This window comes from Flavihumibacter cheonanensis (assembly GCF_022352215.1).
GTDB lineage: Bacteria > Bacteroidota > Bacteroidia > Chitinophagales > Chitinophagaceae > Flavihumibacter > Flavihumibacter cheonanensis.
In genome coordinates this window covers 1,729,333-1,787,003 of sequence record NZ_JAKRWF010000001.1, presented here as the reverse complement: position 1 = coordinate 1,787,003, position 57,671 = coordinate 1,729,333, and the positions used below count along the sequence as shown (strand labels likewise).

Genomic DNA, 57,671 nt, shown 5'->3' with positions numbered 1-57,671 from the left:
GTGTATAGGAATATGGCTGCAGATCTAACAAAACATAGTTTTTTACGGATACGGCTGGAAGGGAAACCTGGAAACCGGGATGGGATAGGAGCCAGTTGCCGTCTTTATGCAGGTGCTCAAAAATGGTATGCAGAGCAGCAGGTGGTAAGAGGGTACCAGTCTTCTGTTGATAATCGTATACTGATTGGTTTGGGTACTAACAGTCAACTTGATTCACTTGTAGTCGATTGGCCTGATGGCCGGCAGCAAACATTAAAATCTCCTCCTTTAAACAGGGAACTGGTTATTTCGTATAAGGATAGCCGGGAGCCTTATTATATTCCGTATAAGATTTTACAATATGGATTCTTTGAGCCGGAAAAAGAACAGTTGGGTATAAATTTTATCCACCGTGAAACTCCTTACACCGATTTTAATATTCAGCCACTGATGCCACATAAATTTTCGACCGGTGGTCCGCCAATGGCTGTGGCTGATCTGAATGGAGACCAACGGGATGATTTTTTCATAGGTGGCGCCTATAATCAGTCGGGCTTAATCTACTTGCAAAAGCCGGATGGAAGTTTTCAAAGCCAAGTTCTTGATGAGGGGAAAAAAATGCCGGAGGATATGGGAGCTGTGTTTTTGGATGCTGAAGGCGATGGAGATCAGGATCTTTACGTAGTAAGTGGTGGTAATGAGTTTCCTGAGGGATCGGATCATTTCCAGGATCGGTTGTATCTCAACAATGGCAGGGGAGGATTTAGGCTAACCAAAGACTTACTACCAGCAATACCGGCCAGCGGATCTGTTGCAGTTGCTACAGATTTTGATCGCGATGGTGATATGGATCTGTTCGTGGGTGGAAGAATCCGGCCACAGCATTATCCGGAAGGTGGAACTTCTCAATTATTAGAAAACCGAAATGGACGTTTTGTTCAGGTAGCTGCAGAAAAAGCACCAGGATTGGAGTCAATTGGTATGGTGAATGGAGCTGTTTGGGTCGATCTGAACAAGGATGGCTGGATGGACCTGGTGGTAGTTGGAGAATGGATGCCGGTGACAGTATTTATGAACCGTCAGGGCATTTTTGAAAACGCCACGGAAAAATTAGGATTAACTAAAACCGTAGGTTGGTGGAACACGGTGCAAGTGGCAGATTGTAACAGGGATGGACAACCGGACCTGGTATTGGGTAACCATGGTTTGAACAGTCGCTATGCCAGGACAGATTACCAGTCGCTGGGTGTATACTGGTATGATTTTAGCAAAACAGGTACCCGCCATGGGGTAATCAGTTATACTGCTAACGGTGAGGCATATCCCATTCATCCCAGAGATGATCTGATGATGCAATTGCCCTTTTTGCGAAAGAAATTTCCGTTCTATTCCGATTATGCAAAGGCCAGGATGCAGGACCTATTTTCCGAAGCTGATTTGAATGCTTCGGAATTCAAACAAATGAATGAATGGCGTTCAGGTGTATTGTTAAACGGGGGGGAAAGTGCCTGGAAATTTCTTCCATTTCCAATGGAGGCACAGTTTGCTCCTGTTCATGCCATCCTGGTGAATGATTGGGACAGGGATGGGAATCAGGATCTTTTATTAACCGGAAATGATTATAGTTATGAAGTGATCAACGGGCCGGTAGATGCAATGAATGGGTTATCCTTGTATGGTATAGGAGATGGGCGTTTCAAGCTGAAGCGGGATGGTTTTCATATAACCAGAGAAGGAAGGTCACTGATTAAATTAAACCGGCCAGGGAGAACGGAGCTGGTATTGGCAGGAATAAATAATGGAGCAGTGGTTAGTATGGAGTTGAGACGTGAGAAGTGATTATTGCTTTCGGCTGAAATAGCGAAGTTCATAACGGACTTCCTTTTTGCCTTCAAATAGTGGGCGTTTGTTTTTTTTAAGTACCAGTTGGTTACTGTCCAGTTTAATAATTTCCATTTCATTTCCAACACTGGCATTGGGCAAATCGCGAATAATGAGCTGATTTTTATTCAGTTCGTAATAGTATTGTTTTTTTTCCCCCATTCCCTCCCGTAACATGGTGCCATCCGGACTATAAGTATGTCTTTCTTTGGGGCTTGGGGCTCTATTTGTAAAGGTAAATCCGTTATGGTAATCAAATACGGAATCAATCTCCCAGGTGCCTGCCAGTTTGGGGGCATAATCAGTAGAACAGGCATTCAGGGAACAGAGAATTGATAGAATAGTAATTGCGCTACTAAAATTTTTAAGCCAAGCCTTTAAGTCGTTCTGATTCATAACATATATAACTGCGAAGATGTAAAAATAAAAAAACCGGCCCTATACAAAACTGCAAAAGTATAGGAGCCGGTTAGGGATTGCTCAAAAAGCCTTAACCAATTATTGGTAGTCTGGGTTCTGTATCAGCACCCCATTGCTCAGATCAATCTGGCGCTGGGGAATCGGGAATTTATAATTTTTGGGGCGAGTGAACGTACGGGCAGGTTTCCACTGACCGCGGTTGATTGCATAATGGGCACGCAAATCGATGATATTGGCGCGATCCCAACGCATCAGGTCGAGGTGGCGTTCGTTTTCACCAGCCAGTTCCACTCTTCTTTCATGAATAAGATCCTGCATGGTTGCATTACTTACATCGGGTATATTATTACGACGACGTACGGCATTGATCTCATTGTCTCCATTTTGTCCGGAGCGAATCTTTGCTTCGGCAACCAGGAGATAAATATCAGAAGCACGGAGCATTACAATGTTCATATTGTTGTCCAGGCCGCCATCCGGTCTCCAGCTTACGTATTTGCGGAAGAAATATCCGGTATTGGTGAGACCGGCCGGAACTGGTTGTAATCCGCCATTGGAAGCACCAGCATCAATCATATCACCCACTTTTGCCATGGTGTAACCCATGCGTTCATCACCTGGTTCAAATTCATTTGCTAGGTCATCAATTGGTTCCTGGAATCCCCATCCACCCCAGGGACGAGGACCGTAATAAATAGAAGCTACGTTTTCTGTCCAGCCTTCTGTACACTGAATAGAAAAAAGTACTTCCGGGTTGTTTTTGGTAGCGGGCGTGAAGTTGTCGCCAAAACTTGGTGCCAGTGCATAAGGGCCAGTGATTACTTTGTTACCGAATTCAATCACCTTGGGGAAATTCTCCTTGTACATATAGAATTTAGCAAGGTAACCCCAGGCCGCACCTTTGGTAGCGCGGCCAAGATTTGCATTGTCATTGGTAGTGAGCAGCAGATCTGCGGCAGCAAGAAAATCGGATTCAATCTGTGCTTCTATTTCAGCCAGGCTTGCTTTGGGAACATTGTAATTGTTTTCCCGAACATTGGCTTCCAGAATCAATGGTACTTCACCGTAGATCTTGTAGAACTGCCAGTAGATGAGTCCACGTATAAAGTGCGCTTCGCCCAGGATACGATTTTTCAAGGCATTATCCATATTGATTTCTGGAACATTGATCAGCACGGCATTGGCACGTGATACAATTTCATATTTCCTACCCCAGCTATCGTTCAATTGGGGGTTCGAAGGTTCCACAGTGAAATCTTCAATGGCCTGGTCCTCCGGGTGGTCACCGGCTCTCCACTGGTCGTCTGAACAGATATCCCAGGTTTGTTCCGTATGTGCAAAGGTGTATTCATCACCCAGGAAAGAATACAGCGCGTTGGATGCAGAAACGGCGTCATCGGCATTTCTCCAGAAATCCGCTGAGGTAGATTGCCCATAAGGTGGCGAATCCAGCAGGTCTTTATTGCAGCTCACTGCGCCAACGGCCAGGAGCAACAGAAATCCTTTGTATACTATCGTATGTTTCATAGTCAATTCTTTTTTCAGTTAAAAGGTAACATTGAGTCCAAAAATCCAGGTCCGGGATTGCGGATACTGTGCGTAATCCACATTGATCTGCCTGTTACCATCTGTATAGCCCAATTCAGGATCAAGGCCTGAATAACCTGTAACAGTGAATACGTTTTGACCAGTGATATAGAACCTGGTTTTACCAATACCAAGGCGGTTCGTCAGTTTGTCATTCAGCGTATATCCGATGCTGAGATTCTTCAGCCGCAGGAAATCTCCTTTCTCGATAAACATATCGGATGTCCGGTAATTTCGGTTGTTCCTGCGCGTGGTCATCCGGGGTATGGTGTTGCTGGTACCAGGTCCTGTCCAGCGATCCTTAACTTCTTCATACATATTGAATGAGTAAGTAGGATCAAGACCCTGCATGCGATCTGCATTAAAGATTTTCACACCTGCATTGCCAAGGAAGAACAAACCGAGATCAAATCCTTTATAATTGAAATCAGCATTGAAACCATATACCATTTTCGGGTGCGGGCTGCCCAGGTTGACACGGTCACGGTCATCGATCAGTCCATCACCATTAATATCAAGGAAACGTACATCTCCGGGTTCAATCAAACCTGCAGTACGGCGGGGATCATTTGCGATATTGGGATCCTTGCTTATATCGTCTGTAGTCTGGTAGAGTCCGTCGGTTCTCCATCCGTAGAAGATACCAATTGGTAATCCTTCGTAGGTACGGGAGATCTCTTCATTTGGGCGACCGTAGGTACGTGAGCCAATAAAGTTTCCATCATACAATTCAATCACTTTGTTTTTGATGAAAGCGGCGTTGGCACCTAACCGATAGGAAAATTCTCCTGCTCGATTGCTATAGGAAAGATCCATTTCAAAACCACTGTTCTTCAATACACCTACGTTCTGATCCGGAATGCTGAGTGTGCCCACTGTTCCAATGGTAGGAGGAGACAGCAGCATATCGCGTGTCTTTTTATCAAAGTAGTTCAGGTTCACAGCAAGTTTACGATTGAACAACTCTGCACTCAGGCCAATGTTGGACATTTCTGCTGTTTCCCAGGAGATATTCGGGTTGGGCAGTCTGGTTTGCGTATTGCCTACCGTGGTGTTATTATTGAAGGAATAACGACCGCCATTTCCAATCAGCGCGAGGTATTGCAAACGGTTTACATTCTGGTTTCCTAATTGTCCCCAGCCTGCTGTGAGTTTCAACTCATCAATAAATGAAACATTGAAGAATTTTTCATTGGAAATTCTCCAGCCTGCAGAGAAGGCCGGGAAATAGCCCCATTTATTTCCATCTGCAAACTTCGAGGAACCATCCGCCCGGAAAGTAGCCGTGAACAGATAACGCTGATCGTAGTCATAGTTAATCCTTCCGAAAACTGATTGCAGGGCATCGTAATACCGATTGCCACCGATACCTTGTAAGGTTTGGCCGACATCAAGATAGCGCTGGTTGGGGTCTTCGTTAAGGAAATCACGTTTGGCAGCAGAAAAATTATCTCCGTCAAAAGTTTGTGAAGTATAACCTGCAACGGCATCCAGTTTGTGTTTGCCGGCAAAAATATTGCTGTAGGAAAGGAAGTATTCACCCAGTAAGGAGTAAGATTCACTAAAGCTTCTGTTCAGGGAATTGTTATTCCTTGTACGGGTTTGATCACTAATAATGATGTTGAAATTACGGCCGGTATAATGGTTTCCATCCACACCCAGGTTCACTTTGAACTTCAGCCCTTTCAGGATTTCATATTCTGCATTGATATTTGCCAGGAGGCGGGTGTTGATATTGTCTGCATCAATGGTATTGGCAGTAAAGATCGGGTTGTTGATATCGCCGAATTCATTGGACGCTTTGGAAGTACCCCAGGATCCATCGTCATTTTTAACTGGAATAAATGGCATGAAGCGGATGGCACTCCAGATCAGGCCGTCCTGGGCAGAGAGCGTATTAAGGCTGTTGTCATTGGAGCGGGTCAGCTGAATACTTTGCCCTACTTTCAATCGCTTTCCGATGCGATGATCTGAATTTAAACGCATACTATAACGTTTGAAAAAGGAATTGGTAATAATTCCCTTTTCATCGTACATGCCTGCCGATAACATATAGGAGGATTTGGCAGAACCGCCACTAAGCGCCACATCTATGTTGTTAACAGTACCTGTTCTGAATAATTCATCCTGCCAGTTGGTTCTTTGCGTTGAGTTGGAGGGATCATTCCATACAGGGTTAATTGTGAGGCCGTCATTGGTAAAACGTTCTCTTTTCAGTTCAACAAGGGTGGCAGCATCCAGCATGTCAAGCGTTTTTATGGCATTTGACATGCCGGTGTAGGCATTCACATTCAGTCGCATGGGTTGTTCGAAACCACCGCGTTTGGTGGTGACGATAACCACCCCATTCGCAGCACGTGTACCATAAATAGCGGAAGCCGAAGCGTCTTTAAGTACTTCAATAGAAGCGATGTCATTGGGGTTGACAGCGTTCAGATCACCTGCGGGAATACCATCAATGATGATTAGCGGATCAGCATTGTTAATGGTGCCTGTACCGCGTATGCGAATACTGCCGGGGTTGCCGGGGTTACCACCACTGCGTACTACATTCACACCAGCTGCACGTCCCTGCAGCGCCTGTGAGGCACTGGAGACCGGCAGGTTCTGAATGGCATCGCCTTTTACAGAAGCAACCGCTCCGGTAAGATCCCTGCGTGATTGAGTACCATAACCCACCACCACCACTTCAGAAAGTTTGGTGCTGGAAGTTGAGAGTGCAACGTCAATAGTGCTGCGTCCATTGATGTCAATTTCAGTTTCTGCGAAACCGGTACTTGAAAAAACAAGAATGGCGTCACCCTGTTGCAGGTTTAGGGAAAATACGCCATTGTCGTTGGTAGTGGTTCCCCTGTTGGTTCCTTTAATGGTGACATTTACATTGGAGAGAGGAGCACCGGTGCTTTGATCTGTTACCTTCCCGGTAACCGATGTTTGCGCGAATGCAAGTTGATGGAGTGCAATCGCTGCTATGAAAGCAAAAAGCCTCTTTAGCAGTAAGTTTAGTTTCATAATCTAGTTGGTTATTCAGTTAAAAACAAAGGCTCTATAAAATTAGACTAGCTATCTAGTTGCAATGAAACACGAAGCGAATATTAATCATCAAAATGCGTAATCATCAAAATGCGATCTATGCTACGCAATTTGATGTGATTGATACGCATATATAGGCAGTATTCTGCTGTACAGCGGGTAGTTTTGTTACCATCCTTTGACAGGTATTACTCCTGTATTATCATTTAATTAATTAAATATGATCATAGGCGTTGATTTAGGCGGGACGAATATTAGGGCCGGATTAATTCAGGGAGGAGAGGTGTTGCAATCGATCAGTCATAAGTTAACCAATAAACATTCGCTGGATGCAACACTGGAGCAAATAATAGCAGTAATTGAACCATTGGTAAATGAAGAAGTGGAAGGCATAGGTATTGGGGTTCCTTCCATTGTGGATGTGGACAATGGTGTAGTGTTTGATGTGGTGAATATTCCTTCCTGGAAAAAAGTAGAGTTGAAAAAAATACTCGAAGATCAGTTTCATAAACCGGTATTTGTAAACAATGATGTGAATTGTTTTGCCCTGGGCGAACACCAGTTTGGTGCTGCGCAGCCATTTGATTCTTTTGTAGCAATTTCTGTAGGAACGGGACTTGGAACTGCTATTGTGATTAATCGCGAGTTATACCTTGGAGTGAATTGCGGAGCAGGAGAAATCGGCTATTTTCCATATCTCGATAAAAATCTGGAATACTATTCCAGTAGCAGTTTTTTTGACATTCATGATACAACTGCCGAAGAACTTTTTTATGATGCACAGGAAGGAAAACCCAAAGCCTTGCAGGTTTGGCAGGAATACGGTCATCACCTGGGTAATGTATTAAAAGTGGTTTTGTATGCATATGCTCCGCAGGCTGTATTGCTTGGAGGTTCCATTTCCAATGCATACAAATACTTTGAAGAAAGTATGTATCTGAGTATGGATGACTTTATGTATCCATCCCTGCTCAAACAGGTAAAAGTGATTCATTCCAAAACGGAGAACATTGCGTTACTGGGAGCTGCAGCATTAGTTCCGGTCAAGGCGCTGGTATGATTTTGTAAAATCTTCAAACTGCTTTAATTTACCTGTTGCAACTCTTTTCTGAATGAATAAGATCATCCTTTTATTTGATATTTCTGAAAAATACGGGCAGAGTCTGATGATGGGGATTGTCCGGTATTTTAAGGAAAACAGCAATGCCCTGTTTTGTAATATGCCCATTTATTACAGGGAAACATTGGGTATCAGAGGGATTTTGAAGTTTGCCAAAGAGTGGGGGGCACAGGGTATCATTGCGCAACTGAATAATACCAGGGATGTACGGAAAATTGCCGAATCAGGTATACACCTGATCGTAGAGGATTATAAAGAGCGCTTTGAAGAATTTCCCAATATTACCGGCGGATATTATGAAGCCGGCCAGATGGGAGCAGAATATTTTGTTAAGAAGGGGTTTAAGAATTTTGCTTTTTACGGGTTTAAAAATATTGTATGGTCGCGGGAACGTTCCATGGGGTATGAAGATTATCTGAATGAACGCGGATTTGATGTTTACTATTTTAATCAGAAAGAGGATACGGGTAATTCGGAACTATGGTACTACAAACCTTCTGATCTGAGTGAATGGTTACAGCAACTGCCTAAACCAATTGCTATCATGGCCTGCGATGATGCCAGGGGACTACATATTGCTGAAGCCTGCAAACATGCGAATATTCGCATACCCGAAGATGTTATTGTACTGGGTGTTGATAATGATGAATTAACCTGCAGCTTATCGGATCCACCCTTGTCGAGTATTAACCTTGATACGGAAAGAGGAGGATATGAAGCAGGCCGGCTGATGGATCTGATGATCCAGGGCAAAGTTAAAAAGCCGCGGAATGTGATGGTCATGCCAACCTATATTGTAACCCGGCAGTCAACTGATATTGCGGCTGTAGATGATGCTTATATCGCTAAAGCGCTGAAATTTATTCATAAAAACCTGGATCATGATATTAATGTTTCGGATGTATTGGGGCAACTAACGATCTCCAGGCGCTCATTAGAGAAGAAATTCCAGGAGGTAACAGGTACCAGTGTTTATAAATACATCAGCAAGGTTCGGATGCAGAAATTTTCTGAACGCCTCCTCGAAACGGATAAACGGATTTCAGAGATAGCACACGAAGCCGGATTAAATCTGACAAACAATGTAGCCCGGCAATTCAAACAGATCCATGGCTGCTCTCCAAGTGAATACCGTAAAAAACATCTTCCCCGTAAGTAACTATTTAATCCAGCATGATCTTTCTGCCTTCTTTGGCGGAACGGGTAGCAGCATCCAGGATTTTTACAACCAGCAGGTTGTTGGATAATGATGAAAGGTCATTCGCGTCCGTAATTTTTCCTGCCAGAAAAGCTTCGAGGTAACTTATGAAATCCCCATACACAGCTGCCGGAGCAATTCCGCTGATGGGTTTGGATTGCTGTTTTTTCTGAACAATGGATTGAGCATCTACCGCATGTAAGTAAGCCGAAGAACCAAATATTTCCATATCCTTGATGGAATAGGGCCAGTTCCAGGATGCTTCAATAACCCCGGTTGTGGTTTCGTATTCCAGCAGTATAGTAGCCACATCATCTACTTTTGGATAGGTGGCCGGCTTATATTGCTGGATAATGGCCGTAACGGATTTGGGAGCTTTCCCATTCATCAGCCAGGTCATCAAATTGGCGCCGTAACAGCCGAAATCGCGTGACGCACCACCTCCATTTTTAACCGGGTCAGTAAGCCAGTCGAGGAATTCTTTACTGCAGCCTATTTCCTTCGGTCCTTCATGGCCGGAATGCACTACTATTTTATGGATCTTGCCCAGGTTACCCTGATCCACCTGGTCTTTCGCATAGTGGTTACTGTTGTACCAGGTTGTTTCATAGTTCGTAAGTACGGCCGTATTGTATTTTTTCGAAAGCGCTTCTATCTTTCTGGCGTCTTCCAGGGTAGTGGCAAGTGGTTTTTCCACCATAACGGGAATGCCCTGGGGAAGGCAGGATTCTACAACAGACAGGTGTTCATTAATGGCATTAAATGCCAATGCTGCCTGTGGTTTGATCGTTTTTAATGCAGAACTAATATCCTTGAAAAATAAGGAACCCGGCAGTTGGTAGGACTTTTTATAACGTTCAATAAGTTCGGGATTACTTTCCACAATTCCGGTGATGATTACTCTTCCCTGTTTATGAAATTGAAGGATACCATGAACATGGTCGTGTGTCATGCCAACAACCAGAACCTTTAGTTTTTCCTGCGACTGGGCGGAAACAAGGCTGGTAAGGGAACTAAAAACCAGGCATAAAAAAAGCAGGTTGAGATTTTTATTCATAATCGTATTCCACTTTACCCATGAGTTGTTGTTGTTTGTTGTAAACCAGCTCCATTCTGCGCAGGCCATTGGGGAGGTATTGATAGAACCATTGCTCGTAGGCATTGGTGCCTTCGGGTACCATAGTCATTTTTTTAAGCTGGTCGTTTTCATTGTACTCGAATATATAATCAGGTAGCAACCGCTGTGCTTTAATATTGAACCGAACGATATCGGTCAACCTGTTTTTGGCATCATAATAATAATAGTAGGTGATCGCTGGGAGGTTCGCGCGGATCGCCTTTTCTTCTACGAGGTTTCCTTTTTCGTCATATACAAAACTAACAGTGGTAGTGTCCACCTGGTTGCGAATCCGTTGCATGGATTGGGGCAATCCGGCTTCGTTGTATGTCCAGTTGTGAATTTCTGTTGTGGTGATATTATCAGATCTGCTGCTGCTTTCCAGGCGGATCAACTGACCATTGGGGTTATAGGAATAGGAAGATTGGCTGGAAGCGTTCTGGGCGGTATCCCTGCTGCTGATCAGCCATCCCTTTTCATTGTATTTAGCTTCGATACGCGTATCACCTGTTTGATTGGTTTGTGTACGGGTTACCAACAGCCCTTTTTTGGGATCCAGGGTTTGCTCGGCAGTGAAGCCCGCTGATTCAGGGGTATTTCCGTCGTAGCTCGTAATAGTCACTTTTTTGATTCCTTTTTCAAGCAATTGCTGGTAACGTTGATTAGTCTGGCGATTGGCCAACAGGTCGTTATAATAGAACTGTGACCATAGCGGGGAAGAACTTAGGGCTAAAATGAGAATAAAAGCGATGTTTTTCATCTGGACTATTGTTTATACACTGGCGAATGAGTGCAACTTAACTAATTGTATTTATTTTTATTCAAATTTTAACAAGTGTCGCATTATAAGGAAAGAACAGAAAAGAATTGCCTGAACTGTGGAACGGAAGTGGCTGGCCGTTATTGCCAGCAATGTGGACAGGAGAATATTATTGCCAGGGAATCCTTCTGGAGTTTACTCACGCATTTTGTTTATGATATAACGCATTTCGACAGCAAGTTTTTTGGCACTATGAGCCAGTTGCTGACGAAGCCGGGAAAATTATCCCTTGAATACATTCAGGGAAAAAGAAACAGCCAGTTGAACCCTATCCGGATGTATGTGTTCACCTCCGCTTTTTTCTTCATCATTTTCTTCACGATGTACAATACGGAAAACATCGGCAAATCGGATTCGGATAAGCGAAAGGAAAAATTGGAGAGCCTGAAACTGGCAAAAGAAGTGGTACAGGAGAAACCGTTACTGTCAACAAACGCAGTAGAAAGGGAAACGGCGCAGCGGGTATTGGCCGGACTTGAAAAAGACATTAAGGCGCTTGAAAAAGAAATCAAAGACAAGAAAATAGCAGACTCCATCCGTTCTGCAACCGGTAAAGAAATTTTGGATACCCTGGAAAAGGAAGGTATCAAAGTGCCGGGTAATTTAAAGATTGATGAAGAGGATCAGGGATTAAATATCAATATGTCTACGGATAGCAGCAATGATGCCTTCAGTTCATCCAATTATGAATCGCTGGAGGCCTATCGTCGCATGCAGGAAGCCTTGCCAAAAGACAAGAAAGATAGCTGGATTAAAAAAATATTCGTAACCAAAATCATTGCAGCATCTGAAACCGGTAAACTCAAGGGAGAACGGGCCTATTTACAGAGTTTTCTGAATAATCTTTTTCATAGTTTCCCAAAGATGTTGTTTGCCTCTCTTCCCCTGTTTGCCTGGTTCCTGCAACTGCTATACGGACGAAGGAAAGATCTGTTTTACTCGGATCATGCCATTTTTACCATTCATACCTATTGCGCCACTTTTATTTTTCTGCTCGGCAGTTTTGCACTAGGGGCTTTGCAGGATTATACCGATTGGGGTATTATCAACCTTGCTCAGGTAATCATTACTATTTCAGTTTATCTATACCTGTACAAGGGGATGCGGAAGTTTTATGGTGAAAGCCGCAAAAAGACCCTGCTTAAATTTATACTGTTAAATATCCTTTCATTCTTTATGATGATGGTGCTATTGGTGATCTTTACCGCCATCAGTGCGGCACAAGCCGTGAATTCGGGTCATTAAAACCACCATCATGAAAGCAGCGGCACAGGAAGCATTTGGGCAATTGATCGATATAATGAACGACCTCAGGGAGAAATGCCCCTGGGATAAAAAACAGACCATTCAAAGTTTGCGGCAGCAATCTATTGAGGAACTGTATGAACTGGCGGATGCAATCTCGGATGAAGACTGGAAAGGGATAAAAGAGGAGTTGGGTGATCTGTTTCTGCACCTCGTATTTTATGCAAAAATCGGGCAGGAACAGGGGCAATTCAGCCTGGAGGATGTTTTAAAGGGGATCAATGAGAAGCTGATCCGCAGGCATCCGCATGTATATGGTGAAGTAAAGCTGGAGAATGCGGAAGATGTCAAACGCAATTGGGAACAGATTAAGCTCCAGGAAGGGAAGAAGTCGGTATTGAGCGGGGTGCCTAAGTCGCTGCCTGCAACAGTTAAGGCTATGCGCCTGCAGGAGAAAGCAAAGCAGGTTGGATTTGAGTGGGATAACCGGGAGCAGGTTTGGGAGAAAGTGGAAGAAGAAATGCAGGAATTAAAAGAGGCAATAGCAGGCGGGAACCAGGATCAGGTAGAAGACGAGTTTGGGGATGTGGTTTTTTCACTGATCAATTATGCACGGTTTTTGCAGGTGGATGCTGAACATGCTCTGGCCCGGACCAATCAGAAGTTTATCAACCGTTTTACGCAGATGGAAGAACTGGCCCGTGAAAAGGGGTTAGAGCTCAAGGATATGAATCTGGAAGGGATGGATGCCTTGTGGAATGAAATCAAAGCGAAAAAATCAAGCAGTTGATCCAGTTTGTCATCGGAATATTAAAAAAGAATGCCTATTTCCTGCTGGCGGCCGCCTGGTTGTTCACAATAGCATTTATCATCAATAATTATTTTGTTGGCGCTTCGTCTGCACCTTATCTGCGCAATGCGATTGAAAACAGGATCCAGGTGCAGGAACAGCAGGTGGAAGCTTTGTCCAGGGATACAGCCCTTTTAAAAGTACTGGCTGAAGGAACCTATGATGTGGATCACCTGCAAAAATTGAGCAGGAATAACCTGGGGGTATTTCTGTATCGTCCGGATCAATACAATAACTGGAAACTGCAGTTCTGGAGTTATCAGCAAACAGAACCAACGGCCGATATTATTTACAGTGAGGATAGTATTCAGCTGGTACGTTTACAGAACGGGCAATATGAATGCATCCGAAAGCTGATTCCACTGGCCAGGGAGCAATTATTATTAATTGCGATGATTGAGGTCAGGAAAGAATATTTTGTACAGAACAGTAACCTCTCTTCCCAGTTTGCTGGATTTCCCAGTGCGGAATCTTCCGTGACCATAACCGAAACGGAAACAGCCTATCCGGTTCGGAGTATAAGCGGTAAGCTGTTATTTTATCTGCAGCCCCGCAACGTATCTGCGGACTCTTCGGCCAATGAATGGGCGATCGTGCTGGATATTATTGCCATTGTTTTATTGCTGATCGCTGTACATAGTGCTGCGAACAGTATTGCAGAGACCTATGGTTTTGTACGGGGGCTACTATTCCTTGCTGGTACGGTGATTGGGTTACGGCTACTGACCTATATGTTTACCGACACCCTGGCCTGGTCAGAGTTTGAATTATTTGATCCGGGAATTTATAGCTCAAGTTTGCTCCTTCCATCCCTGGGGGATTTGCTGATCAACTCTCTGTTGTTCTGCTGGATATTGTTGTTTATCTATCGGAAGAGCGTAGGAATGAACCTTCAGGCATTTCAACAACATTGGATGAAATGGCCATTGGTGGCCGTTGGTGCTTTTTTATTGGTAAGTATTACCTTTTCTTTTGCCATAATCATCCGTAGTCTGATCGCCGATGCAGCCAGGATTTCCTTTAATGTAACTAATTTTTTTAGCCTGGATGTGTATAGTTTCTGGGGTTTTGTTGTTTTGGCAACGCTGGCGCTGAGTTATTTCCTGGCATCTTCTGTAATCCTTCGGGTGCTCGCTCCATTGCTGCGTAACAATGCCTATTATCTCTATGCTTTCCTGGCCGCTTTTGGGTTATTGTTGATCACATTTATTCAAAGTGGGAATATTGTAGAGCTGAATCTTTTTGTACTGGTGTGGCTGATCGGTTATACCTGGCTGTTACGTCAGCCTATGTTGATCACGAAGGATCATCGTTGGTCAGTATCTGTTTTATTGCTTTGGATATTCCTTTATTCGGGATCGATTTCGCTGATCATTATTGCAGAGAATAGCCGGATTGAACTGGAGCAGCGGAAACGAACAGCCGAAAAGCTGGCAACACAGGCGGATCCAACATCCGAACGCCTGCTGAGTATTGCACTTACCTATTTTGACAATGATTTCCTGTACGCGAATTTCAATCGCTTTCGGCTGGCTTCATCCAATCAGTACCTGAAAGACAGCCTGATCAACAAGAACTTCAGTGCCTATCTGAATAAATACGATACCAGGATTTACACCTTTGATTCGCAGGAAAGGTCGCTATACAATGATGCACCGGTTTCCTTTGATACACTGGATATCATTTATCGAATGGAAGGCAAACCGACCAATGTGCCGGATATGCGCTATTTCGAAAAGGCATTTGATAAGTACGCGTATATAAGTAGAAAGATGGTAACCGATACCTCAGGTACTGCCATCGGTTATGTATTCATATTATCTGAGCCGAAGAAATATAAAAACGATGCACTGGTGCCGGAGTTGTTCCGGGGCAGAAAGGATTTTTTACCGGATGAGTATTCTCCGATTTACAGTTATGCAATTTACAACAACCGGGAGCTGATTGATTATTTCAATGATTATGCCTTTCCTACCAGGTTGAGTGATAAACAGTTGCCGCCCAATAATTTCACCTTCCGGAAAAATGAGGGATATGATGAATTGTGGTACCGTGATAACAATAAGGTGGTGATTATCGCCAAACTGAATAATCTCTGGCTTGAATCCATAACTCTGGTGGCTTACCTGTTTTCTACTTTTCTACTTTTGCTGGGCATTTTTCAATTAATCTCCCTCCTGGTTCGATCCAGGTTGCGCCTGTCGAACCTGCGAAAAGAAATGCAATTGAACCTCCGTACACAGGTTCATGGGACGATCATTTTTATCAGCCTTTTTTCCTTCCTGGTGATTGGGGCGGCTACGATCTTTTTCTTTATTAACCGGTACAACCGCAATAAGCAGGATCAGTTGAGCCGGGCGATCCAGATCATGAGTAATGAGGTAGAGAATAAGATCGACAGTCAGACATTTTTTGATTATATGCTGCGCTTGTACGACAGTGGATACAATGAGTACCTGGAAGTACTGGTGCGGGAGGTATCGGAAATTCATGGAACCGATATCAATATCTATGATACCCAGGGCGAGTTGCGTTTGTCTTCGAACCCTTTCATTTATGATAAGGGGATATTGAGCTCGCGTATGAATCCCGAAGCTTATTACCGGATCCACCGGCAGAAGTTGGTGCAGTTTACTACTACAGAACAAATAGGAGGAATCAGTTACCAAAGTATTTATTCTCCAGTACGTGATGAAGAGGGTAATCCTTATGCGTATCTGAACATGCCATCCTTCGACTCACAGGAAGAATTGAAGCGGGAGATCTCCAATTTCCTGGTAACGATAATTAACCTGAATGCTTTTATTTTCCTTATTGCAGGTGTGATTGCGCTCTTTATTACCAACCGGATTACGGCATCTTTCTCTCTGATTAGTGAGAAAATGCGGGCCGTGAACCTGGGCCAGCACAATGATGAGATTCAGTGGAACCGGAACGATGAAATTGGTGAGCTGGTGAAGGAGTACAACAAGATGGTGTTAAAGCTCGAAGAAAGTGCGGCGGCCCTGGCCAAAAGTGAACGGGAAGGAGCCTGGAGGGAGATGGCCCGGCAGGTGGCGCATGAGATCAAGAATCCGCTCACTCCGATGAAACTAAGCATTCAGTATCTGCAAAAAGCGATTCAAAGTAATAACGGGGATGTAAAGCAGCTAACATTCAATGTGGCGAATACCCTGGTGGAACAGATTGATCACCTTTCGAAGATCGCATCCGAATTTTCACAGTTTGCTAATATCAGCAATGCGCACAATGAGTTGTTCGACCTGCATGAGATATTACAATCGCTCTCGTCCCTGTATGATTCCAATGACCTGGTAGTGTTTACCTGGAAACCGGTGGACGGACCCGTTTGGGTATTTGCGGATAAAACGCAAATGAACCGCCTGTTCACTAACCTGTTGCAAAATGCTATGGAAGCTACAGAAAACCGGGAGTTACGCCTTGTGGAAGTGACTGAAGAATGGGGAGAGGATACGATCGTTATTTCAGTTCACGACAATGGGCAGGGAATTCCTGCTACTACACAATCCAGGATCTTTACGCCGAATTTCACTACCAAAACATCAGGCACCGGCCTGGGATTGGCCATGAGCAAAGGAATAGTGGAACAGGCCCGAGGCCGGATCTGGTTTGAGACCAGTGAAACGGATGGTACTACTTTCTTTGTTTCCTTGCCATCAGCCAGTTCCTGAATTGGTCGAGTGTAAAACTGCTTAGGTTGTGCCTGGCTGTTAGTCCGCCTTTCTGCGCAGCAATAACACCATACCGGATATCTTCAAATCCTTCCACGCTGTGCGCGTCCGGATCAATAGAGAGGAGGCAGTTTTTTTCCAGTGCATAAGGGATCCAGCTCCAGTCGAGATCAAGCCTTCGAGGGTGCGCGTTGATTTCTATAACTACCTGGTTATCGGCGCAGGCATCAATAATGGCTTTATGATCTATTGGGTATCCTGGGCGGCTAAGAAGTAGACGGCCAGTCATATGTCCGAGTATTGCGGTTGCCGGATGCTGAATAGCTGTGAGTAAGCGCTGCATGGCTTTTTCTTCCGTCATTTTCAGATTGCTGTGAACGGATGCAATTACCAGGTCAAAGCTGTTAAGTGTATCGTTATCGTAGTCAAGTGAGCCATCACTCAGGATGTCGCATTCGATGCTTTTGAAAATATGGAAGGGGCTGAGGCTGGCGTTGAGTTCATCGATATAAACATGTTGTTCGCGGATGCGATCCACGGAAAGACCGTTTGCATAGAATGCAGATTTGCTGTGATCACTTATCACCAGGTATTCATATCCTTTTTCGATGCAGGCTTTGGCCATGGTTTCAATGGTATGGAGGCCATCGCTCCAATTGCTGTGGGAGTGGATGACAGCTTTTATATCGGCTGTAGTGATGACAGGGGCTGATTCGGAATTGCTGAGTGGTTGAATGGCATCCGGGAGTTCTCGTTGATTGGGGGGAAGGTAGTGGATGCCAGCAGATTGGAATAGTTCTGCTTCTGATTTAAATCGATGGTTGTTTTCCCTTGCGCTATTGTTTGCTTTCGCAGTTTCAGCAAGTTGCTGGAATCTATCCAGGAAAAGCTGGCTGCAGGTGCTGGTAAACAATTGTTGAATAAACTCATCCGGCAGGCATTGGTGAACTATTACCTTGGTACCATCTGGTGCTTGTGCATGAATTGATTCATTTTCAGTTTGTATGGTTTGGAATTGAAGTGTTTCCAGAGCCGATTGAATATCAGGCAAACTGGTAGTAGTGATCAGTTCCACTTTGGTGATGATGATTGCCTGGCGGCGTGTATCACCAAACAAACTGGTTTGTTGGTCGGGAAAGCGGTTGATGAAAAAGTTTTCGAGTTGTTGTGCAAAGGATTCAATTTCTGCATACAAAAATTGTCCCTTGTTGGCATTGTAGAACTGGATGGATTGTTTGACGCTCTCCTGCGTTTTTTCTCCAAAACCTTTGTACATCAGGAGTCTGTTTTCATTGCAGGCGTATAACAATTCACCAAGAGATTCGATGCCCATTTCTTTCCAGATGGTAGCAATCTTTTTTGGCCCCAGCCCTTTGATCTGCATCATTTCCAAAATGCCATGTGGCGTTTTGACGATGAGTTCATCCAATACAGTGAGTTTGCCCGTATCGAGCAACTCCGCTATTTTTTTGGAAGTACTGTCGCCGATTCCTTTCAATCCGGCTATTTTTTCCCGCGGGGTATCGCTGAGTTGAACAGGTAATTTTTCAATGGAGAAGGCAGCGCTTGCATAAGATTTAGCCTTGAAAGAATTTTCTCCGTGGATATCCATGAGTTTAGCCAGCAGACTAAACTGATCGGCTATAGCGTAATTGTCGAGCATGGAGCGAAGGTACGGAAGCAGGGAGACAAAGGAGGCATGGAAGAGGGAGGAAAGGAAGATGGAGGAAAGGAAAAGGGAACAAAGGGGGCTAAGGAGACAGAGGAATGGAAGAAGGAGGAAATTCTCACTTTTCACGTCTGACATTTCACCCTTCTTTCACCTTTCACTTTTTACTTTTCACCATAATAAAAAATCCCCGGAAAACCGGGGATTGTATTTTTTGCTGTAAAGTCGAAACTTATTTCGCAGCTTTCTTAGCAGCCTTTTTAGGAGCAGCTTTCTTAGCAGCTTTTTTAGGAGCGGCTTTCTTAGCTACTTTCTTAGCAGCTTTTTTAGGAGCAGCTTTCTTAGCTACTTTCTTAGCAGCTTTTTTAGGAGCGGCTTTCTTTGCTACTTTTTTTGCAGCTTTTTTAGGAGCAGCTTTCTTAGCGGCTTTTTTCGGAGCGGCTTTCTTTGCAGCAGCTTTTTTAGGAGCAGCTTTTTTTGCAGTTGCCATTTTTTTAGAATTTAATGATTAGTAAAATGGGTTTTCGGAAGTAAAAATATAAACTAATCCGAAACTGCAAAATTTTTTTTGCTGTTTAAGCAGAATTGATTAAGCGCTCACCTCTACCGGAGATACAGAAACGATGGTTTTGTTCTCTCTGGTTTTACGGAATTCAACCACTCCATCAGCTGTTGCAAACAGTGTGTAATCTCTTCCTACACTTACATTCTTTCCAGGATGATACTGAGTACCACGCTGACGAACGATGATGTTACCAGCAATAGCAGGCTGACCACCGTAGATCTTTACACCCAGGCGTTTGCTTTGAGAGTCGCGACCGTTCTTAACACTACCTTCACCTTTTTTGTGTGCCATGACGTATGAGTTTTAAATGATAACAGTTGTTACGTTACCAGATTATGCGATATCGTTGATTCTGATTTTGGTATAGTGAGTTCTGTGACCAAGTTTCTTGCGGAAACCTTTCCTTCTTTTCATTTTGAAGGCAATCACTTTATCTCCCTGCAGGTGATCGATGATTTCTGCTTTAACCACAGCTTTAACAGCATCACCTACAGACAGGCTGCCATTATTATCAAACATCAGAACATCTGCAAATTCTACTTTGTCGCCTGCGTTGCCCGCAATCTGGGGAACGTACAATGTCTGGTCTTTAGAAACCTTGAATTGCTGACCGGCTATTTTAACAACTGCTAACATAACTTACCAAAATTAGGAGTGCAAAGGTAAGGGGAATTTCCTTACCTCCAAATAGATTTTCCAAAATAATTAGCGCAAATTTAAGGAGTTTACTGGGGTGTAGAGCCTAAATTTGTCGGCGTTCATCCATCATAGCGCTATGAAATTCAAGTCTTTTCTTGCCAAACCCTTCGCTTCCTATGTTTTTAAGCAGGTTAAGCGGTCCATGCACCAGGCCGTTCCAGACCAGGAAGCGATCTTCCGGGAACTGCTGAAAACAGGAGCCGGAACCCAGTTTGGCAAAGATCACCATCTGGGGGAAGTTAAAACGATGGAGGAATTCCGCCAGGCGGTACCTATTCGCGACTACGAACAGCTCAAACCTTATATTGAATTAATCAAAGAAGGCAAGCATAATATATTATGGAAAGGCAAGCCCATCTATTTTGCTAAAACCTCAGGTACCACCAGCGGGGTAAAATACATTCCAATTACTAAGGATTCAATCCCTAATCATATCAATTCAGCCCGAAATGCACTACTCTGTTATATGGCAGAGTCGGGAAATTCCAGGTTTGCCGACGGGAATATGATTTTTCTTTCCGGATCACCGGTGTTGGAACGGATCGCAGATATTCCAACAGGTCGCCTCAGCGGCATCGTCAATCACCATATACCCAGTTATCTTCGTAAGAACCAGTTACCCTCTTATGAAACCAATTGTATTGAGGAATGGGAAAGCAAGCTGGATAAAATCGTGGAGGAAACCATCCGTAAAAACATGACCCTGATTAGTGGGATACCACCCTGGATGCAGATGTATTTTGACCGCCTGATGGAAAAAAGCGGTAAAAAAGTGGGAGAGTTGTTCCCGGAATTTTCAGTGCTGGTTCATGGTGGGGTGAATTTCGAGCCCTATAAATCAAAATTGTTTGATAGTATCGGAAGAAAGGTTGCCGCCATTGAAACCTTTCCGGCATCGGAAGGTTTCTTTGCCTTCCAGGATAGTCAACATGCAGAAGGACTTTTGTTGAACAGCGACAGTGGGATCTGGTTTGAATTTGTTCCTGTAAATGAAGTGTTTAATGAGAACCCGACGCGACTGAGTTTGAAAGAAGTGAAAGTGGGAGAAAACTATGCACTTATCATCAACAGCAATGCTGGATTGTGGAGTTATAATATTGGGGATACTGTAAAATTTGTTTCAACAGAGCCATACCGGTTGATCGTATCTGGACGCATCAAACATTTTATCTCCGCATTTGGTGAACACGTAATCGGAGAGGAAGTAGAATACAGCCTGATGAAAGCTGCCACTGAAAATGGTGTACATATCACAGAATTTACCGTAGCTCCGATGATTTCGCAGGATAAAGGCAAGTCCTATCACGAATGGTTCATCGAATTTGATAATTTTCCGGCAGATATGACTGCCTTCGCACAGCAGGTGAACGAAAACCTGCGAACCAAAAACATTTATTACGATGACCTGATAACAGGCAATATTTTATTGCCACTCAAAATTACTCCGGTAAAAAAGAATGGATTCATTGATTACATGAAGAGTATTGGAAAGTTAGGTGGCCAAAATAAAGTACCCAGGTTGAGTAATGATCGCAAATTGGCAGAGGCTTTACAACCCTGGCTTGAAAACTAACTAGCGTTCGATAATTTTCAATAGTGCAGCAGGATATTTGGAAACCATTCCAAAATCCTGCTTTTTATTTGATAGCCTAACAATAATTTAAAGAATATTTTGGGGAAATTCAATCAAAAACGTATAATTTTGGCTCGCATTTTAAACATAGGCAACCAAACGAAAAATGAATAGTTTCCAACCATATAGCGCTCCCCTTCAGCTGGACAGCCAGGTTGATGTACTTTTACATGCCTTTTGTTTTCTTCCCCGACCGCGACGTGGATGCTGATAGGACGAGCCCTTTGCACCGGCCCCTATCAGTGAAAAAAGCCCCAATGTATTATTATTTGCACCAGAGGTGTACGCAGCACGTTTACTGATCCTTTAATTTATTGCAAGTGGAAAATTCCGCCATTATCGTAAGGGTAGCCAATCCCGACGATATACATTACGCCGTTACCATCACTGATGAAATGGAGTCCTCTGCCAAGGCAAGAGGAACGGGTATCGCTAAACGATCTCCTGAATACATCGAACAAAAGATGAAAGAAGGAAAGTCGGTGATCGCAGTTACGGAAAGCGGCACCTGGGTAGGTTTTTGTTATATCGAAACCTGGAGTCATGGTGAATATGTGGCGAATTCCGGATTGATCGTATCTCCTGAATTTCGCAAAAGTGGCGTAGCCAAACGTATCAAGGAAAAAATCTTTGAGCTGTCCAGAAAATTATATCCCACTGCCAAGATATTTGGACTTACTACCGGCCTCGCTGTAATGAAAATTAATTCCGATTTAGGGTATGAACCAGTAACTTACTCAGAATTAACGCAGGATGAGGCATTCTGGGCCGGTTGCAAGAGCTGCGTGAACTACGATATATTGATGAGCAAGGATCGCAAGAACTGTTTCTGTACTGCGATGCTCTACGACCCCAAAGACCATTACAAACCGGAGGAAACAGCCGCGGATTTCAAACAACATTCCAAAGGATATGAGCGGTTGTTGCGATTGAAGAAATCCCGTTTTCTGAAAGCATTCCGCAAGATCACCGGAACCGAAACCAAACCGGAAGGTGGTGGCGGAGGCGGAACTGCTAAAAAAAGGTTCTTTTCATTCTTTCATTTCTAAACTATTCTACGAAGATGACATCAAAAAAAGTTGTACTTGGATTTAGCGGCGGACTGGACACTACTTATTGCGCAAAGTACCTGTTTGAAGATCTGGGATATGAAGTGCATTCCATTATCGTAAATACAGGCGGATTTACAGAAGAAGAACTGTCTAAGATTGAAGCACATGCCAAACGTTTGGGAGTGAAATCACACACCAGTGTAAACGCAGTCAAAAATTATTACGATCGGATCATTCAATACCTTGTTTTTGGAAATGTCTTGAAGAATAATACCTATCCGCTGAGTGTATCCGCAGAGCGGCTGATCCAGGCCATTCATATTGCAGAACATGCAAAAAAGATGGGAGCGGATGCAGTGGCGCATGGAAGCACCGGAGCGGGAAACGACCAGGTACGGTTTGATATGGTGTTTCATATCATGATTCCTGATCTGCCCATCCTGACACCGATCCGGGATCTGCAACTGAGTCGCGAGGCTGAAATCGACTACCTCAAAGCACGTGATGTAGAAATGAATTTTGAAAAGGCACAATACTCGATCAATAAGGGTTTATGGGGTACCAGTGTGGGAGGAAAGGAAACCCTGCACAGCAAAGGCATGTTGCCGGAAGAAGCCTGGCCCACACAGGTAAGTAAAACCCAGCCGGAAGAAGTAGTGCTGCATTTTGAAAAAGGTCACCTAACGGGAATCAATGGCCGCAGTTATGATCATCCGGTGGAAGCCATCCAGGCATTGCAGGCGATTGCAGGTCCGTTTGGAATAGGAAGAGATATCCATGTAGGTGATACTATAATCGGTATCAAGGGGCGTGTTGGTTTTGAAGCTGCCGCTCCGATGATAATTTTGAAAAGTCATCATGCACTGGAGAAGCACGTGCTGACCAAGTGGCAACTGAGTTGGAAAGACCAGCTGGCACAGTTTTACGGGAATTGGATGCATGAGGGACAAATTCTGGATCCGGTAATGCGGGATATTGAGGCCTTTTTGCAGCATTCCCAGGAGACGGTAACAGGTGATGTATTTGTGCAGTTGCATCCGTACCGGTTCCAGATTATCGGAATTGAATCAAAGTACGATCTGATGTCGAGCAAGTTTGGAAGATATGGTGAGATGAACAGCGGATGGACAGGGCAGGATGTAAGAGGCTTTAGTAAGATTTTCGGTAACCAGACGGCAATCTGGAAGGCAGTGAATGGAGAGTGAAACGTCAGACGTGAAAAGTGAGAAGGGAAGAGGGAGGAAGGGAGGAGATACACAATTCAACAAACAGAACCATGGCAAAAATAACAGCAGGTATAATTGGAGGGGCGGGGTATACGGGTGGTGAATTGATCCGGTTGCTGATCAATCACCCGGGTGTGGAGCTGAGTTTTGTACACAGCAAGAGCAGCGCAGGAAAACCGCTCTATTCTGTACATGCTGATTTGATTGGAGATACAGAACTACTTTTCACGGATTCGCTGGAAACAAAAGTGGATTGCCTGTTTTTGTGCACGGGGCATGGTGAAGCGCGGAAATTCCTGGAAGCACATCCGCCGGCAGCAGGAACAAAAATCATTGATCTGTCGAATGATTTCCGGTTGAAGGAGCAATCAAAATTGGGCAACTGGAACTTCGTTTATGGATTACCGGAATTGAACCGGGAAGCCATCCGTAAGGCAAATGCCATCGCCAACCCGGGTTGTTTTGCAACAGCTATTCAATTGGGGTTATTGCCACTGGCCAAGGCAGGCTTGCTGGACGAAATCTATACCACTGGCATCACTGGTTCTACCGGAGCCGGTCAGGGATTGAGTGCCACTTCTCACTTCAGTTGGAGAGCAAATAATATCCAGGCCTATAAAACCCTGACGCATCAGCACCTGGGAGAGATCGGTGAATCCTTATTGCAGTTACAACCGGATAGTGATATCGACCTGAGTTTTGTTCCATGGAGAGGTGATTTTACCCGGGGCATCTTCATCAGTTCTACCATTCATATGGAGTTGCCTTATGAAGAGTTGCAGGCATTATTTGAAGTTTTCTATTCGGATCATCCTTTTACAGTGGTAAGTACCGGGCCAATCTATCTGAAACAAATTGTCAATACCAATAAAGCAATCGTACAACTAGAAAAAGTAGGTAGTAAACTTGTCATCCATAGTGCGATCGATAATCTCCTGAAAGGTGCAAGCGGACAGGCAATACAAAATATGAACCTGCTCTTTGGTTTGGATGAGTGCATGGGGCTGAGGCTGAAGGGAGTGGGGTTTTGAGGAAGGGAGGAAAGGAGAAATGGAGGAAAACTAAAAAACAACGAACATGAAATTATTTGACGTATATCCATTAAACAACATCACCATAACAAGAGCTAAGGGTGCACGGGTGTGGGATGAACAGGGGAAGTCCTATCTCGATATGTATGGAGGTCATGCAGTCATTTCTATAGGTCATACCCATCCGCATTGGGTAGAGCGAATTGAAGAGCAATTGGAAATGATTGCCTTCTATTCCAATTCGGTGGTAATCCCGCAGCAAAAGACGCTGGCTGAATTGTTGGGGCGTATTTCGGGAAAAGAGAATTACCAGTTATTCCTTTGTAATTCAGGAGCAGAAGCCAACGAGAATGCATTGAAACTGGCTTCTTTCCATACCGGTCGCAGAAAGATTATCGCATTTAAAAAAGCCTTTCATGGCCGTACTTCATTGGCCGTTGCAGCAACGGATAATCCGGCTATAGTTGCACCGGTGAATCAAACCGATGCTGTGATTTTTCTTCCATTCAATGATGTGGATGCACTCAAGGCAGTTTTTACCGCGCAGGGTAACGACATCGCAGCTGTAATTGTAGAAGGTATTCAAGGGGTTGGTGGAATTAATGTGGCAACGAACGATTTTTTACAAACCATCCGTGAATGTTGTGATGCCTATGGAGCTGTGTATATCGCGGATTCCGTACAGTGCGGTTATGGCAGATCAGGTAAGTTTTATTCTCACGATTTCGCGGGAGTAAACGCAGATATTTATTCCATGGCCAAAGGAATGGGCAATGGGTTTCCAATTGGAGCGATTTCCATTGCGCCCCACTTGCATCCCAAACACGGTATGCTGGGAACAACCTTTGGGGGTAATCAACTGGCCTGTGCTGCAGCAATAGCAGTGTTGGAAGTAATCGAAAAGGAAGGGCTGATCGCGAATGCGGCAACCATCGGTGATTATCTTATGCAATCACTTCGTGAAATTCCGGAATTGAAAAATGTACGGGGACGCGGATTGATGATCGGCTTTGATATGCCTGATTCGCATACAGATCTCCGTAAGAAACTATTAACTGATCATTTTATTTTCACCGGCGAAGCCAAACCGAATGTGATCCGCCTGCTGCCTTCCCTCGCATTAACCAGAGAGGAAGCAGATGAGTTCCTGGAGGCAGTTCGCAAAGAGATTTCAGTACCCGTGGGTTAACTCTATAAATTTTGACAATTCATGATGCATTTTACTTCTGTTCAGGATGTGCCGGATCTTCAGCAACTCGTGGATGCAGCTTTAGCGTATAAAGCGGATCCCTATAAGGATGAAAATCTTGGAAAGCGGAAACGGATCGGGATGTTGTTCCTGAATCCGAGTATGCGTACCCGTTTGAGTACCCAGGTAGCGGCACAGCAACTTGGAATGGAAGCGGTGGTATTCAATGTGGGCAGTGAAGGATGGGCGCTTGAATTTGAAGAGGAAGCCATCATGAGTGGAACTACTGTGGAGCATGTGAAAGACGCAGCTCCGATCATGGGAAAGTATTTTGATATTCTTTGTATTCGCACGTTTCCTTCGTTGAAGAACAAGGAGGATGATTATTCCGAATTGTATATCCGGCAGTTTATTAAGTATGCGGGCATTCCGATCGTGAGCCTGGAAAGCGCCACCCTTCATCCCTTGCAGAGCCTGACCGATATTATCACCATGCAGGAATACATGCGGCAGCCATCGAAAGCGGCAACATTTTCAGGGCGCAAGCCTAAAGTGGTATTGACCTGGGCACCGCATGTGAAACCGCTACCACAATGTGTAGCCAATAGTTTCGCTCAATGGGTAAATGCCTGGGGCGAAGCGGATTTTGTTATCACCCATCCGGAAGATTATGAATTATCAGAGGCCTTCACTAAGGGGGCACGTATTGAGTACAACCAGGAGGATGCATTGAAAGATGCTGATTTCGTATATGTGAAAAACTGGAGTACGTTTACTGATTATGGTAAGATTTATACCAACGATCCGGAATGGATGCTCACCAACGAAAAACTTGCGCTGACCAATGAAGCCAGGGTGATGCATTGCCTGCCGGTGCGTCGGAATGTGGAATTAAGTGATGAGATATTGGATGGACCGAATAGCCTGGTAACCACGCAGGCGGGCAACCGGGTATGGGCGGCACAGGCAGTATTGGCATCAATCCTTCGTGCTAAATAAGAGATATGGTTTTTGTTATCAAGATAGGTGGGAATGTGCTGGATGATCCAGCAGCATTGCAACTGTTTCTGCGCGATTTTGCATCGATTAAAGGACCAAAGATCCTGGTGCATGGAGGTGGCAAAATTGCTACCCGCCTGGGAGATCAATTAGGGATTGAATCAAAGTATGTAGATGGCCGGCGTATTACAGACGATGCTACCATTGACCTGGTAACCATGGTGTATGGAGGACTGGTAAACAAACAGCTGGTGGCGCAATTGCAATCCCTGAGTTGTAATGCTATAGGAATAACAGGAGCAGATGGAAACCTGCTGCCGGCCCAGAAACGTCCGGTTAAAACAATCGATTATGGCTGGGTGGGCGATGTGAAAGCAGATACCTTATCTGTTGATCGCTGGAAATTGTTGCTGGATAATGGAATGGTGCCAGTGCTGGCGCCACTGACGCATGATGGGGCTGGCCATATGCTGAATACTAACGCAGATACCATGGCGGCAACGATTGCGATTGCATTGTCGGCCCGCTATCCAGTGCGGTTGATCTATTGCTTTGAGAAGAAGGGGATATTGGAGCAGGTGGAGGATGAAACTTCGGTGATCCGGTTTATCAACCCGGTTTTGTATGCGCAACTGAAAGCGGAGCAGAAATTGTTTGCAGGTATTTTACCAAAACTGGACAATGCCTTTGATGCAATTGAAAAGGGGGTGCAGCAGGTGTTGATTGGGCATGCTGTTGATTTGTTACAGAATACGGGAGATGAAACAACCGGAACATTGATTTCTGCTTAATTTACCCGTCCGGTGGCACCGGACGGGTGAGGAAAAGAAAACGTATGGAGCAATTATTTGAGGAGGCAGTGGAGCTGTTGAGGCAGCTGATCAGGACGCCGTCCCTGAGCCGGGAGGAGCAGGGTACTGCGAAGCTGATTCGTGCATTCCTGGAAAACCGGGGAGTGGACGTGCATCAGCAATTGAATAATGTATGGGCAGTAAACCGCTATTTCCAGCCAGGAAAACCTACCGTACTACTGAACTCACATCATGATACGGTGAAGCCGAATCCGCAATATACAAGAGACCCGTTTGAACCAACTATCGAAGACGGAAAAATCTTTGGTTTGGGTAGCAATGATGCAGGTGGGGCATTGGTATCGCTGATTGCCTGTTTTCTTCATTTTTATGAACGAACTGATTTGCCGGTCAATTTGGTTGTAGCGGCAACAGCAGAGGAAGAAGTGTCAGGTTTAAATGGAGTTGAGGCCTTATTGAAAGATGCAATATTTTTATCAGTGGTACAAACAGCTGGTACCACGCCGTTCCACAACTGGTCGGCCATTGTAGGAGAACCCACCGAAATGGAACTGGCGGTATCGGAGAAAGGGTTGCTGGTGCTGGATTGCACAGTAACCGGAAAAACAGGACATGCAGCCAGGCAGGAAGGAATCAATGCTTTGTATAAAGCTGTAGACGCAATCAACTGGTTCAGAAACTATCAGTTTCCCAGGGTATCGCCAACATTAGGGCCGGTTCACATGAACGTGACCGTTATACAAACTGAAAATAAAGCACATAATGTAGTGCCCGGAACCTGCCAGTTTACGGTGGATATCCGGGTGACGGACGCTTATTCACACGAAGAAATTGTGGAGATTGTAAAGGATGCTGTGGACGCCGAAATTAAACCGCGCAGTATGCGAATGCGGGCTACGGCTATCGGTGATGCACATCCGCTTGTGATGACCGGTAAAAAACTGGGTAAAAAATCCTATGGTTCTCCTACCTGTTCGGATAAAGCCTTGTTGCCTTTTCCGGCATTGAAGTGCGGGCCGGGGTTTAGCGGAAGAAGTCACACTGCGGATGAATTCATTTACCTGGATGAAATTCGTGATGGCATCAAAACCTATATTGAACTGATTGAAACCGCGTTTCCTTTTTTTGAAGCATCAAATAGTTAAAACTGTAACATGAAACTCTGGCAAAAAAATACAGCATCGCTGAAGGAAGTAGAACAATTTACGGTTGGCCGTGATCGTGAGTTTGATCAGCAAATGGCTCGCCAGGATGTGCTGGGAAATATGGCGCATGCCATCATGCTGGAAGAAATCGGTTTGCTTACAACCAATGAAAAAGAGCAATTGCTGGCGGAGTTGAAAAAAATCTATGCGGTAGCTGAGAAAGGTGAGTTGTTTATCGGTGAAGGCATTGAAGATATTCACTCCCAGGTGGAGTTCTTGCTCACCCAGGCATTGGGGGATACCGGTAAAAAAATTCACAGTGCCCGTAGCCGAAACGACCAGGTGCTGGTAGACCTGAAATTGTTTCTGCGCGACGAAATTCAGGCGCTGGTGGAAGTAGTACAACCGTTTTTCGAATTACTTCAGGCCCAGAGCGATAAATACAAGGATCATTTATTGCCTGGATATACCCATCTCCAACTGGCCATGCCTTCTTCTTTCGGGCTATGGTTCGGGGCTTATGCAGAAAGCCTGGTGGATGATTTGATTACTCTGCAGGCGGCCTATGAAGTAGTAAATAAAAATCCATTAGGATCCGCCGCGGGATACGGATCATCATTTCCAATCAAGCGTCAACGGACAACCGAACTGCTCGGATTTGCGCAATTGAATCACAATGTTGTATATGCGCAAATGGGAAGAGGTAAGGCGGAACGTATTGTAGCTATGGCATTGGCCAACCTGGCCGATACCCTGGCGAAATTATCCATGGATGCATGCCTGTACCTGAACCAGAATTTCGGGTTCATCAGTTTCCCGCCGGAGCTGACAACGGGCAGCAGCATCATGCCGCATAAAAAAAATCCCGATGTGTTTGAGCTGATCCGTTCACATGGTAACCGAATCAAGGCACTGCCGAATGAGATCATGTTGATGACTACCAACCTGCCATCGGGGTATCACCGGGATCTTCAATTGCTGAAAGAACACCTGTTTCCGGCATTCAGTACGCTGAAAGACTGTTTCAAGATGGCGGGACTCATGCTTTCGCAGATCGAAATCCGCCCCAATCTTTTACATGATGAAAAATATAAATATTTGTTCAGTGTGGAGGAGGTGAACAGGCTGGTATTGGAAGGTGTGCCTTTCCGGGATGCGTATAAGCAGGTAGGCCTTGCCATTGAAAGCGGCAACTATCAATACCAAACCGAGCTGCAGCATACCCATGAAGGCAGTATTGGCAATCTATGCACGGATCAGATAAAAGAATCCATGGAGGCCGTAGTAAGCCGCTTCAATTTTAGCACAGTAAATGCCGCTGTGGAGCAATTATTACGTTAACTTGCCCATTCGTTGCCCCGGAAAGGTGCTTAATTGAACCATTACATGCAAAAACGTATCGCTATATTCGGATCCACCGGCTCCATTGGAACCCAGGCATTGGCAGTTATTGAGGCCAATCCACACTTGTTTACGGCAGAAATTCTGACAGCCCAGCAAAACGATGAATTGCTCATCAAACAGGCGCTTCAATTCCAGCCCAATATTGTGGTAATCGGGGATGAATCCCGCTACCAGAAAGTAAAACAGGCACTGGCCAGCACTGATATCAAGGTGTTTGCAGGAGAGAAGGCACTGGAGGAAGTCGCCGCACTGGATTGTTATGACCTGATGCTTGCGGGGATAGTTGGATTTGCGGGATTAAAACCTACGCTGCAGGCGGTTGAGCAGGGGAAACCAGTAGCCCTGGCCAATAAAGAAACTCTGGTGGTGGCGGGTGATATTGTGATGCAGAAAGCGATTGAAAAACGGGTGCCGATCATCCCGGTAGACAGCGAACACAGTGCGATTTTCCAGTGCCTGGTAGGAGAGAACCTGAACCCTATCGATAAAATAATATTAACAGCGTCCGGTGGCCCATTCCTTGGGAAGAAGCCTAATTTCCTGGTGAATGTAAAGCGGGATCATGCGTTGCAGCATCCCAACTGGAGTATGGGCGCCAAAATCACCATTGATTCGGCCACTTTGATGAATAAGGGGCTGGAAATGATTGAAGCAAAATGGTTGTTCAACCTGAAACCGGAGCAGGTACAGGTGCTAGTGCATCCGCAAAGTATCATACATAGTATGGTGCAATTTGAGGATGGATCCATTAAAGCGCAGATGGGATTGCCGGATATGAAATTACCGATTCAATATGCGATGGCTTTTCCGCAGCGGATCCTGAACCAGTTTCCTCGCTACGATTTCCGTAAACCGAATACACTAACGTTTGAAGAGCCGGATGTTAAAACCTTCAGAAACCTGGCACTGGCAACAGAGGCCTTGTATAAGGGGGGGAATCTGCCCTGTATCTTAAATGCCGCGAATGAAATTGCGGTATATGCCTTTTTAAGAAACAGGGTGGGATTCCTGGATATGACCGATGTGATTGAACGGACTATGAATAAACTCGAGTTCATTGCGGAACCCACCCTGGAACAATATTTTGAAACCGATGCGGCGGCCCGTGAGTTTGCCGCCACACTGATTCATTTGTGATTTTTTAATTGGAAACGATGTGTAAGGTGTCTGCCTGTAATAAAGTGGTACCATTATAATAACGCATTACATATTTTCCCGGAGTCATCAAACGGAACGTGAAAATTGTATCCTTAACGTACACGTTTGGCAAACAGGAAGGTTGTGGCAAGGCAGGATTGGGCTTGGAGCCGATGGCCTGCAGATCAAACTGGTTGGGGCCTGAATTCCGCGCATCCACCCCTTCAAATTTATAACATTGGTCAGGAGCAGTGACGCGCAGCTGGGTTTTAACTGTATCTCCTACTTTAGCTGTATCGGGAGTAGTAACATTGGCAAAGGAAATCGTTACCAGGACCCGCTGATCTGGTGGTAAGTCTTTGGTTTTCAAACAGGCGCTCAGGCTCAGCACCACGGCAGCGGAAAAAACTAATTTCTTCATGTATCGATGTTTAGGGATCATGACAAAGATGTGATTGCAAGCGTTGTACGAACAAAAAATTTATGGTTCCAATAGGGTTTTTTCCCTGATATTTGTCAACATTCATACATAGTACCTGACTGAAGTATATGATATTTTTAGCAATTAATTGGGCGGAAGTTGGTGTTAAAGCCGGGCAGTTTATTCTTTCTTTTTCCATCATTGTAATTCTCCATGAGTTGGGGCATTTTTTGCCGGCACGCTGGTTTAAATGCCGGGTGGAGAAGTTTTACCTGTTTTTCAATCCCTGGTTTTCCTTGTTCAAAAAGAAAATTGGCGAAACCGAATATGGATTGGGTTGGGTTCCTTTTGGGGGATATGTGAAGATCAGTGGCATGATTGACGAAAGTATGGACAAGGAGCAGATGAACCAGCCGCCGAAGCCCTATGAATTCAGAAGCAAGCCGGCCTGGCAGCGACTGATTATCATGGTTGGAGGAGTGATCGTGAACCTGATACTTGGATTCCTGATCTATGCCATGACTTTATGGTACTGGGGCGAATCCTATGTTCCAACTAATAAGTTTACCTATGGTATCGCAACAGATTCCCTGGCACAAAGTATTGGCCTGCGGGATGGCGATAAACTTGTATCGGTGGACGGTGAATATATTGACCGGTTCAATAAAATTCCTCTACGGGTGATCCTGAATGGTGCTAAAACATTTGAAGTAGAGCGCGATGGCAAACCTGTAACCATCTCTATTCCTGAAAGTTTTGCAGCAGATCTCATACACTATAAAGCCATTTCTTTTATCGATATGCGTGTGCCTTTCCTTGGCCTTGATTCAATAGCCGATACCAGTGCCGCGATGAAGGCAGGATTGCGCAAGGGCGACCAGATATTGACGGTGAACAACCAACCGGTACCCTTTTATCACACTTTCCGGCAATTGATACAAAAGAGCAAAGAAAAAACCATTGCGATGCAAGTGCTGCGGGGTACCGATACCCTGCAACTGAATGCAGCGATACCCAAGACCGGAACGCTTGGGGTGTATCCGATCTCCTGGGCGGATAAGTTTGAAGTGAAGGAAGTGAAATACGGTTTTTTTGAAGCAATACCCGCTGGCTTCAAGAAAAGTATTGAAACCCTTACATCCTACTGGTTGCAGTTGAAACTCATCTTCAGTGGAAAGGTGAATACGAATGAATCACTTGGCAGTGTGATTAGTATTGGAAAGATGTTTGCACCCGTTTGGGACTGGCAGCAATTTTGGGCATTAACGGCCTTTTTCAGCCTGGTACTGGCACTGATGAATATCCTGCCGATACCAGGGTTGGATGGAGGACACGCATTATTCACCATCTATGAAATTATTTCCGGCCGCAAGCCAAGTGATAAGTTTATGGAGTACGCGCAGATGGTAGGTATGGTGTTATTGCTTGGGTTGATGGCGTATGCACTGGGGCTCGATATCTTCCGATTGTTTAAGTAATCTCAATACCGATTTTTTTCATGAGGATACTGGCGTTCATGCTGGTGCAGATGCCTGTTTTCAATTTGTAATCAAAGAAAAGTTCTTCCTTCGCTACACTAACATCAAAGTGATAATTGCTAAGGGCGTTTGGATATTCTTTTTCGAGTTCTGTTAGGGCCAGGTCGTGTGTGGCAAGCAGGGCCGTTGCGTTTTGTTTCACCAGTTGGCGGATCAGCGCCTTGGAACCGGTTTGACGGTCCTGTGAATTGGTGCCGCGCAGGATTTCATCGAGTAACAGAAAAACGGGCTCTCCGGCATTCACAGCATCGATGATGGCTTTGAGCTTGCTAAGTTCCGCGTAAAAAGTAGAAGTATTTTCTTCAAGATTATCGGCGATACGCATGCTGCTCATAATGCGCATATTGCTGGTCGTTAGATGACTGGCAAATACCGGTGCACCGGCCATAGCGAGTACCTGGTTAACGCCGATGGAGCGCAGGAAGGTGCTTTTTCCTGCCATATTGGAACCAGTAATGAGCGCGATGGCGGGGCGACCACTGGTGCTGAACTCATTGGTAACACATTTACCGGCGGGGATCAATGGGTGACCGAGAGCGGCGGCAGTCCAGTGGCCGGGGATTTCACTCAATAAAGGAAAGGTATAACTCGGATGATTAAACGAAAATCGTCCAAGGCTGTTAAGCGCTTCCAGTTCTGCGATCGATTGAAACCATGCATGCAGGGCCGATTGATGATCATGTTTCCATTTTTCAAGTGCCCAAACCTGTTGGAGATCCCAAAGCAGTAAGGTATTGAGCGGGATATAAACCAGTGGATTATGCCGGTAGTCGAAACGGTCGAGAATCTGGTGGAGACTTTTTATTGCCCGGGAAGCGGAATGGGTACGAACTACGTGGCCTTTGGTGCCGGAGAAATCTAAGATCGTTGACTGCAAAGTTTTCAAGTGATCCGTTTCAAATTTGGCAGTTTCCACCCAATGAAGCGAATTGGAAAGAGAAGTTAGGGAGGGCAGAACAGCATCGAGTTTACGATAAATGGGGACAATGCCTTTTGAAATATAAAAAGCAATTGTCATCAGGAGAAGGATCAATCCGTAAAAAGGAGCGGAAGGAAGCTGATCAAAAAGATGTAAGACTAACAATCCAATGGCAAGGGTTGGCCAGGCATAGCGGAGCAGTTTCCACACTGTTTTTGGGAAATAGCCGGAAGGGGTAGCAGACCAATTCAGCACCTGGTTTCGGGTGGCATTCGGGATCGGTTGTTGGTGACCGTAGCCTTCGAATTGAAGGCTCCATGCCGGAAGGGAAGCAAGGTTTTTGGTGGCCTCCTGTCGGGCTAAAATGGTAGCAGTAGAAGCAGGTTCCAATAACCATTGGGCCAATTGTTGGTGGCCTGCTTCGCTGGTGGTACGATGCAGAAATTGAAAGAGGGATGCTTTACCAAAGAGATCCAGATCGCCTGCATAGGGATGTTTCGGGGGAGCCAATTCATTCCCCTCAAACCTATGCAGAAACTTGTGTTGGGCGATGCGGTTTTCTTCATTTGTAAGCCGGATCATTTCGGAAAGCAGATTGATCCGATCGGTCAGTTGCAGGCTGAATTTCACGAGAAATAGGAAGATAGCCAGTGCTACACAAAATAAGAGGCTGAGCATCAGTAGTGATTCGGATCGAAACTGGTAAAGCAGGAAAGCAGCCAGACAAATAGTGATAACCCTGGCAATTGCGATGCGGTTTCTTTTTTGCGTAAGCGCCTGTTTTTCTTTGTTAAGCTGTTGATAAAAGCCGGAATAGAAGCTATTGGGATCCTGTAACATAGCTGTGAAACTAGGATAAATCTGTATCTTTGGAATCATGAATTGAGAATTATGAATTAAGAATTGGACTATCAATAATTCATACTTCATAATTCATACTTCTCAGTTCCGTTGGGGGCTGTACTGGTTTCGACAGCGTAGTTCTTTGAGAGTGTAAGCATGTCGTGCGTTGGATAATTAGCACGTAAATCTGAATACCCGAACTTCAAATGGCAATACACAGTATGCCATGGCTGCCTAATCAGTGATTAAGTAGTCATTAGGGCCGCGTTGAGCAGGTTGACCTGTTACCAAGCTCCGCCGCCGACTCAAAACCAAACACAGGTTGCTGTTCAGGAAGGCTGTGACCTGAACAAAAGACTATTCAGCTAAGGAAGGAATCGGTTGGTTGTTTTCCTGTTCTTTCCCGACAATTAATAAGCAACTAAACATGTAGAAAGCTCTTGACGGATATGTTTGGACGGGGGTTCGACTCCCCCCAGCTCCACTTTTTAGTATTAAACACGGTTAACTACCGTGTGGAAAGCTCACAAAACCTAGTATTTGCGGGCTTTTTTCATTTTTAGCTGACCTCACTTTACCCCGCTTTACCGAAAAGTTCATTGAACGATTCATTGAACTCATACCGGGCTTTACCTGAGTTCAATGAATCTTATACAACTCGCTCTCTATTAACACTTTGTATCGATGCATGTAGATTTTTACTCATGTATCAAATCTAATTTTACAACCTATAAAAGAGGTGTTATGGAAAAGAGTTTTGGACTATTATTTTTTCTTCGAAAATCGAAGTCTACCCTTGAAGGAGAGCTGCCCGTTTACCTGAAAATAACCGTGGATAGGACCGCGGTAGAAATCAGTACAAAGCGACATTGCCACCCTGAAAAGTGGAACAATGCATCGGGGCGCATGAAAGGTAAAACGGATGCGGTAAGAGAGTTTAATGCCTATCTGGATACGTTAACACAAAAGGTATTTGAAGCGAAGCGGCAGTTGATTGAAAGCGACAAACCAGTAACGGCCCAGGGTATCAAAGCCCTGTTATTGGGCACTGAAACGCAGCGACGGAAAGTAATGCTTATGGAGATGTTTCAGCAGCATAATGAGAAGATGAAGGCGTTGGTGGAGCATCAGTATGCTCCGATGACTCTAAAGCGATATGAAACTGCGCTGCGACACACCCAGGCATTTATACAATGGAAATTTAAGGTTCCGGATATTCCTATCCAAACAATGGACTATGAAATGATTTGTGATTTTGAATTCTGGTTCAAAAGCGTACGCAAGTGTGACCACAATACCACCATGAAATACCTGAGTAACTTCCGTAAGATCGTTAATCATTGCCTCAAAAGCGGTAGGTTGCCCAAAGATCCATTTTATGGATTTAATATGGGGAAGAAAGAAGTTCGAAGATTTGCTTTAACTGAGCATGACCTACAGAAGATTGAAACTAAAGAGATAGCAATAGAACGGTTAAGAATTGTAAGAGATATATTTCTGTTCAGTTGTTATACAGGGTTGGCATATGTGGATGTAAAGCAGTTAAAGGCCTCTGAAATCATCGTGGGGATAGATGGTGAAGAGTGGATTGTGTCCCAACGACAGAAAACGGCCGTTCCAACTCGAATACCCTTACTTCCTAGCGCCAGAGCAATAATTGATCGGTATCAACATCATCCTCAATGCAAACTCAATGATCAGGTGCTTCCTATTCTTACGAATCAAAAGATGAATGCGTATCTAAAAGAAATCGCGGACATCTGTGCCATACAAACCAACCTCACATTTCATATTGCCCGTCATACGTTTGCGACAACTGTTACACTAAATAATGGGGTACCTATAGAAACGGTTTCAAAAATGTTGGGACATCGGGACATTAAGACGACACAGCAATATGCAAAAATCCTGGATAGAAAGGTAAGTGAGGATATGAAAATTGTTAGGAAAAAATATTTACCGAAATAGGCGTGCGGCACATAGAAAAGGCCAAGAAGGTTTATGGATTATTTTGTTATTCCCACTTATGAATTGAAATGTAGCATTGCTGGCGTCAATACTAACTTTAAAAACAACCCGTGCACAATTATTTTAAAGGAGTGTAGTTGAGAATTGGTCGTATAATTGTTTAATTGGATGCGTGGTCTTTAATTGTGATCTTCTTAATAGTGCATGGGATGGCGCCAATAAATGCTTCTTTTTTGTCACGATATCATTCGGTCCAGTCTTTGGTGCTTATGGAACGTAGTTTTGGGTTGTTTTTCTTCTTGAGAAAACATACCGATTCAGCAGGAGTAGGCAATATTTACTGTCGTATTACGGTGGATGGCAAGTCTGTGGAATTGAGTTTGAAAAGGACTTGTAACATTGAGAACTTGAATTCGCAATCCAGCAGATTGAATGGCCGATCGGATTCGGTAAAATCCCTTAACGCCTTTTTGGATGCCATGCAGCACAAGATTTACGAGGCTAAACGAAGCTTACTAGAACAAGGTATCATCTTAACACCGGAAGCCATTAAGGCCTGTGTACTGGGGGAGGATTATGAAAAATCTACAAAGAAAATACTGGAGATTATTCAACAACACAATGACCAAATGAAAGTGCTGGTTGGAAAGCAATATTTCCCGGGAACTTTGCAACGCTATGAAATATCGTTACGGCATACGCAGTCATTTATAAAATGGCGCTATAAGAGAACGGATTTGGAACTTCATCATTTAAATTATGAGTTCCTGACTGAGTATGATTTCTGGTTAAAATTTGTACAGAACTGTGGGCATAATTCAACGGTAAAATACCTTTCCAACTTTCGTAAAAAAATAAATCGTTGAATCCGGTATGGCTGGTTACAGAAAGATCCTTTTTGATGCTTTGAAATGAGACGTAGGGAAGTTGGTCGTACAGCATTAACGGAATTTGAGTTGGAAATGCTAATTCGAAAGGAGTTTGAATTTGATCGGCTCAATCAGGTTTGTGACATATTTTAATTTAGCTGCTTTATCCGGCTTTCCTATGCAATTGTCGAGAAATTAGAACAATCTGAAATTATTACAGGTGTGAATGGGCGGCCTTGGATAGAAAGCAAACGTCAGAAAACTAAGATAACGGTCAGGATTCCATTATTAAAACCTGCCAGAGAAATTCTGAACAAATATTCCGAAAAATTTCAGGGTAGGAGTTTATTGCCAGTGTTAAGTAACCGAATGCCTATCAAAAAGAGATATCCATTTTAGCTGGAATTGAGAAGAGCCTAACTTATCATATTGCCCGGAATACATTTCCGACCACTGTAAACTTAAGTAATGGGGTGCCCATAGAAACAGTTTCGAAATTATTGGGCCATCGCACGATTCGAACTACCCAGCATTATGCAAAATTGTTAGACAAAAAAATATGCACCGACATGCAAATTCTTCAGGATAAATATTAATAGAATTTTTACAGCTAAAATTAGGATGTTTGAGGTTTATGATCTTATATTTAGTTAACTCAGTGTAAATGATTTGCTATGGGTGAGAGTAATGTGAGAGGGAAAGCGGCAATAATTTTCAGTTATGATCCTGAAGAATTCCTGGAGGAATTACGAAAATTGATTAGAGAAGAATTTAGATTCGCTGTGACGGTTTTTCAATCAAAACATGAAAATATATCGAATCGGTCTGCCGAAAATGAATTAATGAAGGTTCGGGAATTATGTCAATTTTTAAAAGTATCTAAACCGACAATTTATGATTGGATTAAGTGCGGAAAATTGAGACCAATTAGGATTCAGAGTAGAATTTATTTTTTAAGGAAGGATATAGATCAGTTATTAAAGTCATAATTCAGGTTATTATGCTTATCCTCAGTAAAAAGCCATTGAAAAGTAGTTTGTAAAATATTAAGTAGAATCCTATTGTATGCTAAACCGAAAAATGCTATCAAAACTCTATTGTTAAATATTTTATTAATCGATCAACAGTTACTCAATACCTAACTATCAAATTACTTAGCTGGACTACAAATAATTAATTATCAATAAATGTCTGTTGGTATATCCGCCCTACACCCTTGATATTTCCAACATAGTAGGTATCCTGTGATCCCAGGTAACCCGGGTGTTCTGTCTCAATTTCACCATGGGCTTCCCGTTGCTCTTTCTTACGCTCCAGTGCCATCATTTGAGCTTCAGTAAGAACAATGCCTTCCTGGGCCATACGGGCTTCAAACGCCTTTAAACGCTTCGGGAAAGTCTCCAGGTCATGCCGTTGCCATACATATCGGATACCCGCTGGAGAAATGAACACACCGCGATTTTACGCAACTCATTACTGGCTCTTAATTGCCCCAGCGCTGGTTGATCAAAGGCGATCTGTAAAACTGCTTCCTCAATCTCAGGGGCTACCCGATTCTTTGGATTTGGCTTTCTGCGGCTTATTTCCTGTAAGGCCAACTCTCCACCAGTATCGTGCAGTTCTTTTAACCGGTAAAAGCTATCCCGGCTATAGCCCATGTACTTACAAGCTTGCGTAACGTTGTTTAACTGCTCGGCTAATTGCAGTAAACCTAACTTTGTTTTGATTAACTTAGTTTCTACTTTCATTTCTGACATTTTTAAGGGGTTAAACTTTGGTTTGTAGTTACTCTGAAGTTAACTCTAACTGTCAGATTAAGTCGTAACTAATACAGTTTATTGCTGAATTCATCAGCAACCCATTTAACATTTAACCACAAGGACTTGTAGTCCCGATATTCAGCCTCTGCTTATAGGATGCTGTAAATGCATATTACCTGATCAAAATATTCTTGGATAGTTTAAATTTATTGCAAGTAAAAAAACACTTCTGAAGACAAATGGTAGTAGGAATTTCCCTTCTGGATATTCTTTACTTTCAAAAGTAAAAATTGATAATTTTTACTCCCTCTAAAGGCCTATTTCCGAAGTGCTGCAAATAGGATTTTGTCCTGCTCAAGCAAACTGCTGCTGCTTAAAGATAAAAATTTGATGATATGCACATGGCTAAATAAATAAGTTCAAGCTGGATATGCTGCCCAACAGAATTACAACAGTTGAAACACGTCAGCCTGCATTTTGGCAATACTCATGTTAGTGAAGTTTACTTATCGTCTATGGGTTTGATTTTTACTTTTTATTTTATCTATGTCAATTTCCAATTCTTTTGACCGCTGTGGCCAAACAAAATGTGTGTCCTTGAAATTCGCTGCTTCCCAAACATTGTCGAGATATGATTTATATACTAAGCATCTTTCAAGTCGTTGTGTAATGTCAAAAGTGTTTATTATCTTTCCTCTTGTGTCTTCGTCAAATATTGAAACGTCAACAATTATTGCGTCAATATACGTGAATGAGTTTACTAAAAACGACAAGTGATAAATTCCACAACTTGTAGCCCTAACCATTAAGCTTTGATTGTTTGTGTTTAACGAGTTTCCTTTTTGAGATGTCTCAAAAAGCCCTTTTGAATACATAAAGTTCAATGCTCCATCAATTTGTGTCGGAATAAATCCTTGGCTTTGCATGTAAGAGTAAAGGTCATTGACAGATATAAAACCTTGGTTACGGTTGTTGGTAGTGTAATCATTAAGTATCCCTAATATCAAAGGGATGATGAAATGCTCTTTTGTATCGTAAGTCCTAACTTCAAATAAGTTTACAATTTCTGAACTGTTTGGGTTGTAGTATATATTATCGCCGAAAATTACACTCCTAAGAAGTTCATGAACTGGAACAATATACATCCCTTGTGATTCTGTAATTCTTAAAATCTTTTCTGTGTCGACATGCCCACTACCAAAATATTTCTTTATTAGTTCAATTGCCTTTCTGATATTTCCATTTGAAATATTATCTAAAAATGGATACAAGTCTCTGTTCCTTTCAAGAGAATCTTTGAATGATTGAATTAGTTTATGAAGTTTTGAAAAGCTCGTTTTTCCTTCAAGCTTACTCAATACAATTTCACCATTAGTTATTTTTTGAGCAAAAGCTAATCGTTTTTGGATAACTTCATCAATTCTTGGTGGTGCGATAGTAAATGCTTTTGTATGATAGCCGCTTAATGCACCATCTATTTTTTTTGTGCGGTGAAAAGTTTCAGGTCTTAAACAGACGAACACAATAACCGGCCAGTCAGTTGCAAATTCTTGTGCTACCAAAAATGCTGTCTCTTGGTCTTGGTCGTTTCTTTGGTCGCAATTATCAATGAAAACAATAATTTGCTTTTTGTGATTCTTGCTTATGTATTCAAGCGAATTTTTTATATGAGTAATATCGTCAGCTACGAGATTTGATAAGAATTCTATTTCTTTTTCGATGGCCCTTATTTTATCAATTTCGTATAATTTTTTTACAGTGACACTTTTTTTAAAGTTTTCTAACTCAACAAAATAAGCGTTTCGTACAAAGTTGTCCTCAGAAATGTCAATTTTATATATGTCACGTAGTTGGTCTTTTATGAGTTTTATAATTGCCTTTCTGACATCTAATGTTATTATAGCTTTAGAACCTAAGTCAATTTTAAAGGTCAAGGATTTTTCAAAAACATTAGGGGCTTCAACCAACAAAAGGTTATCAATGAATGTTGATTTTCCTACACCAACATCACCAATTAATAAGATTGGTCTTTTACTTAGGCTGTTTGCAAATAATTCTACCAATTCGCTTGAAACCCCCTTTTTATTTGCAACTTGTTCCAAAGTTGCTTTTTTGTCATTTGATTCAAATAGATAATTGTAACGGGATGAAAGTATTTGTTTGCTAAGAACTGAATACTGCGATATAGACCCACTTTTACAGTAACAGTCTTCAAGAAATTCCTTTTCAATACTTTTTTCTTTTATTACATCTTCTAAAACCAAATCACTAATTATTTCTAATTCTGTTTGAAATGGGTTTCGATTTTTTATACCAGGATAATCAGTAATTGTAGAAGATAATTTGGCAGGCAGTTGCTCCTCAGTACCTCCTAATATTTTTTTTGTTAAATATTCTTCCTGAAAACCCGTTTTTGATAAGCAACTCCAAACTTCACTATAATTAGATAGAAAAGAGTCAATTGAAGGAACTACAAGTGCATCGCCTTCAAGTGGTCGAACTGAGTCGTTACGATTAGCTAAAAATGCAACAAATTGCCAACCATTTGATACAACACCAACCTGAATTCCTCTTTCATGACAGTAATGACTAACTTGTATTAAAGCTTTTTTGAATTCTGGATTATCCTTGCAAAGAGACTTTAATGGATAAATTATTTTGTGTTTACCAGCTGGAAGCTCAAAGTAATTTCCCACTTTTTTGGCTTCCCAAACTGCAACGGGTCTAAAAAGATTTAGTTTGTAATCAGCATAGTGTTCATTAACGACATCTTCATTATTTATGTCCTTAGGTTCCCAACCTAAACATTTTGTCAAAATAGTATCAATAAACCTAAAACGTGTGTCCGCTTCATTAAAATTTATAATATCTAATGATTTAAATTCTTCATTAAGTCCTTCTAATATTTTTCTTCCTTCTTCGTATGTTTCAATCATTGTGTGTTATTTTCAATGTTGTAGAAATTTTATTCTCTTATTTCCTTACTGTGCGTCCGCTTCACATTTTTAAATAATCCTAACTCTGATTTAATTGAATTTGCTATTTTAATAAATTTATCATCTAAGTCTGGAATATGAATGTAATGAAAATCAAATGAGATAACGTCTTCCTTTGTTCTATAAATTGAGACTCCAATTATTATTTTAGCTTGGGGAAATTCTGCTCTTGCAACGATACATCGTAACCCTAATTCAGAGTCTTTTGATTCCCAATTATTTTCAGTTACTCTCATAAATACATAAGTATGTTCTGCATTTCCATATGGGGTTAGCATTCTGGATTTCACATTATTTTTTATAGCATTTTCTATAGCTAATCCCAACTTTATCCTGTTGATTCTCGGTTCAAGAGCAATTATTCTTATAGCTTTTTCAAGATTATTTCTATTTTCTTTGGTTTTATATAAGTCCTTGTTGTATAGGAAGAAACTTTGAATCATAATATCAAATACGTAACTAACTTCCTTTTCCCTTTCCCATTTTAAATATTTTTCGCTTTTTACATACTCTTCCCATAAATTTTCTCCTCCTAGAACAATATTTTCATCAATTTCAAATTTTAATCCTGTCTCTAAATAAAGAGCCAAAAAATCTGTTTCAAATGGGACTAGTATTGTGTTTTTTTCTGAAAAGCTTTGTTTCTCTACAAGGTAGTTAGTAAAATCTGTGATGGTGTCTAGTTCTTTTAAAATTGTCATTGTTGAATTTTCATCAAATACATTAACGAATCCTTTACCAAAATGACCTGTCGGTAAAGGGAAATGGGGTTTACTACCAAATGCAATAGCTATTCTGTAAATTATTCGTTTATTCTTTGGTGGTAAATCAACGGTATAGTCTGCGTTTTTAAGTTGGATTGTGTCTACAGAGTTTATATATTTTTCGGCTCCGTAAATTTGAGAAACTGATTCGTGGATTGCCTTTTTTACCCATCTGGTATAAACATTTGTTTCGTCTTCGTGTTTTGAAGGTTCTATATCCTTCACTGAAATTATGATAATATGCTTGTCACAGATAACTAATAAGTCGCAAAGTTCATTATTTTTTTTCCCAATAGGGCTAGGGAAACTCCAAAATGGTAAAAACGACTTACTGCATAAGTCCGATACGAATTTTTCTGATTTTGTCATTTAGAGAACTGTATTAGTAATTTTCCTACAGCATTGAAGCATTGGGTGTTGCGGCATTCTTTTTCCCGTCTGCCTGGTGCCTCTGCTGATTAAAGATACAAAAGCTCATTGTTTATTCAATTACTTGGCGTAATTCGTCGGTTCGAACTAAAACCGGATAGCGAACAAAATGCCTATATTAAATTCGCCACCTTGTCATATTGCAAAGCCCTTATGCTATATAAAGTAGACGTTCAGATTGGTAGTAGTCTATTCTGTAAGCAGGATAGCTACAGTAACTTTGATAGTTAACCAAACATCTAAACGTCCTATCTAAAATTACAGCCAATTTCGAAAATCAGACCATTTATGTGGGTCTGGACGTTCACAAACGGAGCTGGAATGTTGGTATATCCTGGGAGATATGTTTGTCCAGAATATATACCAACAGCCCTCTCCTGAAATCCTTTACCTCAATTTCACGACACATTTCCCTGGGGCTCCCTATCAATGTGCCTATGAAAGCGGAAAGTTTGGGTATTGGATTCAGCGCCAGTTATCTGAATTGGGGATTATCTGCCTGGTCGTTAAACCGGCTGATATTCCTTCTAGCTTTGGATGAAGTCTATAAAACAGATAGCCGCGATTCACATAGTATTGCCCATGGGTTGGCCAAAGGGGAGCTACGCGGAATCTATATCCCTCCACTTCATCAGGAAGCTGACAGAAACCTGATCCGGCAACGTAAAAAATCTGGCTGGAACTGAAACGTTTTAAAAACCGGGTAAAGGATTTTCTTGATTACAACGGAATTAATCTGCCTGAAAAATTTGACAATCTTAACTGGAGTCGAAATTTTATCACCTGGTTCTTAAGTCTGGCATTTCCCGTTGAAAGCGCTAGCCGGACCCTTCAATATCAGGTCCGGGAAGTGGAGCTTCTTCGAAATGAACTCCTGGCGATTAGTACCGCCTACTTCGTTCTGAAACCGGAATCAGACCTCTAACTCAAAGCATTCCAGCTAGTCTTAAGCGTACATTATGTATTTTGGATTAAGTGGCTTATATTTCTTAAATGCCAGTTCTTTTTGTACCACAAAAGATGATTTCAGTCGCTAACTTGCAACAAATAGATACCGTATGGCTTATAATGATCTGCCAATTGTCGATCGATCAGCCGCAAATTGCGAGCGAAGTGTACAACAATTGAAACGCTTTCTGAATATGCAGTCGGGATTTATTCTCAGGGAGGACATCCCTGACTATGGATGCGATTTTGATGCAGAACTGGTGCTGGAGGATGGTCGCGCTTCCAATCAACGGTTTCCGATACAAATCAAAAGTGTAGCAAAATTAAAGTTGATCGGGGATGGGAGATTCATTACATATTCTTTTGAAACATCAAGACTCGGTTACCTGATGCGCAGAATGCCGACCGGTGGTATCATAGCTATTTATTCTGAGGATCAAGAAGAATGTTATTTTGAGTATTGCGATCGTATCTTCCAGCGGATTACAGAAGAAAAGTTATTTAATGACTGGCAGTCCCAGGCGCAGGTTAATATACATATACCGGTTTCCAATAAATTGACCTCGGTAGCTGCCAAGGAGCTGCATCATACGTTTAAAAACCGGTTTGTGCAGGCAGCGATGATGCAAAACTCTATGGGCCTGAGTTACGGATTGCCTTCAGTTCTCTCTGATAATCCGACACCGTATGATTTTAATAATATTGACCAGCTTAAAATGTTCCTGAGGAAACATGGTATTCTACTTTTTAATAAACATGACATCCATATTATATACGGTTTGATTTCACGAATACCTTTAATCGAGCTATATGGTAATAAAGAGTTGTTGCTAATGGCGGCGGTTGCCTATGGAGAAACAGGAATGCATGTTGAATCAAGGATGTTTGCTTCAAAGTTATCCAAACACGAGCTGACGGAAGAAATGAAGCTGATTTTGCGTTTTGTAGAAATGAAAAATGACCTGTCATTGGGTTATCTTGATAGAGATAAATTTATCCAAGAGTTGGAGGAATTATTGAAAACGGCCATCGATGATGAAAACAAAATAACCATCGAGATAAACCTCATTTATTTCAAACTGACAAAAAAACAAGCACTCGAGCCATTACCTCCCGATATTCTGCTGCATATAGACAAGGTCTTTGCAGAAATCGAACAACTCTCAGTTTCGAACCGAAAAAAGGCATTGCTTTTATTATGGAACGCTGAAAATTTGTCCTGTTTAATTACTATGATCGGTGCCGATTCACTAAGTTCATTTGCAATACGGGAGTCTATGAATGGAAAGGTTCTCTTAACAGAGCGGGAAGCCGCGACAACAAATCTTGTAGCTTTGGAAAACAGGTTCAACAATTTGCTGCGTCGCATCAATAAAGAAGCAGTAAGCAATTCGGATAAAGTATTAAATGCACATATTTTCAGCCTAGATGTCAAACACTTTATTTTTTCGCAGATAAACTATGTTTCCTTGGACGTGCCAGTGCACACCATGGGCAGGTTTCCAGAGAGGATATTGGGTAAGATTGCCATCGCGGAAAACACTTGTAATGCATTTACACAGTTAAATATGCCTAACTACGCTTATGAAAATTTATGCAACATGATTGATCTTGTGGAGCTAGCGGAGGAGGGATATAATATAGCTACGCCTTATGATAAGAAAGTACTTTACGATACTAAAGAGAAGTTTGAGGCACTGCAATGTGTATCGTCACGTCCGCTTATTTTCTCAGGAATGATTGCCCGAAAGAAACAAGCGCAGGAGAACCTCGACACAGAGAATGCTATGGTGTTAAAAGACTTAAATGATACTCAGTTGGAAACATTGGCTCGTAGTACACTTCACTCATTGGGATTGCCCGAAGATTGTCTTCCATACCTGTTGCACGAAATGATATCTTACCGATTGTTTTATCAACGCTGTACAAATGCTGATATTGAAGTTATAACAGAGCAAAATTTTATCAACCCTTATACAAAGAAAAGTCGTTTCATACTACGGAATAAAACGACAGGCATTTTTTCCGCTCCGCATTCCGATTTGGACACGTTATTGACGACATGGGGATTGTGACAGCTAATTGTCATTTATTGAGTGAATTTGATGAGCGAATATAACGTGTAGTTGTCTGATTATCAAATTCTTATAAATCTAGAAACAGGATACAAACCTTATACTGTAAATTCCGATGGTCCTGACCCCGGTATTCCGGGTGATGTTGACCCATCGGGGGGCATATTGTAGCGGAATAACAGTGGATAAAAACAGCCCAGAGGGGGTGAATAATTAAATTACATAATTTTAGCCTGATCCTGCTATAGCTGGATTTTAGATACCAACCACCCCCGCTGTCAAATATTTGATTAATCACTATGTGCACATTTTTAGTCTAAACTTAAATAGCAACAGATATTAGATATGAATACAGTTGCAAAAGGTGACTCCCTGGAAGACCAGGTATTTTACACATTGAAGGCTTTGCTGGAAAGAGAACAACTTGCTTTTCCCGGTAATCGAAGTCAGATCTTTCAGAAAAGGGCGTATCATTCCGAAAGCCGAAAGGGCAATATTGTTTTTGATATAGCCATTGAGGTGTTCCGGCCCGGGGCAACTGAATATAGCATACTAGTGTTGATTGAAGTCAAGAACTATGAAAAAAAAGTGCCTGTTGATGATATTGAAGAATTTGAATCTAAGATCCGACAAGTGGGAGACCACAATACTAAAGGAATTGTAATAAGCCGATCAGGATTTCAAGGGGGGGCGGTGAATGTGGCGCTTTCAAAAAAAATTGGGCTGGCTCGCATAGGCTGCGACCAGGTGCTCGATTGGATAGCAGAGCGCAAGGATACTGCCGACTGGATTCGGCAATTGAACTTTGTAAAAGGGCAGCTGATAGCACCAGAGCTAGAACGGACAGGATTCTTTGGGGTGGACGGATATGATTGCTTTATCAGTTTCGGATCTTGGCTTGAACACCTTGGTGTGATAAGTAAGTTTGAGCTACCGGAATCGCTACTGCAAATTCCGTATTTAACCGCACAAGATATTGATGAGCGGATTAATTCGCTTTCGCTACAACAATGTTATAAAGGTGGACTGCTGGACATGGATCTGTTATGTGAATCTATTTCTGGTTACTATGATGTGGCTTTCGAATTTACACGTTCACTTGGTGCTGGATTATTAGGTAAGATTGAATTTGATCCACTGGTGATTTATGTTGAAGCGGAGCTTCTAGCAGACATACATCGATGGCGTTTTACACTAGCTCATGAAATAGCCCACTTGGCATTGCACTATCCGTTACTTGCACCATATTATAATGGTCGCCAGGAAACCATTGCTTTGTTTGGCTTACCAAGTCCGCTAACTGGAAAAATGACGCAACGACTCGAACGGCAGGCAAATATGATGGCTGCTCAGATGTTACTACCCATAGGCCAGTTCGGAGAGTTTATCTTGCGTTACTTCAAAGTCAATGGCATTCACCGGGGCTACATGTTCGTTGATCAACAGTCATGTAACCAAGTTGCTTTATTCAACCTGTTAACTGCGATCGAGAAGCGTTTTTGCGTTTCTAAAGAGGTAGCCAAGATACGGCTACGAGAACTAAAACTGCTTAAAGAAGTTAACTGCCTTGGGATCGGTGATCACCTGCGGAATGAGGGTTTTTTGTAGTTGTATCGTTGCCAATTTGACTTTTCAAGATTTTATTTTAAATCCTTGTTAATCTATCGAGTAATCAAATTTTTACTTAATATGATGGGTAATTATCCATGATCTCTCTGGCATAAATTTTTATCGACTCATCAGATTCTAAAATTCCATTTGATCTATAAAATCTCTCGAGTTCTTCTTCAGTTAGCCACCTTGATCCAATGAATGATTTGTTGAATAAGCCTTCGAAGATTTCGTGTGTTAGCGTTGCTGTTCTTATTTCTTTTTTATTTATTGAAATATCGCCTCTATTCCGCCAAGCTAAGGCAAGGCAAACCGGTATGTGTATACCAGTGGAGATAAGTTTTGAGTTGCTTAGCTGAACCTTGTCCGTCGGTCGTAAAAATGCTGAACAATATGGAAATCTATACTCGAATTCCCCATTCAAGCTTTCTGGTTGCTTACAATATCGATCTTCGCATAGAAGACTGTGCATCCTTCTTAGTTGCTGTTCAAGATTATGAGCCTGAGAATAATATAGCACACCATCTTCCCAAATTTTATATTGCAAGAACATTACGCGGATCTTCCCTTGTTCCACATCGTGTTGTTCATAAATAAGATCAGCGCCTGTTGAATGTTCTATTCTGTCTGGATGAAGTAATCTAATTCGCAAAAAGCTATTGGACTTAAGTCTAAAATCGGCAACAAAATCATTTTGGATAACTAAAGAGGCACCAAAATCCCTTCTATCAACTGTTGAGAAGTCTCTTTGTAAATATCTATTCTCAGAAATTCTTCTAGGTCTGAGGGTTTCCTTAAGGCCAGTTAAGGATAATATTTTTTGTTTCACAAACTTTTTTTTATCCGCATCAATATCAGATGCATCAATCAGTAACTGATTCAATTCTGTCAATTCCAGATCAATTAATTGAATAGCTGTAATTGGTGTATCGGAAGTAATGCTCTGCAATTCCGCTTTATTTTGATAGAAGCGTGCTTCTTCACTAAGATTCTTAAACGGCAAAGCATTCGAAACTTCTTGGTAAAGCTCAGGGTTTAAATCGTTGATTATATTTATAGCGGCTTCATATGTCGGCTTTACAGTTGATTTTTTTGCAATGCTTAATGTGTCTCGAAGTGCAACAACAATCTGAAAAGCAATTGTTTGCTTATCTTCATCTGATAAATTTTCCAGCATAGGTTAGTATTGTTATAAATATAACAATTTTATAATGAGAAATTTTAATTATGCTAGTTGGTTCTTAACAAATATTCAATCTGCTTACGATCCTATATACAAAATGAAGGATATCAAAAAAGTAATAAAAATCTGTAGTTTGGTAAATTTATGACAGGAATAAATAGGCTTAATTTGGAGCACTCAATAAATTCTTGCTACAGCTCTGATGTTTTATCCGTACGCATCGATAAAACTTGATCCATACAAATAACGGAACCGCAATTCGATTTGAATCAGTACTTTTTTCCTGTGCAAAGTCCGAAACGGCTACCAGAATTAGCGAAAAACATAATAAAAAATAAATATGAGGCTGACTGCAGTAGTTAAAATTGAGGTACTGTAAATGAAACACTTGTAGATGTTTGTAATATTAATTATTTTTTTTAATCCATTTTAAGTAGGACATGTGTCCTAAATTATTTCTCATGATGTATTCATCTTCCCCAATATAATCTTCCAATAGTGTTTTTGAGAAACCCCAGCCACCGCCTTTTTTCGCTTTTTGTAGTACAGTTGTCAGAGGATAGAAGGAATGTTTATACTCGCCAGGCTTGCAAAATATCTCATCAAGTTGAAGTGTTTCTTTTGTATCACAAATGATTAAAGTGCCACCATTAATACTAAACCTTCTTGCACATTCTAATCGTCCGGTAAAACTGGTTATCTTTTCAACTTTACTGATTCTTTGACATGCCCTAAAAAGAATAGGCCTTGTCGTAGGTAGATAGTTCTTTAAAACGATGTCCCAAACATCATAGAATGCTTTCCGTTTTTCGTTACCGGCAGTGAGAATCCAGTTTCCAATAAAAATAATTGCTTGCTTTGTTATTGTTATATCTTTTTGAAGAACATCTATTAGGTTTTGTGCAATTTCCATCTTTTGTTTCTTTGTCAATCGATATTTAAATGTGTCATTCATTTTGTCTGGATTTGATTGTGTTTACAAAAATTAGATTTTATGAAATGAAGAATATGACAATTTTAAGTTTAGGTAAGTTATACTAAATCTATGGTATAGATTTAGTATCGCAAGTTGTAATATTAAGTTCTTAAGTTTGATTTGATAATGGGATCTACCATATCATTGGTGGTCAATTTTAGATGTAATCAATCATCCAGCCATGAAAATTTCTAGTTTCCTGAGTTAACCTATGCGCTTTTATTACTTTTGAAAATACATTAGTTTTCAGGCAATTCTACCACATTTAAAGTACATATTTATTTTCATTGTCAAAGATTCTCCTCGATGTTTGGGACGATTATCTGGCCAGAACAGCTTGATTATACGTGGGATTTCGTAAAGAAATATTATCAAGTAAGGAGGATGAAAATTGATGGTATGCTTACCTTAACAACGGAAGGCGGAGAGGAAACATTTTAATACCATTTTTTAACACGAATTATTATGGGTTCGTTCTAATAACTCCAAAAAATGAAATTCACAAGTCCAGAATTAGATATACTTCCAGAGTACCTTGTTGAATTGGTATCTTATTCATATTTCAATTTGTTATTTGATGGGTTTACTTCTTTTTTTTGCCAAGAAGGACCTACGTCTTGTTTACCAACAAATGGCCTAATCCTGGGGTTTTGTTTATGCGGTCCATTTCCGCCTGAATAATTTCCTTTATATCCTGCTTTATTAGAAAATAATTACGCTGTACTAAGATGTTATCTATCTTGTTAAACACTTCTAGCTCCTTGTAGGCTTCTTCCTCTTTTTTTAGTTTATTTTGATCATTGATGATTTCGCAATGAAAGGCTTTTAGGTCTATTTTATTATCCGGGTCGTCCGCTACCATGCCCACAAATTCGCCAGCACTCAGTGTCGATATTTTTGAAGGGGGGATAGCGGCTTCCAATTGTTTAGAACGGCTGATAGACATATCCACCCTGTTTATTGAATAATTTTCCCTGTCCTGCATTATTTTCCCGAAACGTTCCGAGAGTTGTTTAGCGGTATCACCTGTTACTTGTCCTGCAATGATATTACCTGTAATATTCATTATTACATCTGCCTGTTCCCGCCCGTAATCCTTCCGTAATTGGCTAAAATCCTGGATGCCTAAGCAGGTCGCAACTTTATTACTCCTGGCTGTGGCGATCAGGTTATCCATGTTAGTAAGATAGATCGTTGGGAACTCATCAAACACTAGGCTACATTTCAGCTTTCCTTTCTTGTTGACCTGCTTTACCAAGCGGGTTACATATAGGGAAAGTACCGCTCCATAAATCTGAATCTTCTGCGGGTTATTGCCCATGCAAACAATCTTGGGGTTGTCGGGATTGTTTACATCGAGGTTGAAATCATTGCCGGATAACACGTAGTATAGTTGTGGGGAAGAAAGCCTTGCCATCGCCACTTTAGCAGAAGCTATCTGGCCTTCGAGTTGCTCCATGACATCATTGAGGTAAGCATTGACGAAAGGGTTAATTAGCACTTCGATTTCTTTTTCTGAACGAAGCAATGTAAACAGACTGTCATAGTCCACCTGCATCAGTTCAATGACGTGAGGCAGCGTGCAAAATTCGCCGTCCTTGTACTTTTTCAGATACCATATGACAGCAGTCAGGAAATTAATTGATGATTCCACGAAAAAGTCACCCTGCCGCTTGATCCATTCCCTGTTCAATCCCATTAAAATCGTACGGGCCGATTCCGCAGCGTCTGTTATATCGGTCATGGCAGACGGCTCCAATGGATTGCAGCGGTGGCTCCTTGTTAAGTCATCAAAATTGATAACAAAAAACCTGGGCGGTTTAGGATACAGGTGTTTGTGTTTCAACCAGGAATTATAAGCAATCTTCGTTAGGTCATCAAATTTAAAATCATAAACGAACATCGTAAAACCTTTACATATGTGCTGAGTAATGACATGTCGAATTACAAAGTAGGATTTGCCTGCACCTGGAGTGCCCAACACCATAATTGCCCTAAAGGGATTGATGATATTTATCCAACTATTTCTCAACTTATTTTTCAGTCTGTAACGTGCCGGAAGATTGATAGAAAATTCATTTTTCAGCAGTCGTTCTTCCTGAGGGAAGGTTTCGTTTTCGCGGTTAAAGATGTCGTCGTTATTGAGGCGTTTGTGGATGATTTTGGAAAGCAGGGTACCCCCGGTTAGGATCAAGAGATAGCCCAAGGATAAACCACACGCATAGATCACTGCCAACGAGGTAACGGGCATTGGTGCCCATAAGACTAGACTACTTCCTATGTAAATAAGAAGTCCGGTCAATGAGTAGGCTATAGCGATTTTGTAATTCATTTTCTCGTCTTTTCTGCCTCTGCCACCTAATAATGATATCGCCAGAAAAACCAGGGCCAGGGCTTTGGATATGAAGAAATACCGGAATAGTCCGGTATTGTGGATATTCTCTAACAACCGGTCCGAAAAGGGACTGACCAAGCCCCAGGTTTGAAAGGCCGTGTATTGGTAATAATACAGGTGTAAGAACAACAACACTAAACTGATCAGTCTTGACATGTCCAGGATTTTCCGGAGGGCTTGTTCGTTTTCGCCGGTACTCATGTTATTTGATTTTATGATTATAATTTTCGGGTAACACGTTTTTTTCGACGGCGGGAGGGGTATCGGAGACTGTTCGGTAAGTAATCAGCGGATTGTGTTGGTTGAATAATGGTATTGAGCACGGAAGATAGATTAGTGTCTAATTGGGAGGGTTTGTTTTCAGCTGGGAGGGATACCGTCCAACGTTCAGCTTGATATTGTCTTATGGAAACTGTGCTCTTTTCGGGACGTTTGGCTTTTCTAAGGAAGTTGGTAGTGAGCCGGTTGATAAGTCCCCGATAAGTATATTTTTTCCCAAGATCACTCCCATTAAATACGCATTTGTTGCGGTGATCGACAAAGGTGATTCCATACGTCTGCCCGGTTTTGTTTTGTCGAAGTACGACATCCACCTGTTTCCGTGCCAATGCTTCCGTCAGACTCGTAAAAGAGTCCATTGATTTGGATAAAACTTCGTCAATGGTGGCTTTAAGATATGCAGCGTGGGCTTTTCGGAGGGATTCATTTTTTTGGAACTGGTTTTCTAGGAACTTTAAGGTGGGCTTGTTGTAAAAGAGGCTGGCTTTAATGGGGACGCCAATGGGTTGCTTTTGCTCATCCAGTACCTGATAGAAAAGGCCTTTTGTCTGGAAGGTTCGGGAATTGGGAGTTCCTCTAGAAGCGGATACATTATAGAGGTTCAGGACGGCGTTTAATTCCGGGAGGCTGGTATATCGGTATTGTTGTAAAACGTTATCCAATACAGATTGAATAGCCGCTTTGGTGGCAGCCTTACCATACGAGACTTTAGTGGCAGGAATCGGGCGAAGTTGGTGAACCGGTTTTTCGTGTGACTGTTTCGCGGAAACCAGCTTGAAGGATTTCTCAATTTCCTGGCGGATTTTTTCGGATTGGTTGCGACCAATGTTGTTCATGTCGATTCGGCTTCCATCTGGTTGCACTTTTATACTTACTATATGAATATGTGGATGACCTGCGTCCTGGTGCTGGTAAACCAAGTAGGGTTGCTTGCCAAAGCCGATCCCCTCCATATAAGTGGTGGCAATTGCCTGGAGCTTTTCAGTAGAAAGGTTGGATTCTGAAGGATGAAAGTTTAGTGAAATGTGTACACTGTTTCGGGTGACGTTTTTGTTGAGTTGGAGTTGATGCAGGAACCGATTTAATTTCTGGTTCAGGGTTAACTGTTCCGGCTCCAATGGAAAGTTTCGGGCAGCTATGCAGGTGGCAACTTTTTCCTTCACCTTGTTTTCATTGTAGTTCAGGATCCGGTGGATAGATGATCCGGTTTTAATTACTGCAACCATTGCTTACCCATTTGTTGAACGGAGGAATCTATCTTTTGAATTTGTTGGTGGAGGGAAGCAATGACCGGCTCGTTGGCTACTAACCAGGATTTGAATTCCGGGATCTTTTGCAGGAGGTGCAGCTTTTTCACGGCCTGGTTGAAGTTGTGTCCAATGTGGTTGATTTCTGCACGGAGCTGCATGAGTTCTGCCATCGCGTCATCCATGGACTGGTTTCTGTATTGGGTAATGATGGGTCGATTGAAGAGCCGATCACGGATATATTCGCTCAATTTTCGGCAGGTGGATTGTTGCCATTGTTTTGCAATCCGGTCGTATTCGGCATCGGTTAATCGCAACCCCACCAGGCGGGTTCGATTCAATTTGGTTTTTCTACTACACATATCACTCGCACGTTTCGTTTAAAAATTTCTCCTATAATATTGTCGCCCCCGAGTTCCGAGGGAGGGCGAAAAGATCGGTTGTTTAACAACCGGACATCTTGCCGATTTCGGTATGCCGGAAATCTCAAGGCCTGGAAGTGTATTGGAAAAGAGGAATGGGGTAGTGGTAGGAGAAGAAAGCTGTTAAACAAACATACAATGGAAAGTATCGTTTTGGATCAACCCCCCATATAATCCTTCCTTAAAATCGCACGAACGGAATTTTGAAGTCTATTAGGAGAATTGTTTTCAAAGGGTTGGACGAGATGAAAGAAAGGGCTACAAGAGCCCTTCGTCAGCGAAGGAGTAATATCCTTCTGAAGTCAAAATGACATGATCCAGCAGCCGGATATCGAGAAGTAAACCTCCTTGCTTGATTTTTCGAGTCAGCTCTTCATCAGCTTTACTAGGCAGTAAATTTCCGCTGGGATGATTGTGGCAAAGGATGAGGGCACAGGCATTTGCTTTTAAGGCGGTTACAAAAATCAATCGAGGATCGGCAACGGTTCCAACGATTCCGCCGATTGATAATTCCATGCCTGCAATAACATGGTTGGAACGATTTAGAAAAAGCACTTTAAATCGTTCCTGCAGGTCTAAGGTATTTTCGTTCCAGCCGTTCCGCAGTAATTCTGCTGCAGATCGACTTCCATCGATGCGAGGACGGTCAGCTACTTTTACTTTGTTTTTGTAGCACAATTCTACTTCACTCACCTGGTTCCAATTCGGGATTTTAGCTGTTGATTCCATAACCTAACTTTTAAGAATTAAAAAAATTAATGATGGAACCCAACCAATGGATTGGCAACCAAGAAAAGGAAGCAACGGAATAAAAGCGGGGTTTGTGAGTAGGTAAGTGTTTATGCCGGAATTTCCTTTTCGCCCGGCAGACAATCTATTAACTTCGAGACAGGATTAATTGAAAAAATTCATACAAATTTCCACTTGAAGTCTGCATTTTTTATAGATCCATCATTGAAAATTGGCTTACTTGTTTTCGTGGATGGATGCTTAATCGTTAACTTTTTTTTGATTTATTGCTTGCATATTTAAATAGTTATGTCTATATTTAGTCATAACCTTATTTAGAAATTACCTTATCCTAGGATATGCACACACCTTCATTGCAAAAGGCATTAGTCCTTATTGCTGCCGTTATATCGTTATTTTCCTGTAAGAAAGAATTTAATGCATCAGAACAATTCATCTCAAGTTCAAACGAAGTACTAGGTTCAATCAATAGTACGAGTTCTTCAGGCTCCACAGGCGACTACTGTTGGGAGGATGCTGAAAATGGACTTCAATCAGATAGTGTGTTGAAGCCAACAATTCTTGGTTCAAAATTACTAGGGGCCCCTTATTCCTTGGTTAAAATGAAACAGGCGTACGTTAATTTAACAGGTAGCAGTATCGGCGTAGTAGAAAATCAAAAATATATCCGCTTCAAGCCCACCAATAATAACCAATTGGCTCAGTTAGAGGATATGGATATTGATTTGTTCGACTATCCTCTTGATTATGAATTAATACAAGAAGGTGATTACTATGATGATGGGGTTACCCCAATCGAACAAATACCCTGGCTTTATGCGGTAGTAGACATGAATTTTGTGGCTCCGTCCGGAATAACTACTGAAGTTTTACAAACGTTGCATGTTCCCAATGATTATCGTATCGAAAATGAGGCATTTAGAATTACCGGCAATTATGTTGATACTGCAGGTTGTTCAAGTGGAAGCAGTTCTGCAATAATGGAATCTATGTCTTCTTCTAGCTGTGATTGTAGTTCAAGACCTAGTGCATTGGAATGCGATTGTAGAGTAGTTTGTGGTTTTAGCCCCTGTTTAACTCCTTTGCCACCAGTTCCAGTCATAAGAATTCCAGCGGGAAAAATTACTGTAAATGATGATGTACTTCAAGCTGATGTGGGCATTAAAAAAGTGCGCCTGGTTGCGCGAAGATTTCTCAAAATTGAACGGACCTATACAGATAATATTGGCAACTATTATTTTACTAAGAGCTTTCGTAATAAGTTTACTATGATAATGAAGTTCAAGAATGCAAATGCGAGTGTTTACGGACTCAGGGGGGCACGTTTATGGAGAATGTTGTTTCCGAATAGAATTAATATGGGTAGATTTAGGGGAAAAGTAAATAATGTGACCTACAATATTGCTGATAACAATGACGTAAGATCAAGAGGAGCAATGAATTGGGCATCTGCTACCATCCATAACACAGTTCAGGAATACAATTATACACATGCTACAGCTTTGGGAATTGGGACTGTTCCTGATAAATTAAAAATTTTGACCTTGCCAGGAAGTGGAAACGGTTCAGCACCTATGTTTGAAAAAAGATACATAACAAGTGTTTCTAATTATTTCTTCCGGCAATTTGTTACTCCATCTATTGGAATGGAGTATACCAGTGCTTACTTAGGTGCGATAGCAGGTGCGCTTGCAGGAAGAATAGACCTATTTATTACGTATAGTGCAAGTGAAACTGTCACAAAAACTAATGATAAATTAACTGAACTATGTTAT

The 57,671-nt window shown here is 42.2% G+C and carries 45 protein-coding genes, 1 other RNA gene and 1 pseudogene (2 of these 47 only partly in view); 27 read left to right on the top strand and 20 right to left on the bottom strand.

Annotated elements, in window-relative coordinates:
• Nucleotides 1–1,818 carry the 3' portion of a VCBS repeat-containing protein gene (locus tag MD536_RS07870; RefSeq protein WP_239597477.1) on the top strand. 1,488 nt of this gene lie to the left of the window's left edge, so only the last 1,818 of its 3,306 coding nucleotides appear in the window; the start codon falls outside the window, past its left edge; it ends in the stop codon at nt 1,816–1,818.
• Here the strand turns inward: MD536_RS07870 and MD536_RS07865 are convergent, their stop codons facing one another.
• The 3 genes from MD536_RS07865 to MD536_RS07855 form a co-directional block, all read right to left on the bottom strand.
• Entirely contained in the window at nt 1,819–2,256 is a 438-nt protein-coding gene (locus MD536_RS07865; protein WP_239597475.1) for a hypothetical protein, read from the bottom strand.
• Nucleotides 2,257–2,358: 102 nt separating this feature from the next.
• The gene (locus MD536_RS07860; RefSeq protein ID WP_239597473.1) at nt 2,359–3,807 is read right to left on the bottom strand and encodes a RagB/SusD family nutrient uptake outer membrane protein; all 1,449 of its coding nucleotides are present in this window, start codon (nt 3,805–3,807) and stop codon (nt 2,359–2,361) included.
• Nucleotides 3,808–3,825: 18 nt separating this feature from the next.
• On the bottom strand, nt 3,826–6,879 hold the full coding sequence (locus tag MD536_RS07855) for a SusC/RagA family TonB-linked outer membrane protein (protein WP_239597472.1): 3,054 nt from the start codon (nt 6,877–6,879) through the stop codon (nt 3,826–3,828).
• A 241-nt stretch (nt 6,880–7,120) separates the two neighbouring features.
• Between MD536_RS07855 and MD536_RS07850 the strand changes: the two genes are divergently transcribed.
• On the top strand, nt 7,121–7,960 hold the full coding sequence (locus MD536_RS07850) for an ROK family protein (protein ID WP_239597469.1): 840 nt from the start codon (nt 7,121–7,123) through the stop codon (nt 7,958–7,960).
• A 52-nt stretch (nt 7,961–8,012) separates the two neighbouring features.
• Entirely contained in the window at nt 8,013–9,179 is a 1,167-nt protein-coding gene (locus tag MD536_RS07845; RefSeq protein ID WP_239597466.1) for a DNA-binding transcriptional regulator, read from the top strand.
• 4 nt (nt 9,180–9,183) lie between these two features.
• Here the strand turns inward: MD536_RS07845 and MD536_RS07840 are convergent, their stop codons facing one another.
• Both MD536_RS07840 and MD536_RS07835 read right to left on the bottom strand, forming a co-directional pair.
• Nucleotides 9,184–10,275 (bottom strand): Gfo/Idh/MocA family protein, encoded by a 1,092-nt coding sequence (locus MD536_RS07840; protein ID WP_239597464.1) that lies wholly within the window; start codon nt 10,273–10,275, stop codon nt 9,184–9,186.
• Entirely contained in the window at nt 10,268–11,095 is an 828-nt protein-coding gene (locus tag MD536_RS07835; protein WP_239597462.1) for an RHS repeat domain-containing protein, read from the bottom strand. The genes MD536_RS07840 and MD536_RS07835 overlap by 8 nt, the downstream gene beginning before the upstream one ends.
• Before the next feature lie 75 nt (nt 11,096–11,170).
• Here MD536_RS07835 and MD536_RS07830 point away from each other — a divergent pair, with 75 nt between their 5' ends.
• The 3 genes from MD536_RS07830 to MD536_RS07820 are packed head-to-tail and all read left to right on the top strand — an operon-like array spanning nt 11,171 to nt 16,942.
• On the top strand, nt 11,171–12,400 hold the full coding sequence (locus MD536_RS07830) for a DUF3667 domain-containing protein (RefSeq protein WP_239597459.1): 1,230 nt from the start codon (nt 11,171–11,173) through the stop codon (nt 12,398–12,400).
• Nucleotides 12,401–12,410: 10 nt separating this feature from the next.
• Complete coding sequence (mazG, locus tag MD536_RS07825) at nt 12,411–13,190, top strand: nucleoside triphosphate pyrophosphohydrolase (protein ID WP_239597457.1); 780 nt, start codon at nt 12,411–12,413, stop codon at nt 13,188–13,190.
• Nucleotides 13,187–16,942, top strand: a complete 3,756-nt coding sequence (locus tag MD536_RS07820; protein ID WP_239597453.1) for a sensor histidine kinase — start codon at nt 13,187–13,189, stop codon at nt 16,940–16,942. The genes mazG and MD536_RS07820 overlap by 4 nt, the downstream gene beginning before the upstream one ends.
• Here MD536_RS07820 and MD536_RS07815 read toward each other — a convergent pair.
• Nucleotides 16,905–18,605: a DNA polymerase/3'-5' exonuclease PolX gene (locus MD536_RS07815; protein ID WP_239597452.1), complete on the bottom strand. Its 1,701-nt coding sequence runs from the start codon at nt 18,603–18,605 to the stop codon at nt 16,905–16,907. The genes MD536_RS07820 and MD536_RS07815 overlap by 38 nt on opposite strands.
• On the opposite strand from MD536_RS07815, the gene MD536_RS07810 reads away from it, so the two are divergent.
• Nucleotides 18,604–18,834 (top strand): hypothetical protein, encoded by a 231-nt coding sequence (locus MD536_RS07810; RefSeq protein ID WP_239597450.1) that lies wholly within the window; start codon nt 18,604–18,606, stop codon nt 18,832–18,834. The two genes, MD536_RS07815 and MD536_RS07810, sit on opposite strands and share 2 nt — an antisense overlap.
• Before the next feature lie 9 nt (nt 18,835–18,843).
• Here the strand turns inward: MD536_RS07810 and MD536_RS07805 are convergent, their stop codons facing one another.
• The 3 genes from MD536_RS07805 to rplU all read right to left on the bottom strand — a co-directional run bounded on the left by MD536_RS07805 (nt 18,844) and on the right by rplU (nt 19,812).
• Nucleotides 18,844–19,101, bottom strand: a complete 258-nt coding sequence (locus MD536_RS07805; RefSeq protein WP_239597447.1) for a hypothetical protein — start codon at nt 19,099–19,101, stop codon at nt 18,844–18,846.
• Between the two features lie 99 nt (nt 19,102–19,200).
• On the bottom strand, nt 19,201–19,467 hold the full coding sequence (gene rpmA, locus MD536_RS07800) for a 50S ribosomal protein L27 (protein ID WP_234864263.1): 267 nt from the start codon (nt 19,465–19,467) through the stop codon (nt 19,201–19,203).
• 42 nt (nt 19,468–19,509) lie between these two features.
• Nucleotides 19,510–19,812: a 50S ribosomal protein L21 gene (gene rplU / locus MD536_RS07795; protein WP_234864262.1), complete on the bottom strand. Its 303-nt coding sequence runs from the start codon at nt 19,810–19,812 to the stop codon at nt 19,510–19,512.
• A gap of 139 nt (nt 19,813–19,951) precedes the next feature.
• Between rplU and MD536_RS07790 the strand changes: the two genes are divergently transcribed.
• The 10 genes from MD536_RS07790 (at nt 19,952) to MD536_RS07745 (ending at nt 31,503) form a co-directional block, all read left to right on the top strand.
• On the top strand, nt 19,952–21,448 hold the full coding sequence (locus MD536_RS07790; protein ID WP_239597445.1) for a GH3 auxin-responsive promoter family protein: 1,497 nt from the start codon (nt 19,952–19,954) through the stop codon (nt 21,446–21,448).
• 380 nt (nt 21,449–21,828) lie between these two features.
• On the top strand, nt 21,829–22,557 hold the full coding sequence (locus MD536_RS07785; protein WP_239597442.1) for a GNAT family N-acetyltransferase: 729 nt from the start codon (nt 21,829–21,831) through the stop codon (nt 22,555–22,557).
• A gap of 14 nt (nt 22,558–22,571) precedes the next feature.
• The gene (gene argG, locus MD536_RS07780) at nt 22,572–23,765 is read left to right on the top strand and encodes an argininosuccinate synthase (protein WP_239597440.1); all 1,194 of its coding nucleotides are present in this window, start codon (nt 22,572–22,574) and stop codon (nt 23,763–23,765) included.
• A 71-nt stretch (nt 23,766–23,836) separates the two neighbouring features.
• On the top strand, nt 23,837–24,817 hold the full coding sequence (gene argC, locus MD536_RS07775; protein WP_239597438.1) for an N-acetyl-gamma-glutamyl-phosphate reductase: 981 nt from the start codon (nt 23,837–23,839) through the stop codon (nt 24,815–24,817).
• 46 nt (nt 24,818–24,863) lie between these two features.
• On the top strand, nt 24,864–26,006 hold the full coding sequence (locus tag MD536_RS07770; protein WP_239597434.1) for an aspartate aminotransferase family protein: 1,143 nt from the start codon (nt 24,864–24,866) through the stop codon (nt 26,004–26,006).
• 21 nt (nt 26,007–26,027) lie between these two features.
• Nucleotides 26,028–27,005, top strand: coding sequence for a Rossmann-fold NAD(P)-binding domain-containing protein (locus MD536_RS07765; protein WP_239597433.1), 978 nt, complete (start codon nt 26,028–26,030; stop codon nt 27,003–27,005).
• 5 nt (nt 27,006–27,010) lie between these two features.
• Nucleotides 27,011–27,796, top strand: a complete 786-nt coding sequence (gene argB / locus MD536_RS07760) for an acetylglutamate kinase (RefSeq protein ID WP_239597430.1) — start codon at nt 27,011–27,013, stop codon at nt 27,794–27,796.
• A 44-nt stretch (nt 27,797–27,840) separates the two neighbouring features.
• Nucleotides 27,841–28,962 (top strand): M20 family metallo-hydrolase, encoded by a 1,122-nt coding sequence (locus MD536_RS07755; protein ID WP_239597427.1) that lies wholly within the window; start codon nt 27,841–27,843, stop codon nt 28,960–28,962.
• A gap of 9 nt (nt 28,963–28,971) precedes the next feature.
• A complete protein-coding gene (gene argH, locus MD536_RS07750; RefSeq protein WP_239597425.1) occupies nt 28,972–30,303 on the top strand; it encodes an argininosuccinate lyase in 1,332 nt (443 codons plus the stop codon).
• A 45-nt stretch (nt 30,304–30,348) separates the two neighbouring features.
• On the top strand, nt 30,349–31,503 hold the full coding sequence (locus MD536_RS07745) for a 1-deoxy-D-xylulose-5-phosphate reductoisomerase (RefSeq protein WP_239597422.1): 1,155 nt from the start codon (nt 30,349–30,351) through the stop codon (nt 31,501–31,503).
• A 4-nt stretch (nt 31,504–31,507) separates the two neighbouring features.
• On the opposite strand, the gene MD536_RS07740 is transcribed toward MD536_RS07745, so the two are convergent.
• Complete coding sequence (locus MD536_RS07740) at nt 31,508–31,924, bottom strand: hypothetical protein (RefSeq protein ID WP_239597420.1); 417 nt, start codon at nt 31,922–31,924, stop codon at nt 31,508–31,510.
• Nucleotides 31,925–32,052: 128 nt separating this feature from the next.
• Here MD536_RS07740 and rseP point away from each other — a divergent pair, with 128 nt between their 5' ends.
• Entirely contained in the window at nt 32,053–33,402 is a 1,350-nt protein-coding gene (rseP, locus tag MD536_RS07735) for an RIP metalloprotease RseP (RefSeq protein ID WP_239597418.1), read from the top strand.
• Here rseP and MD536_RS07730 read toward each other — a convergent pair.
• Nucleotides 33,395–35,260, bottom strand: coding sequence for a MutS-related protein (locus MD536_RS07730; protein WP_239597414.1), 1,866 nt, complete (start codon nt 35,258–35,260; stop codon nt 33,395–33,397). The genes rseP and MD536_RS07730 overlap by 8 nt on opposite strands.
• 75 nt (nt 35,261–35,335) lie before the next feature.
• Between MD536_RS07730 and ssrA the strand changes: the two genes are divergently transcribed.
• The 5 genes from ssrA (at nt 35,336) to MD536_RS22150 (ending at nt 39,050) form a co-directional block, all read left to right on the top strand.
• Nucleotides 35,336–35,711: a transfer-messenger RNA gene (gene ssrA / locus MD536_RS07725) on the top strand.
• Between the two features lie 257 nt (nt 35,712–35,968).
• Nucleotides 35,969–37,192 (top strand): site-specific integrase, encoded by a 1,224-nt coding sequence (locus MD536_RS07720; protein ID WP_239597412.1) that lies wholly within the window; start codon nt 35,969–35,971, stop codon nt 37,190–37,192.
• A 269-nt stretch (nt 37,193–37,461) separates the two neighbouring features.
• The gene (locus MD536_RS07715) at nt 37,462–38,058 is read left to right on the top strand and encodes a phage integrase SAM-like domain and Arm DNA-binding domain-containing protein (protein ID WP_239597409.1); all 597 of its coding nucleotides are present in this window, start codon (nt 37,462–37,464) and stop codon (nt 38,056–38,058) included.
• A gap of 389 nt (nt 38,059–38,447) precedes the next feature.
• Nucleotides 38,448–38,657: a tyrosine-type recombinase/integrase gene (locus tag MD536_RS22155; RefSeq protein ID WP_369075802.1), complete on the top strand. Its 210-nt coding sequence runs from the start codon at nt 38,448–38,450 to the stop codon at nt 38,655–38,657.
• 78 nt (nt 38,658–38,735) lie between these two features.
• Nucleotides 38,736–39,050, top strand: a complete 315-nt coding sequence (locus MD536_RS22150; RefSeq protein ID WP_369075799.1) for a helix-turn-helix domain-containing protein — start codon at nt 38,736–38,738, stop codon at nt 39,048–39,050.
• Between the two features lie 190 nt (nt 39,051–39,240).
• On the opposite strand, the pseudogene MD536_RS07710 reads toward MD536_RS22150, so the two are convergent.
• The 3 genes and pseudogenes from MD536_RS07710 to MD536_RS07700 form a co-directional block, all read right to left on the bottom strand.
• Nucleotides 39,241–39,809 (bottom strand): annotated as a pseudogene (locus tag MD536_RS07710) (helix-turn-helix domain-containing protein); the annotation flags it as partial.
• Between the two features lie 518 nt (nt 39,810–40,327).
• Nucleotides 40,328–42,757, bottom strand: a complete 2,430-nt coding sequence (locus MD536_RS07705; RefSeq protein ID WP_239597406.1) for a hypothetical protein — start codon at nt 42,755–42,757, stop codon at nt 40,328–40,330.
• Nucleotides 42,758–42,786: 29 nt separating this feature from the next.
• The gene (locus MD536_RS07700) at nt 42,787–43,950 is read right to left on the bottom strand and encodes a hypothetical protein (RefSeq protein ID WP_239597403.1); all 1,164 of its coding nucleotides are present in this window, start codon (nt 43,948–43,950) and stop codon (nt 42,787–42,789) included.
• Between the two features lie 497 nt (nt 43,951–44,447).
• Here MD536_RS07700 and MD536_RS07695 point away from each other — a divergent pair, with 497 nt between their 5' ends.
• The 3 genes from MD536_RS07695 (at nt 44,448) to MD536_RS07685 (ending at nt 48,641) form a co-directional block, all read left to right on the top strand.
• Nucleotides 44,448–44,696 (top strand): hypothetical protein, encoded by a 249-nt coding sequence (locus MD536_RS07695; protein ID WP_239597402.1) that lies wholly within the window; start codon nt 44,448–44,450, stop codon nt 44,694–44,696.
• Between the two features lie 372 nt (nt 44,697–45,068).
• Nucleotides 45,069–47,033, top strand: a complete 1,965-nt coding sequence (locus tag MD536_RS07690; RefSeq protein ID WP_239597399.1) for a DUF4365 domain-containing protein — start codon at nt 45,069–45,071, stop codon at nt 47,031–47,033.
• A gap of 345 nt (nt 47,034–47,378) precedes the next feature.
• Nucleotides 47,379–48,641 (top strand): ImmA/IrrE family metallo-endopeptidase, encoded by a 1,263-nt coding sequence (locus tag MD536_RS07685; RefSeq protein ID WP_239597397.1) that lies wholly within the window; start codon nt 47,379–47,381, stop codon nt 48,639–48,641.
• A 76-nt stretch (nt 48,642–48,717) separates the two neighbouring features.
• On the opposite strand, the gene MD536_RS07680 is transcribed toward MD536_RS07685, so the two are convergent.
• The 6 genes from MD536_RS07680 to MD536_RS07655 form a co-directional block, all read right to left on the bottom strand.
• Nucleotides 48,718–49,821, bottom strand: coding sequence for a hypothetical protein (locus tag MD536_RS07680; protein WP_239597394.1), 1,104 nt, complete (start codon nt 49,819–49,821; stop codon nt 48,718–48,720).
• Nucleotides 49,822–50,233: 412 nt separating this feature from the next.
• On the bottom strand, nt 50,234–50,782 hold the full coding sequence (locus MD536_RS07675; protein ID WP_239597392.1) for a hypothetical protein: 549 nt from the start codon (nt 50,780–50,782) through the stop codon (nt 50,234–50,236).
• A gap of 631 nt (nt 50,783–51,413) precedes the next feature.
• Nucleotides 51,414–53,399 (bottom strand): conjugal transfer protein MobC, encoded by a 1,986-nt coding sequence (gene mobC, locus MD536_RS07670; RefSeq protein WP_262915912.1) that lies wholly within the window; start codon nt 53,397–53,399, stop codon nt 51,414–51,416.
• A gap of 17 nt (nt 53,400–53,416) precedes the next feature.
• Nucleotides 53,417–54,703 carry a relaxase/mobilization nuclease domain-containing protein gene (locus MD536_RS07665; RefSeq protein WP_239597389.1) on the bottom strand — a complete coding sequence of 429 codons (1,287 nt, stop codon included), beginning with the start codon at nt 54,701–54,703 and terminating at the stop codon, nt 53,417–53,419.
• Nucleotides 54,691–55,086, bottom strand: a complete 396-nt coding sequence (locus tag MD536_RS07660; protein ID WP_239597387.1) for a plasmid mobilization protein — start codon at nt 55,084–55,086, stop codon at nt 54,691–54,693. Before MD536_RS07660 ends, MD536_RS07665 begins: the two co-directional genes overlap by 13 nt.
• A 318-nt stretch (nt 55,087–55,404) precedes the next feature.
• Complete coding sequence (locus MD536_RS07655; protein ID WP_239597385.1) at nt 55,405–55,875, bottom strand: JAB domain-containing protein; 471 nt, start codon at nt 55,873–55,875, stop codon at nt 55,405–55,407.
• A 359-nt stretch (nt 55,876–56,234) separates the two neighbouring features.
• Between MD536_RS07655 and MD536_RS07650 the strand changes: the two genes are divergently transcribed.
• Nucleotides 56,235–57,671: the 5' portion of a hypothetical protein gene (locus MD536_RS07650; RefSeq protein WP_239597377.1), read on the top strand. 564 nt of this gene lie beyond the right edge of the window; the window shows 1,437 of its 2,001 coding nt (coding positions 1–1,437); its start codon is at nt 56,235–56,237; the stop codon falls past the right edge of the window.

Bases quoted from the DNA above. Each gene is read 5' to 3' on its own strand.
- MD536_RS07865 (WP_239597475.1), bottom strand. From the start codon at position 2,256: ATGAATCAGAACGACTTAAAGGCTTGGCTTAAAAATTTTAGTAGCGCA.
- MD536_RS07860 (WP_239597473.1), bottom strand. From the start codon at position 3,807: ATGAAACATACGATAGTATACAAAGGATTTCTGTTGCTCCTGGCCGTT.
- MD536_RS07855 (WP_239597472.1), bottom strand. From the start codon at position 6,879: ATGAAACTAAACTTACTGCTAAAGAGGCTTTTTGCTTTCATAGCAGCG.
- MD536_RS07850 (WP_239597469.1), top strand. From the start codon at position 7,121: ATGATCATAGGCGTTGATTTAGGCGGGACGAATATTAGGGCCGGATTA.
- MD536_RS07845 (WP_239597466.1), top strand. From the start codon at position 8,013: ATGAATAAGATCATCCTTTTATTTGATATTTCTGAAAAATACGGGCAG.
- MD536_RS07840 (WP_239597464.1), bottom strand. From the start codon at position 10,275: ATGAATAAAAATCTCAACCTGCTTTTTTTATGCCTGGTTTTTAGTTCC.
- MD536_RS07835 (WP_239597462.1), bottom strand. From the start codon at position 11,095: ATGAAAAACATCGCTTTTATTCTCATTTTAGCCCTAAGTTCTTCCCCG.
- mazG (WP_239597457.1), top strand. From the start codon at position 12,411: ATGAAAGCAGCGGCACAGGAAGCATTTGGGCAATTGATCGATATAATG.
- MD536_RS07810 (WP_239597450.1), top strand. From the start codon at position 18,604: ATGGAGCGAAGGTACGGAAGCAGGGAGACAAAGGAGGCATGGAAGAGG.
- MD536_RS07815 (WP_239597452.1), bottom strand. From the start codon at position 18,605: ATGCTCGACAATTACGCTATAGCCGATCAGTTTAGTCTGCTGGCTAAA.
- MD536_RS07805 (WP_239597447.1), bottom strand. From the start codon at position 19,101: ATGGCAACTGCAAAAAAAGCTGCTCCTAAAAAAGCTGCTGCAAAGAAA.
- rpmA (WP_234864263.1), bottom strand. From the start codon at position 19,467: ATGGCACACAAAAAAGGTGAAGGTAGTGTTAAGAACGGTCGCGACTCT.
- rplU (WP_234864262.1), bottom strand. From the start codon at position 19,812: ATGTTAGCAGTTGTTAAAATAGCCGGTCAGCAATTCAAGGTTTCTAAA.
- MD536_RS07790 (WP_239597445.1), top strand. From the start codon at position 19,952: ATGAAATTCAAGTCTTTTCTTGCCAAACCCTTCGCTTCCTATGTTTTT.
- argG (WP_239597440.1), top strand. From the start codon at position 22,572: ATGACATCAAAAAAAGTTGTACTTGGATTTAGCGGCGGACTGGACACT.
- argC (WP_239597438.1), top strand. From the start codon at position 23,837: ATGGCAAAAATAACAGCAGGTATAATTGGAGGGGCGGGGTATACGGGT.
- MD536_RS07770 (WP_239597434.1), top strand. From the start codon at position 24,864: ATGAAATTATTTGACGTATATCCATTAAACAACATCACCATAACAAGA.
- MD536_RS07765 (WP_239597433.1), top strand. From the start codon at position 26,028: ATGATGCATTTTACTTCTGTTCAGGATGTGCCGGATCTTCAGCAACTC.
- argB (WP_239597430.1), top strand. From the start codon at position 27,011: ATGGTTTTTGTTATCAAGATAGGTGGGAATGTGCTGGATGATCCAGCA.
- MD536_RS07755 (WP_239597427.1), top strand. From the start codon at position 27,841: ATGGAGCAATTATTTGAGGAGGCAGTGGAGCTGTTGAGGCAGCTGATC.
- argH (WP_239597425.1), top strand. From the start codon at position 28,972: ATGAAACTCTGGCAAAAAAATACAGCATCGCTGAAGGAAGTAGAACAA.
- MD536_RS07745 (WP_239597422.1), top strand. From the start codon at position 30,349: ATGCAAAAACGTATCGCTATATTCGGATCCACCGGCTCCATTGGAACC.
- MD536_RS07740 (WP_239597420.1), bottom strand. From the start codon at position 31,924: ATGAAGAAATTAGTTTTTTCCGCTGCCGTGGTGCTGAGCCTGAGCGCC.
- rseP (WP_239597418.1), top strand. From the start codon at position 32,053: ATGATATTTTTAGCAATTAATTGGGCGGAAGTTGGTGTTAAAGCCGGG.
- MD536_RS07730 (WP_239597414.1), bottom strand. From the start codon at position 35,260: ATGATTCCAAAGATACAGATTTATCCTAGTTTCACAGCTATGTTACAG.
- MD536_RS07720 (WP_239597412.1), top strand. From the start codon at position 35,969: ATGGAAAAGAGTTTTGGACTATTATTTTTTCTTCGAAAATCGAAGTCT.
- MD536_RS07715 (WP_239597409.1), top strand. From the start codon at position 37,462: ATGGAACGTAGTTTTGGGTTGTTTTTCTTCTTGAGAAAACATACCGAT.
- MD536_RS22150 (WP_369075799.1), top strand. From the start codon at position 38,736: ATGGGTGAGAGTAATGTGAGAGGGAAAGCGGCAATAATTTTCAGTTAT.
- MD536_RS07705 (WP_239597406.1), bottom strand. From the start codon at position 42,757: ATGATTGAAACATACGAAGAAGGAAGAAAAATATTAGAAGGACTTAAT.
- MD536_RS07700 (WP_239597403.1), bottom strand. From the start codon at position 43,950: ATGACAAAATCAGAAAAATTCGTATCGGACTTATGCAGTAAGTCGTTT.
- MD536_RS07695 (WP_239597402.1), top strand. From the start codon at position 44,448: ATGAAAGCGGAAAGTTTGGGTATTGGATTCAGCGCCAGTTATCTGAAT.
- MD536_RS07690 (WP_239597399.1), top strand. From the start codon at position 45,069: ATGGCTTATAATGATCTGCCAATTGTCGATCGATCAGCCGCAAATTGC.
- MD536_RS07685 (WP_239597397.1), top strand. From the start codon at position 47,379: ATGAATACAGTTGCAAAAGGTGACTCCCTGGAAGACCAGGTATTTTAC.
- MD536_RS07680 (WP_239597394.1), bottom strand. From the start codon at position 49,821: ATGCTGGAAAATTTATCAGATGAAGATAAGCAAACAATTGCTTTTCAG.
- MD536_RS07675 (WP_239597392.1), bottom strand. From the start codon at position 50,782: ATGAATGACACATTTAAATATCGATTGACAAAGAAACAAAAGATGGAA.
- mobC (WP_262915912.1), bottom strand. From the start codon at position 53,399: ATGAGTACCGGCGAAAACGAACAAGCCCTCCGGAAAATCCTGGACATG.
- MD536_RS07665 (WP_239597389.1), bottom strand. From the start codon at position 54,703: ATGGTTGCAGTAATTAAAACCGGATCATCTATCCACCGGATCCTGAAC.
- MD536_RS07660 (WP_239597387.1), bottom strand. From the start codon at position 55,086: ATGTGTAGTAGAAAAACCAAATTGAATCGAACCCGCCTGGTGGGGTTG.
- MD536_RS07655 (WP_239597385.1), bottom strand. From the start codon at position 55,875: ATGGAATCAACAGCTAAAATCCCGAATTGGAACCAGGTGAGTGAAGTA.